Source organism: Psychrobacter urativorans (assembly GCF_904846675.1).
Classification (GTDB): domain Bacteria; phylum Pseudomonadota; class Gammaproteobacteria; order Pseudomonadales; family Moraxellaceae; genus Psychrobacter; species Psychrobacter urativorans_B.
The window spans coordinates 1-50,412 of record NZ_CAJHBT010000020.1; the positions used below are offsets into that span (position 1 = coordinate 1).

The 50,412-nt window shown below is 43.6% G+C and carries 40 protein-coding genes and 1 pseudogene; 15 read left to right on the plus strand and 26 right to left on the minus strand.

All coding sequences use genetic code 11. From position 1 onward, the window contains the following. Positions 1-240: 240 nt before the first annotated feature. Both JMY06_RS09360 and JMY06_RS09365 read right to left on the minus strand, forming a co-directional pair. Positions 241-1,539 (minus strand): NRAMP family divalent metal transporter, encoded by a 1,299-nt coding sequence (locus JMY06_RS09360; RefSeq protein WP_201618033.1) that lies wholly within the window; start codon positions 1,537-1,539, stop codon positions 241-243. A gap of 198 nt (positions 1,540-1,737) precedes the next feature. Continuing rightward, positions 1,738-2,721: a LysR family transcriptional regulator gene (locus JMY06_RS09365; protein ID WP_201618034.1), complete on the minus strand. Its 984-nt coding sequence runs from the start codon at positions 2,719-2,721 to the stop codon at positions 1,738-1,740. Between the two features lie 202 nt (positions 2,722-2,923). Here JMY06_RS09365 and JMY06_RS09370 point away from each other — a divergent pair, with 202 nt between their 5' ends. Further along, entirely contained in the window at positions 2,924-3,556 is a 633-nt protein-coding gene (locus JMY06_RS09370; protein ID WP_201618035.1) for a hypothetical protein, read from the plus strand. 289 nt (positions 3,557-3,845) lie between these two features. Continuing rightward, complete coding sequence (locus JMY06_RS09375) at positions 3,846-4,520, plus strand: hypothetical protein (RefSeq protein ID WP_201618036.1); 675 nt, start codon at positions 3,846-3,848, stop codon at positions 4,518-4,520. Between the two features lie 157 nt (positions 4,521-4,677). Here the strand turns inward: JMY06_RS09375 and JMY06_RS09380 are convergent, their stop codons facing one another. The 11 genes from JMY06_RS09380 to JMY06_RS09430 form a co-directional block, all read right to left on the minus strand. Continuing rightward, positions 4,678-5,433, minus strand: coding sequence for a zinc-dependent peptidase (locus JMY06_RS09380; RefSeq protein WP_201618037.1), 756 nt, complete (start codon positions 5,431-5,433; stop codon positions 4,678-4,680). A gap of 140 nt (positions 5,434-5,573) precedes the next feature. Continuing rightward, the gene (locus JMY06_RS09385; protein WP_201618038.1) at positions 5,574-6,392 is read right to left on the minus strand and encodes a type ISP restriction/modification enzyme; all 819 of its coding nucleotides are present in this window, start codon (positions 6,390-6,392) and stop codon (positions 5,574-5,576) included. Positions 6,393-6,595: 203 nt separating this feature from the next. After that, positions 6,596-7,333 (minus strand): hypothetical protein, encoded by a 738-nt coding sequence (locus tag JMY06_RS09390; protein ID WP_201618039.1) that lies wholly within the window; start codon positions 7,331-7,333, stop codon positions 6,596-6,598. Between the two features lie 15 nt (positions 7,334-7,348). Continuing rightward, positions 7,349-7,588 (minus strand): hypothetical protein, encoded by a 240-nt coding sequence (locus JMY06_RS09395; protein WP_201618040.1) that lies wholly within the window; start codon positions 7,586-7,588, stop codon positions 7,349-7,351. A gap of 130 nt (positions 7,589-7,718) precedes the next feature. Further along, the gene (locus JMY06_RS09400; protein ID WP_201618041.1) at positions 7,719-8,021 is read right to left on the minus strand and encodes a hypothetical protein; all 303 of its coding nucleotides are present in this window, start codon (positions 8,019-8,021) and stop codon (positions 7,719-7,721) included. An 89-nt stretch (positions 8,022-8,110) separates the two neighbouring features. Further along, positions 8,111-9,355: a DUF819 domain-containing protein gene (locus JMY06_RS09405; protein WP_201618042.1), complete on the minus strand. Its 1,245-nt coding sequence runs from the start codon at positions 9,353-9,355 to the stop codon at positions 8,111-8,113. Positions 9,356-9,588: 233 nt separating this feature from the next. Beyond that, positions 9,589-11,238, minus strand: a complete 1,650-nt coding sequence (locus JMY06_RS09410; protein WP_201618043.1) for a DEAD/DEAH box helicase — start codon at positions 11,236-11,238, stop codon at positions 9,589-9,591. A gap of 483 nt (positions 11,239-11,721) precedes the next feature. Beyond that, positions 11,722-12,741: a DUF1176 domain-containing protein gene (locus JMY06_RS09415; RefSeq protein ID WP_227672272.1), complete on the minus strand. Its 1,020-nt coding sequence runs from the start codon at positions 12,739-12,741 to the stop codon at positions 11,722-11,724. 393 nt (positions 12,742-13,134) lie between these two features. Next, positions 13,135-14,025 (minus strand): glutathione-dependent disulfide-bond oxidoreductase, encoded by an 891-nt coding sequence (yghU, locus tag JMY06_RS09420; RefSeq protein ID WP_201618045.1) that lies wholly within the window; start codon positions 14,023-14,025, stop codon positions 13,135-13,137. A gap of 262 nt (positions 14,026-14,287) precedes the next feature. After that, the gene (locus tag JMY06_RS09425) at positions 14,288-14,836 is read right to left on the minus strand and encodes an HPP family protein (protein ID WP_201618046.1); all 549 of its coding nucleotides are present in this window, start codon (positions 14,834-14,836) and stop codon (positions 14,288-14,290) included. Further along, positions 14,836-16,596, minus strand: coding sequence for a molybdopterin-dependent oxidoreductase (locus JMY06_RS09430; RefSeq protein ID WP_201618047.1), 1,761 nt, complete (start codon positions 16,594-16,596; stop codon positions 14,836-14,838). The genes JMY06_RS09425 and JMY06_RS09430 overlap by 1 nt, the downstream gene beginning before the upstream one ends. A gap of 246 nt (positions 16,597-16,842) precedes the next feature. On the opposite strand from JMY06_RS09430, the gene JMY06_RS09435 reads away from it, so the two are divergent. Then, on the plus strand, positions 16,843-18,219 hold the full coding sequence (locus JMY06_RS09435) for a DHA2 family efflux MFS transporter permease subunit (RefSeq protein WP_201527168.1): 1,377 nt from the start codon (positions 16,843-16,845) through the stop codon (positions 18,217-18,219). A gap of 114 nt (positions 18,220-18,333) precedes the next feature. Here JMY06_RS09435 and bfr (JMY06_RS09440) read toward each other — a convergent pair whose 3' ends face one another. From bfr (JMY06_RS09440) to JMY06_RS09450, 3 genes are all read right to left on the minus strand, one after another. Then, on the minus strand, positions 18,334-18,816 hold the full coding sequence (gene bfr, locus JMY06_RS09440; RefSeq protein ID WP_201618048.1) for a bacterioferritin: 483 nt from the start codon (positions 18,814-18,816) through the stop codon (positions 18,334-18,336). Between the two features lie 79 nt (positions 18,817-18,895). Then, positions 18,896-19,405: a bacterioferritin gene (gene bfr, locus JMY06_RS09445; RefSeq protein ID WP_201618049.1), complete on the minus strand. Its 510-nt coding sequence runs from the start codon at positions 19,403-19,405 to the stop codon at positions 18,896-18,898. Between the two features lie 450 nt (positions 19,406-19,855). Further along, on the minus strand, positions 19,856-20,047 hold the full coding sequence (locus tag JMY06_RS09450) for a bacterioferritin-associated ferredoxin (protein ID WP_201527193.1): 192 nt from the start codon (positions 20,045-20,047) through the stop codon (positions 19,856-19,858). Positions 20,048-20,476: 429 nt separating this feature from the next. Here JMY06_RS09450 and JMY06_RS09455 point away from each other — a divergent pair, with 429 nt between their 5' ends. Beyond that, on the plus strand, positions 20,477-20,803 hold the full coding sequence (locus JMY06_RS09455) for an ArsR/SmtB family transcription factor (protein ID WP_201618050.1): 327 nt from the start codon (positions 20,477-20,479) through the stop codon (positions 20,801-20,803). 147 nt (positions 20,804-20,950) lie between these two features. Here JMY06_RS09455 and JMY06_RS09460 read toward each other — a convergent pair whose 3' ends face one another. The 6 genes from JMY06_RS09460 to sat form a co-directional block, all read right to left on the minus strand. Next, on the minus strand, positions 20,951-21,673 hold the full coding sequence (locus JMY06_RS09460; RefSeq protein WP_201618051.1) for a sulfate/molybdate ABC transporter ATP-binding protein: 723 nt from the start codon (positions 21,671-21,673) through the stop codon (positions 20,951-20,953). A gap of 66 nt (positions 21,674-21,739) precedes the next feature. Beyond that, positions 21,740-22,687, minus strand: a complete 948-nt coding sequence (gene cysW / locus JMY06_RS09465; protein WP_201527197.1) for a sulfate ABC transporter permease subunit CysW — start codon at positions 22,685-22,687, stop codon at positions 21,740-21,742. 1 nt (position 22,688) lies between these two features. Next, a complete protein-coding gene (gene cysT / locus JMY06_RS09470; protein ID WP_201527199.1) occupies positions 22,689-23,570 on the minus strand; it encodes a sulfate ABC transporter permease subunit CysT in 882 nt (293 codons plus the stop codon). 213 nt (positions 23,571-23,783) lie between these two features. After that, positions 23,784-24,818: a sulfate ABC transporter substrate-binding protein gene (locus JMY06_RS09475; RefSeq protein WP_413786912.1), complete on the minus strand. Its 1,035-nt coding sequence runs from the start codon at positions 24,816-24,818 to the stop codon at positions 23,784-23,786. A 220-nt stretch (positions 24,819-25,038) separates the two neighbouring features. Further along, the gene (locus JMY06_RS09480) at positions 25,039-25,308 is read right to left on the minus strand and encodes a hypothetical protein (protein WP_320157857.1); all 270 of its coding nucleotides are present in this window, start codon (positions 25,306-25,308) and stop codon (positions 25,039-25,041) included. Positions 25,309-25,446: 138 nt separating this feature from the next. Then, positions 25,447-26,718, minus strand: a complete 1,272-nt coding sequence (gene sat, locus JMY06_RS09485; protein ID WP_201618053.1) for a sulfate adenylyltransferase — start codon at positions 26,716-26,718, stop codon at positions 25,447-25,449. A gap of 430 nt (positions 26,719-27,148) precedes the next feature. Between sat and JMY06_RS09490 the strand changes: the two genes are divergently transcribed. From JMY06_RS09490 to JMY06_RS09520, 7 genes are all read left to right on the plus strand, one after another. Then, complete coding sequence (locus JMY06_RS09490) at positions 27,149-28,834, plus strand: nitrite/sulfite reductase (protein WP_201618054.1); 1,686 nt, start codon at positions 27,149-27,151, stop codon at positions 28,832-28,834. Then, entirely contained in the window at positions 28,827-29,417 is a 591-nt protein-coding gene (locus JMY06_RS09495; RefSeq protein WP_201618055.1) for a DUF934 domain-containing protein, read from the plus strand. Before JMY06_RS09490 ends, JMY06_RS09495 begins: the two co-directional genes overlap by 8 nt. A 74-nt stretch (positions 29,418-29,491) precedes the next feature. Further along, positions 29,492-30,130 carry a phosphoadenosine phosphosulfate reductase family protein gene (locus JMY06_RS09500; protein ID WP_201618056.1) on the plus strand — a complete coding sequence of 213 codons (639 nt, stop codon included), beginning with the start codon at positions 29,492-29,494 and terminating at the stop codon, positions 30,128-30,130. 228 nt (positions 30,131-30,358) lie between these two features. Further along, positions 30,359-32,074 carry a uroporphyrinogen-III C-methyltransferase gene (gene cobA, locus JMY06_RS09505; RefSeq protein ID WP_201618057.1) on the plus strand — a complete coding sequence of 572 codons (1,716 nt, stop codon included), beginning with the start codon at positions 30,359-30,361 and terminating at the stop codon, positions 32,072-32,074. 207 nt (positions 32,075-32,281) lie between these two features. Continuing rightward, a complete protein-coding gene (locus JMY06_RS09510; protein WP_201618058.1) occupies positions 32,282-33,823 on the plus strand; it encodes an exonuclease SbcCD subunit D C-terminal domain-containing protein in 1,542 nt (513 codons plus the stop codon). A gap of 86 nt (positions 33,824-33,909) precedes the next feature. Continuing rightward, positions 33,910-37,845 (plus strand): AAA family ATPase, encoded by a 3,936-nt coding sequence (locus tag JMY06_RS09515; protein ID WP_201618059.1) that lies wholly within the window; start codon positions 33,910-33,912, stop codon positions 37,843-37,845. A 27-nt stretch (positions 37,846-37,872) separates the two neighbouring features. Next, positions 37,873-39,159, plus strand: coding sequence for a WG repeat-containing protein (locus tag JMY06_RS09520; RefSeq protein ID WP_201618060.1), 1,287 nt, complete (start codon positions 37,873-37,875; stop codon positions 39,157-39,159). A gap of 169 nt (positions 39,160-39,328) precedes the next feature. Here the strand turns inward: JMY06_RS09520 and JMY06_RS09525 are convergent, their stop codons facing one another. Beyond that, on the minus strand, positions 39,329-42,700 hold the full coding sequence (locus tag JMY06_RS09525; RefSeq protein WP_227672273.1) for an NAD-glutamate dehydrogenase: 3,372 nt from the start codon (positions 42,698-42,700) through the stop codon (positions 39,329-39,331). 392 nt (positions 42,701-43,092) lie between these two features. Here JMY06_RS09525 and purD point away from each other — a divergent pair, with 392 nt between their 5' ends. Both purD and JMY06_RS09535 read left to right on the plus strand, forming a co-directional pair. After that, the gene (gene purD, locus JMY06_RS09530) at positions 43,093-44,460 is read left to right on the plus strand and encodes a phosphoribosylamine--glycine ligase (protein ID WP_201527259.1); all 1,368 of its coding nucleotides are present in this window, start codon (positions 43,093-43,095) and stop codon (positions 44,458-44,460) included. 226 nt (positions 44,461-44,686) lie between these two features. Beyond that, positions 44,687-46,093: an ABC1 kinase family protein gene (locus JMY06_RS09535; protein ID WP_201618061.1), complete on the plus strand. Its 1,407-nt coding sequence runs from the start codon at positions 44,687-44,689 to the stop codon at positions 46,091-46,093. 110 nt (positions 46,094-46,203) lie between these two features. On the opposite strand, the gene JMY06_RS09540 is transcribed toward JMY06_RS09535, so the two are convergent. Beyond that, positions 46,204-46,851, minus strand: a complete 648-nt coding sequence (locus tag JMY06_RS09540; RefSeq protein WP_201618062.1) for a DUF938 domain-containing protein — start codon at positions 46,849-46,851, stop codon at positions 46,204-46,206. 245 nt (positions 46,852-47,096) lie between these two features. Here JMY06_RS09540 and JMY06_RS09545 point away from each other — a divergent pair, with 245 nt between their 5' ends. Beyond that, entirely contained in the window at positions 47,097-47,291 is a 195-nt protein-coding gene (locus JMY06_RS09545) for a DNA gyrase inhibitor YacG (protein WP_201527236.1), read from the plus strand. A gap of 118 nt (positions 47,292-47,409) precedes the next feature. After that, positions 47,410-48,591 carry an aspartate aminotransferase family protein gene (locus JMY06_RS09550; RefSeq protein ID WP_201618063.1) on the plus strand — a complete coding sequence of 394 codons (1,182 nt, stop codon included), beginning with the start codon at positions 47,410-47,412 and terminating at the stop codon, positions 48,589-48,591. A gap of 129 nt (positions 48,592-48,720) precedes the next feature. Here the strand turns inward: JMY06_RS09550 and JMY06_RS09555 are convergent, their stop codons facing one another. Beyond that, complete coding sequence (locus JMY06_RS09555) at positions 48,721-49,620, minus strand: LysR family transcriptional regulator (RefSeq protein WP_201618064.1); 900 nt, start codon at positions 49,618-49,620, stop codon at positions 48,721-48,723. Between the two features lie 223 nt (positions 49,621-49,843). Beyond that, a pseudogene (locus JMY06_RS09560) lies at positions 49,844-50,412 on the minus strand (DNA polymerase III subunit gamma/tau); the annotation flags it as partial.

Below are 50,412 nucleotides of genomic sequence, written 5' to 3' on the forward strand. Positions count from 1 at the left end.
ATAATATATTATAATTAATGAATCAATTCAAATTACGAATAGCATTATCCATAATACGCAGTTTTATTCTATTTATTATTCATATTGATAAAACCAAACAGTATTAAGGCGGTTTATTAAACATCTTTAGTTACAATTAAGCATATATGTAAGTATGCCTAATAAAAAACCTCCAATAGCTAAGCTGAAGGAGGTTTATGACTATATCTAACTTTGAAAGCTTTAGTTTTAATTGAATATTTAGCCAATTAACCCTGCAAGGTTGGCTAAGAATAATAGTGCAAAGCCGCCTAGGAATAGTAGGCCTGCAATTGATAACGCATTCATACCTGCCGAGAGCTTTTGATGGTTTTTAACCAAGGTGTAGTTTAGCCAACCAAAGATGGGCGCAGACACAAACGCTGATATCATAGCGAACTTCAGCATAGCACCTAACTGCCCGGTAAAGAACGTAATAATCACCAGCCCGCCGCCAATCGCGTAAGTCGTCCAAAAGGCGATTTGCTTTTTATTAATCTCGCTTTGACCTTTAAGCAAACGCCAGCACTCTGCATTGGCACGACCATAACCGTCAGCACAAGTGATGGTGGTACCAAACATACACATAAAGGCGACGAAGGCGACCAGCAATCTTGACCACTCACCAATAGTGTTGGTATACATGTTGATCAATTGATTGATATAAGCGCCGCCGACCAGCTCAATCTCTTGTCCTGATCCATACTGGACGAATACCCCTAATGCCAAAAAGAATAGCGCTAAAATAGCAGATATTGAATAGCCGACATTAAAATCTAGCAAGCCTTCACGATGAGTGGTGTGATCCGCCTTAATTTTCGCTGAGGTCCACATAGAGTTAATCGCAGCAAACTCAAGCGGGGCTGGCATCCAGCCCATAAGTGCCACAATAAAACCTAAAGTAGCCAAATTCCAAGGGGATGCAGCAACAAAATCTACGGTCATGACCGTTGGCTTACCTGCGGCAATGATTACCGCAGCAACGGTCGCCGTAGTGAGCGCAATCATAATCCACTTAGTCACCCCGTCGAGCAGCTTATAGTGTCCTGCAATCAAGAATACCCATGACACAGCGGTGACAATGAGAGCTAGCGTAATAGTTGATAGCCCAACAGAGGCAGGCAGCATAAAGCCTAATATCACAGCAGCAATCAAGGACACCGCGCCAGTACTAATCACCGCTGATAAGATAGATAGGATGAAATACACCCAAAGATACGCTTTAGAGCGCTTGGCGTAGCCTGCAATCAGACTCTCACCAGTATCATAGACGTAGTCGGTACCGAAACGAAAGAAGGGATATTTAAAGATGTTGGCTAAGATAATCATGATAGCCAATTGCCAGCCGTACAGCGCACCAGCTTGCGTGGATGAAATGAGATGTGAGCCACCAATAGCAGCAGTTGCCATTAAGATACCAGGGCCGAAGATGCGCCAGCTGAAGCCTTGTTGCGCTGCGCCAGTGCTATCGTCAACATTATTATCAGGGCTATCAGGGTTGTTAAATCGTTGGGCGGTCATGAATACCTCAAAATAGTTAAAGCGGCATTGTGATGCGCTTGCCAGCTATCAGCACAAAAAAATTTATAAAATAATTGATTGTGGACTGACTTTAGCACACTGATTCAATTCGGGATAATGATTATTATTATTTATTTTGATAGCTGTGCTGCTGTGCTTTAGACGATGTGACGACTTAATAGCTAACCTTTATAAGGGTTAAACAAACTGTTGCTTCCGATAAGTAATGCCACGTTGCTCATATACTTGATAAATGGCATTGAGCAAATCAGGGATTTTTGGATGGATAAAATCTTTAAGGGTATGCAGATAAATAGGGGAGGTCACGTTTTCATGAACCAGTCGCTGGTAGCTTATCTGCTCGGTACGTACCGTTTGTAGGCTGGCAGGCACTAATGTAATACCTTCACCCGCGGCTACCAAGCCCAGTGCCACTTGTAAATCACTTACTTTAGTAGTCATTAGTGGGGTGATATTATGTTGCGCAAATAAGTGCAATAAAGGCTCTGTTACCGGCTCCTGCTTACTATCTAGATGATCATTCCCTGTAGCTTTCGTATGAGAAGTAGAAACAGGCAGATGTGTTTGATGATATAAAATTAAGCGATTATTTGCCAAATCAATTAAGTGCTGTTCACTAACATCAGCAAGAGGATGCAATTTTGGCAATGCAACCACGTAACGCTCGTGACGCAGTAATATTTGCTGTATCCATGCGTCTTGATGCGCAAAACGACCAAAACCAACATCGATCTCGCCTGTTTTTAGCGCCTCAATCTGCTGATAAGAGCTAATATCTTTAAGATTGACCTCAATATCAGGGCTATGATTAGAATTATTGCGCTTTAAAGTGGCAATAACTTCAGGTAGCAAGCCATAGAGTACGGACGGCACAAAGCCGATATTGAGTGTGGCGCTTGGCGCCGATAACCGCTGGGTCATGCTAGTAATAGTATTAAGCTCCATTAGCACCGTACTGACTTTGTCATAAAAAAACTGTCCGGCTTCCGTCAGCTGTAGCGGACGGTGATACCTATCAACCAATATTACACCCATCTCTGTCTCCAGCTGCTTAAGCTGCCGGCTTAGACTAGGCTGTGATAATCCTGTTGTTTTGGCCGCTGCGCTAAAGCTTTGCAAATCTGCAATCGCAATAAAGGCATTAAGCTGCTTTAGTTCCATTTTTTGATACCTACTTTAATACCCGCTTGGCATTGTTTTTTAACCAATTTATGTGCAAAATGTCGCTGTCGATACAAATTGTGCTTGAAGGTAATTGTCTAGACAATTATATTGTCGTCTATTAGTGTTACATTTTAGCAAAGCTACCTAACTTGAAGTTACCAATCCCTTAATATTAATGGCAAAATTGGCTTGATATTCCATGAATAAAACATCTTCATACGAGCCACTAAGTGAGGAAGAGCTACGTCCTTTTTCTGACGTTAAACAGAATCATGAAAATAGGGATTATGATAGCAGTCACGATCAACCCTTAACAACAGTTGAATCGGAATATGAAGATGCTAATACTAATAACACCCTTAATATAGATACCACTGATGATAATGAGGCTAACAGTAATCTCTCAAAAGATAAAAAGACAGGGGCGGTACGAGGTAGACAAGTTAGTAGTGTTAAGTTATTCATTATCGGTGTAGTCTGCGGTTTATTGTTAAGCAGTGCTATTGTCGCCGTACTTAGTAATATTGGCGTCTTGTCTGTTTTGTCGGATAATGTGGCGGCTGACGACTATGAAACGATAACACCAAGCGCGCCGGCTGCACCCGTATCACAACCATCTACAGAGGAAACAGTAAACCAAGAAGCCGTTGCAGCTACATTTTCAGATAAAGCAGCCATTAGTAATAAAAATACAGAGACGGCTGAGCAAGTAGCGCCTACAATAGCAGAGCCAAAAAAGATAAATAGTAATACTACAAACGATTCAGCTATCAGTATTGAGGATTTTAGGGAGGAGGCTCAGAACACCTTATATCGTGAGACTAAAGATTAGTGCGAGTCGGTATAAGAATTCAGATAAATTATGGCACTTAAGAGCTTGCTATATAGTATCAAAACATTCTATTTAACATAATATACATTATGCGAAAACAAACTAACGGTTTTTGTGATTGGTATCACTCATTACATCAATCTGCTGCATAATCGTATCGGTCAGGTTTAGCGACTAAAAACAACATATTACACAGCACTATCATAGATTTTACTAACTTAGTATTATTACACTATTTAATATAATTAACTAATATTTACTCCGCTATTGAGGTGGTAAGGATATTCTTATGACAACGCTATCTCACTATAAATTAGTCACTGGTAGCTGTTTTGCGTTTCTGATTATGGCAACTGGCTGTCAGTCTCTAGCCGCAACGACTCCTGTCACTCCTAATACTCAAAGCAGTAATAAAAATAATAACCAAAACAACAACTCATCAACGCCAGCAAAACCTCAAACTCCTCAGCAACCACTCACCCAGCAAGCGTTACATATTCAGCACGCACTAGCCAATAAAAACTATGCCAGCATTATTGATGATATTCATCCAACCCGTGGCGTGCGCTTTTCGATGTATGCTTATGTGCGTCCAGAGTCCGATAAAACCTTCAGCCGTGTCCAATTCGCGCAATATCTGCAAGAGTCAAAAATGCGCTTTACTTGGGGTAAGCTTGATGGCATTGGCGACTTACTAATTATTCCCTTACCAAAATATTTGGACACTTGGGTCGCCGGTAATAAGTTTAATGATGCTCGCATCAGCATCAATGAATTTAAGTCTACTGGCAATATGATTAATAACATCGAAGATATCTATCAAAAATCGGATGTCGTTAATTTTTATCATAAAGGCAGCGATGAGTACGCTGGTATGGACTGGCGTATGCTGCGCTTAGTGTTTGATGAGTATCAAGGTAAGCGTTATTTGGTTGCGATTATTAACGACCAATGGACGATATAAGGTTTTTATTTCCTAATAAAACATTAAAAAAAGGGCAATGCGTTATTCAAGTAATGCACTGCCCTTTTGCTTGCTGCTATTACTATATATTCAATTTTTAATATATATATTTGACATAGGCTGCTCTAATACATCTTATGAAGCCTAGACCATAAGCTTACGATTTCGGTCCCAGCGGTGTCTGACAAAAAAACTTGACCATAATTTCGTAAATATCAGGATAAGCATCCATCAGCTTCTGAGGTGTCTCAAAAAACACTTCGCTGAGAACGGCAAAAAACTCAGCCGGATTGGTAGCGCCATAACGATCCAGCCCAGCCTTGCGGTGCTTCTGAAAATCAGCAAATCCGCGTTCCATAGTCTCAGTCCACCTCGTAGGATCCATGTCAGGTTGCATCGGTGGAAAGCCATTGGCTCGACCATTGAGCATGTCGAGTTTGTGTACGAATTCGTGAATGACGACATTATGACCATCGCGCTCCCCTGAATGTTTGGCATCCTTCCATGAAAGAATGATGGGACCTCGAAGCCACGCTTCACCGCTACGATGTTGGTGACCCTCATGGACGATACCGAACTCGTCTACGGTGGTGCTTTCGCTGGTGTATGAACCAGGATATATGATGATTGATGACCAGCCAGCGTACCATTCAAGGCTTAGATTCAGTATGGGCAGACAAGCTTGCAAGGCAATGGACCGCCTGACAGCATCTGTAATCTCAAAGCCTTGGGCACCAGTGATCGACTTGTCGTGCAAGAACAACGTGGCAAGCTCAAACAGGCGGGTCATCTCGTCCTCATCCAGCCTATCAAGTATCACAATGCGCTCGGCAGCTTGCATCCAGTCAGCATGGGTAAATTCGCTGTTGTCCAATACACGCTGCTCGCGCCAGTCTTTTAATATACTAAACATGCACTGTTTTCCTCTACTGTTGACATTCAGACCGCATTTTCTACTATCGCGACGTTAACTTAGCACACAAACCTCAGTATTGATGACAACCCAACAATTATATATATAATTAATTATCAATTGCTATTTAAATCAAATACTTAAATAACCTCTATCTCATCAATCTGCTGCATAATTGTATCCGTTAAACTTAGTGCAGCGATGATATTCATATAATGCTTAATATCATTATGATCTAGAGTACGCTCGCGGCGATCTTTGAGCCATTTTTGCGCAGGCTGGTAGCCACCAATAAAGAAATCCCACGCGATCAGCGGTACATTATCAAAATACTGATCATCATTTATCCAAACCTTGCCGATACTTTTCTCAGTGCCGTCAATCTGTGCGGCTAATTTTGGCGATTCTAACAGGTGAATTTGGCGTAATTCACCACCTAGCGTGACCAATTGCCAAAAAGTCTCAGCACCACTTGGATACGGCACACGCGGAAAGTCAATTTTTAAGAATTCTTTATAGGTTTCGCGATATGTTGGGCTGTGTAATACAGCATAAATATAATCAAGAATGTCTATCGGTGCAAGCGTGCCAGCACTATCCGACTTTTCATTGGTAAAGATTAGCTCAATCGCTTTGGCAATGTCCGCGACGATTTCAGGGTCAAGGTTTGGCGTTCGCGCTGGCGTGTTGGTTTTATTGTCTAATTCTAATAATTCGGATTGTCTGTCCGCATCTTTAGGGTCTATGTATAGGTAAAGTGGGAAAATATATCCAGTTTCCTTTGTCTGGAGCGAAACAGTACATCTTTCGATAATAGCTTTAGATAAAAATATGTGTTGAAAATCGAACGTGCTTTGCTGGCGGCAGGTGATAAGTGAAAGATTATCTTTATTTAAATGTTTAATAGTATTCCAGCTTGGTCTTCTCTGTAGCGAAGTATCATAATACGTCGCCCTCATATCAAAAGGTCGTTACAGAATGCTCTTAAAATACTTTTCCGAAAATTGACTTGCTAACAAATTATCTAGTAGTTTTTATCTTGAGTTTATTCAAAACACTAGAGTCATATTTATTATCAAAGATTCCTTTTATTTTCTCTCCTAACTCCTTATTATTCCAGTCTATAAACAGAGCATCTCTACCAGTTTCTATACCAGTATTACTAGCCTGAAAAATACTTATCATATTTTTTCTTATTACTGTAGTCAATTTCAATAAACTCAAGATTTGGCAAGCTTGGCCTTATTTCATTCCAAGACATTTGGCTTAAATCGTGTTTATTTAGAAATCTGTACTTAAGTTTTCTTGTACCAAATAGGTCACGCACAAAGACCTTTCCTAATTCACTTTCTTTCTTTTTGTTAGTCTTTATAAAAATATTAATTGAAATCCCAGCCATAATATTAAAAACGTTTTCATCTTTGCCGCCGTCGGGTGCAGTTTCTTGCTTACGAGCATTGCCATGTAAATCGAGAATATAAATCTTATCAAAGGTCTCTAGTAGACTTTTACGCATTTGCCTATGAATAATGCCATCAACAAAGCTATTATTGGTAATAAACACTAAAACTCCTTCCCCATTCTTTTCAATATAATACTGACCATAAAGCCATAAAGCCATAAAGCCATAAAGCCGTGGTAATAAATCTTGCTCGATATAACTGCTCCACGCTCCGCCCTTATTGGCAAACTGACTGTGAAAGATATGCTGAATAATGGCGGCGAGGAACGTGCCGGTCGCTGGGTCGAGGATTTGTACTTTATGGACAGATTTGGTTTCAGTCTTGAAGCCGGACTTGGTACGACTATCGCGGGTCTGCGTTGCTGATTCAATCTCAATCTTGCTGATATCCGCGATACCCTCAGGCAAGTCAAATTCGGACTTTAGGACATCATCCACCGCCCTTACGATGAACTAAACCACTAGCTCTGGCGTATACCAAACGCCGCGCTGTTTGCGCAGCTTGGGATTGTACTTAGCGAGGAAGGTCTCATAAAAATGGATGATAGGGTCTTGAGTTTGGATAGTCTTGCCAAAGTCTTTGAGCATAGCAGCGACGTCAGTGGCGCGGAACACGTCCGCTAAGTTATCTACGGTAAGCTTGATACGATCATCGATATTCACGCCAGCCACATAGTCGAACAGCCTGCGCAAAAATGGATTGGTCTTAGGGATGCGGCGGCCTCTTAGCGGCTAAACGTCTCTAAAGTGTCATCATGCAGGCGCGCGGCGAACATACCGTAGGCTAACGTCTGCGCGTAGATATCAGCAAAGTCGGTTGACGTTAGGTCATGGATGAGCACGGTCTTACTTGATACAAGGTATTCTCTAAAAGCCGCGCCTTGCCCGCCATTAAGATAGCCAGACGCTGGGCGGACTTGATGGTCTGACCGACATACTCGCAAAAGTCGCGAAGTAACTCAGCTAATCGTTCAAACTCACTGTCATGCGCTTTGATGACACCATTGTCTAACTCACCGACACACACCTCATGGATGCGTTCACCATTGACATAAAATTCAAAGTGCAGATAGTCGGTGATAATTAGATTGTCTAGCGCCGCCTTATATGGGTCTAAGCGTAGCATAGCGGCATGTCAATATACTACGCCTTAGCCTACTGAACACATCGTTTCTGTTATTGAAATTCTGCTACTAAGCTTTTTTTAAATAATGCTTATGTCACTACCAAACGCATCAGCTGGGTACTGATATAACCGCCTACCGTCCCCATCGCGTAACCAAGAATGCCTAAAAACACTCCGACTGGCGCGAGTGATGGATGAAAAGCCGTCGCGACAATCGGGGCCGACGATGCACCGCCAGTATTGGCGTTAGAGCCGACAGCTAAGAAGAAAAATGGCGCACGAATGATTCTAGCGACAATAAAAATAATCACCACGTGAATAGTCATCCATAATAAACCAATTAGTAATAATCGCCACTGTGAGACGATACCTGCCAAATTAATCTGCATGCCGATAGCCGCAATCAATACAAAGATAAATACCGTGCCGATTTTAGACGCGCCAACATGATCCAGCCGACGAATTTTGGTGAAAGAAAAACCCACCCCAAGTAGGGTAATAATCACCACCATCCAAAAGAAGGAGCTGGCGAAGCTATATTGTACCGCCCAGCTATAGGGCGCGAAAAATGTTGCAATCTGCCCTCCTGCAAAGTGCGCTAGCCCTACCATGGCAAAACATAGCCCAAACATCACCATCAAATCAGTTAAGGTGGCCGGGCGTGCATGGTCGCGCTCATAGCTCTCAACGGCGGCGATTACTTTATCAATACTGCTGGTATCTGCCTTTAAGAATCGGTCAATCTTATCGCTGTGCTTCGCCATGACTAATATTATTAATAACCACAATGAGGCGTTAGTGGTATCTACCAAAATCATCATACCGAATAAGTCATCACTGACCCCAAACAGCTCCTTCATTGCCGCTTGGTTTGCCGCCCCGCCAATCCAGCTGCCAGCCACTGCTGAGAATCCACGCCATAGCGTGTCATCAGTAAACATCTCCGGAGATACCCATTTAGCCACACCCAAACTAATCGGCCCGCTAATGATAATCGCCACACTAGCCGCCACAAACATGGCAATCGCCTTCCAGCCTAGTCCTAAAATTTTAGGGACATCCATCGATAAGGTCATGAGCAGTAAACTTGCCGGTAACAAATAAGTGGCGGTAAAGCCATATATCTGCGAGCCGACACCATCAGCAAAAACCCCAAGACTGTTTAAGGTTGCTGGAATAAAGCAGCACAGCACTATACCTGGCAAGACTGCATAAAAACGTCGCCAAAACTTACCCGGCAGACCTTGAGTATAGAAAACCAAACCAATAACGGCCATGATAATACCAAACGCTACCGGTAAACTATCAATGGCTAAATGAGAAATGGCGAGCATCGTATGGCTCCAAATCGTAACGTAATAGAAAAATAGGCCAGTATAGACAAGGCTAAAACTACGCGCAAGTAAGTATTAAAGCCAGCCTATAACTCAGTTAATATTGAGTTTTATCATAAAGATAAAAACTCAGACACAAAAAAGCCAGATAACAAGTATCTGGCTTTTTTACTTCAAACTCATTGTTAGCGATTAGACTGGCTAGGAGCTCCTAGCTGCTAAATCTTAGCTTATTATGAGTTTTTGTTGCGATTACCGCCAGTTGGACGGCCGCCTTGGCTATTACCTGAACCTGAACGGCCAGTAGGACGACCTTGACCACGACCAGTTGCAGCGCGATCACCACGTGGGGCGCTTGCGCCATCACCACGGCTAGGAGCACGTTTGCCTTGATAAGGCTTGCCACCTGAGCGCTCATTTGGCTTACCAGATGAATCACGTGGCTTACCCTGATAACCGCTGTCATTGCTCGCGCGTTGACCAGTACCAGTGCTGCTATCACCTGATGGACGACCACGACCTTGGCCACTAGGTTTGCCCTGATGACCGCCGGCTGAACGACCACGGCCTTGACCGTTACCGCCGCCACCTGAGCGTCCACGACCACGGCCGCGACCATTGCCTTTATTGTCGCTTGGAACGTAAGTCTTTTTAGGCTCCATGCCTTCAATGACACACACTTCCATTTTGCGATCTAAATAACGGTTAATCGCATTTAGTTGTGGACGGTCATCCATGCTACATAAGCTGATTGCCACACCAGTACGACCGGCACGACCACAACGACCGATACGATGCACGTAATCTTCAGTTTGGCGTGGTAGATCGTAGTTAATTACATGCGATAGCGCTGGCACGTCAAGACCACGAGCGGCCACGTCAGTTGCGACTAAGATTTTGCATTTACCATTACGGAGGTCTTGGACGATACGATTACGCTTGCTTTGTGGCAAATCACCATGTAGGAAGCTGGCTTTATGGCCGTCTTCTTGTAGCGATTTTGCTAATTTTTCAGTGCTACGCTTGGTTGCCGCAAAAATGATCACTTGTTCCATATCTTTTTGGCAAACGATTTCATTAAGCAATCTGTTTTTATGATCGAAGTCATCACAGTAGTACACTTTTTCTTCGATATGTGCTGATTCAACTTTGATCGCAACGCGCTCAGGATTCTTAGTGAAGCTAGCAGCGATTTTGCCAACAGGGCCATCCCAAGTAGCAGAACACATGATGGTTTGACGATCAGTAGGTGCCGCTCGTAAGATGTCACTGATATCATCAGCAAAACCCATGTCTAGCATACGGTCCGCTTCATCAAGTACCAATACTTCTAGCTGTGATAAGTCAACACGGCCGGCATTGATATGATCAAGTAGACGACCAGGGGTTGCGACAATGACTTGTACGCCTTTTTTCAAAGCAGTAATCTGACCATTGTAGGGCGCGCCGCCAACTAATGGCACGCAGAACAAACCACGCATATCTTTAGAATACGTACGAACACTGTCATGTACTTGCTGAGCAAGCTCGCGCGTTGGCGTTAAGATAAGGGCTTTGGTGTTTTTATCGAAGCTAGTAGCACGGCTTAAACGATCTAGCAGTGGAACAACAAAGGCAGCTGTTTTACCACTACCTGTTTGCGCTGATAACAGAAGATCGCGACCAGCTAGAGCAAAAGGAATAGCTTGTGCTTGAATAGGGGTTGGGTTGGTATAGCCACTGCGTTCAAGCGCGGTAAGAATTGGCTTGGCAATGTTAAGATCAGCAAAGGTCATTTCTTCTGATTCAGATTTTTCTTCAGAAGTGTTAGCGTTAGTGGTAGGCGCTTGAGTGTTGGTATTAGTATTTTCGCCGTCTAGCATTGCAGATAAGATGTCAGTCATGAGTATCCTTGGTAGTATAAGCTGCTGTATATTCAGAAGCTTGATGCATACCACTGATAACCGTTCACCACGCGACCATTTTATTAACAAGCTATCAAGAATGTTGATAACTAGAAGCTTAGCTATTTAAAGCGTATCACTTCTATAAAAGGTGTTGCGTGCTGTCTGACGTATTTTGGTGGTAGTGCCGAGTGTCTTACCCTTGTCTGCTATAGGCAATTTACCTTTGCTTAAATCCAAAGCTGATAAATGCGAACAACAACCAATCTAGCCATGATGTTGGGCTAGTAGATAAGATATGAGTCAAAAATAATAGGATTATTTAAGTACACAAAATCATCGGCAACAATTACTTTCAGTCATCCTAGACCCAAAATCGCAGGCGATGTTATCAATCTCATAATTCACGTTAGTCGAAGCTAACGTGGCGACGCAGTATAGCATAGTAATTAGAATAATATCAGTATTTATTTTTAACAGGCCTTAACGTAGCGTATTTACATTAGTCACATAGGTTGGCAGTTGCCATGCGCCGCCCGCCTCTACCATGCGGCACAGTCCGGTCGTACTTTCATGACTTTTGGCAAAGATCTTTCCTGTCCACATCCAATAAGTCTTATTTAGGCAGTCGCCAATACCGCGACCTTTTTGTACCGAACTAATTTTACCGTTGTCATAATCGGTCGCACTGGTAGTGATTAGGGTTGGTTTATAAGGCTTGCTATCATTCATTACCCATACACCGGAACCAGTGTTATAAGCGCCCGTCCAACAATGATGCTGTGCCAGTAGCTGGGTGCTATTGAGACGGCTGACACGCCACGGTGATTTGTCGACTAAATTTGGACAGTCAGTACTCGCCTCTTTCATCGTGTTTTGCATCAAGGCCGATAGCTGTGAGGACTTCATACTGAACTTTCTATTGCTGTTGGAGTTGGCCTTGGCATTAGGTCTTACCACTTGCAGTTGTGGCGCTGTCTTAGGCGGTAATACCGTGCGATTAGATTTATTAACGCCATCAGAGCTAACAAAGGCACTTGGCGTTCCTACTCGCCCTTGAGCCTCATCAGCTTTTAGCATCACTGCGATTGCCCCTTTATCAGATAACTGCCAGCGCGAGTTACGCAGTACCAGCTCAATCTTACTGGTCTTGGTTAGCGCATCAAGCAGTGCTGTGACTTGACTTGACTTGAGGTCTGAATCACCAGCTGCTGTTGAGAAGGGTTCGATCTCGCCTAGATCTTTATCATTAATGAATAACGACATACGGTGACGGTTGCCCAATTGCATCAATGCTTTCGTAGAGCTTTCTTTAGCGGTCCCAAGCTTAACCTTGCCCACTACGCCTGCATCAGCGCCTGCTCGACGGATCAATAATACAGATACCGGAAAGTCGCTATTGTTCTCAGCTTGATAACCTGCCAGCCTACAGGTCCGCGTATTATCACAGACGACTTGCCAGTCTTGATGAACAAGCTCAACTGGCGCGGCAGCCGTACTCATAGAACTGAATAGAGCCGTACTAACTGCGGCTAATATGGGTAATAAGACTTTGTTCTTTAGCATTAATGTTTTTATCTTAATTATATTATAAGGTGTCGTTATAACGTTATTATTGCTGGACAGCAAATGCGCTTGTGTTAACTGATTTCGGGTATCCTTCATAATTATTACTCATCAATAGAGAAGATATAAAAACGGTATCCTTACCACAGCAGCAAGCTGTCATTTTAACGCAGCTAAGTTTCTATCTGTTGTACTAACGTATCATTATGTAAAAATACTAGCAAGGCTCATTTATTATAAAAATAAAAAATTCGTGGCTGATAACTATAAAAGCTATCAGCCATGGTTACTATCTATTCTATTGCTGTTTGTTATGTCAAGTGAACCCAATTAAGCAATTGGCTGTAATGATAACTCTACGCCACGTTTCACCGCCGGACGGTCGGCTACTTCTTGTGCCCAGCGTTGTACATGCGGATAGCTGTCTACTTGTAGGAACTCGCCTGCATCGTAGAGTCTGCCAAGTACTAATTGACCATACCATGCCCAAATAATAATGTCAGCGATATTGTAATCCGACTCATTATTACCACACATATACTCACTATTTTTTAGATGAATATCAAGCACGTCAAGTTGACGTTTGGCCTCCATAGTATAGCGATTAATCGGATATTCCATCGGTTCGGGCGCATAAGCATAAAAATGCCCAAAGCCGCCACCTAAGAACGGTGCACTACCCACCTGCCACATGAGCCAAGATAAACACTCAGCGCGTGCTTCTCCTTGCGCCATCGGTATAAACTTACCGAACTTTTCTGCTAAGTACAATAAAATAGCACCGGACTCAAAAATCTCGATGGGCTCGCCAGCCTGTTTATTAGAATCATTTCTAGCAGCCGTTACAGCAGAATAATCAACCAGCGCCGGAATCTTAGAGTTGGGATTGATCGCCACGAAGTCTGAGCCAAACTGATCGCCTTCAGAGATGTCGATTTCATAGGCATCGTATTCAGCACCCTTCACCCTAAGCTCAGCCAGCTCCTCTAATAGGATGTTGACCTTAACACCGTTTGGGGTGTTCAATGAGTACAGCTGTAGCGGCGCATCTCCTACCGGTAGCGTTTGCTCATGGCGCGCACCTGCCGTTGGACGATTGATACTAGAGAATTTGCCGCCATTGTCCTTGTCGTGTTTCCAAACTTTAGGCGGCGTATAGCTTGAACTGTCGGTATCTTGAGAATTAGGATTTTCTTTAGTATTGTGTTTAGCGTTACTCATGGAATGTCCTTTATCTTGGATGTTATTTTTATATTAAATATAGCATGGTCTTACTATAACGAGGACCTACCTACTTAATACAGACCTCTCATGTAATTAATGTAGCTGTTTTTAAACCATTACCTTCTAAATACTCCAATAAAACGGTTAGCAGACAGTATCACTACCTTGCTTATCTTTCATTACGCCAAAGTCATTCTTATATTAGAGCCTATTAATAAAGACATAACTTCTTAACAGACATCAATTGAAGATCGAACTCTTAAGATCTATTTCGTAACCATCCAAATTGCCAACTGGTTAAGCGCCGCCCCCAGTCGCACAGTACCGTTGATAGACCAATCCCAATAACCAGCACGCCGACAGTCGCAAAATCGGCAGGAAGTCCTCCTAGGGTGATTAGAAGAGTCGTTGCCATGGCAGGCGCATGCATGGCACGTGCTGGAATCTGCAAACCGATTGTCAACGCGACAGCGAGTGCACTAGCCATAATACGCGGCGCCGTTACCTGACCGGCGGTCATCGCCGATGGCGCATCGAGCGCACCGAACAGCGTGAGCGCTGCAAAAGCCATCGCTGCGCCAATTCCATGACCGACAAAGGTGTTCCAAGGCCGTGCGGAATCGTGCGTCGGAGTGACAGTATGAATGAAAATAGTTGGGCCGATACTGGGGAATAGCCAAGGTTGCTGAAAAGTATAACCTAGCCCTCCGACTATTCCTGTAATGACGAGCGCGACCCAACCGGCATAAAGGGCCTTGCCAAACTTCGTTCCTGGGCTGTTGTCTGTCTGATCAGACAAGTCTGTCATCAGATAGGCATCCTATAGCCATAGAATTCATGGTCCTCATTATATCCACCATAACCTGAGCCAAGATCGGCGAAATCGTGGACGAATTCAATTGCAGTAATCCACTTGACCATCTTGAAACCAAGCTCGTTTTCGCAGCGCAGTCGCAGCGGCGCGCCATGTAGAACGCTGAGCGGATCGTCATTCATATCTAGGGCTAGGATGGTCAGCTCATGCTGCATATTCTCCATTTTGTGGCAATCGTAGTATACGCCGCCATGAGCACCCTCCGCTAGAGAGTAGAAGACGGCGTAGCGCGCCTCCGGCGTTGGGCGAACCAAATCAAGGATATGACGCGTCGGCACGCCAGCCCACTTAGCGACACCGCTCCAACCTTGAATGCAGAAATGGGTTGTAATCTGCTCCTGCTGTGGCATCGCCCGTAACTCAGCCAGAGAGTATTCACCCGGTCGTTCGACCAACCCATCTATGCGCAGCCGATATTCAGCGAAATCATTTACCACAAGATCTTCAAATTCTTTTGAATCGGGCATCGTACCGTTAGGCCACAAGAAGGGTGAGATATCTTTCTCGGTCAGCTCACTTTTGGGATCGAACCACTCGGCCCAGCCTTTGATCGGGCCGACTATGAAGGCGCCGATCCTCTGTACCAATCGGGCATGACGAATGGTGAAGGGCGATGCCATTGCCCATAACACGCCGATTAGGATGATGAGCGGGACGAACACCATAAAGCCGCTCCACGAATCATCATTTACGCCCGCCCACATCATATTCAGATTAACCCGCGCCCCAGTGATGAACACCAGTGTCACGTGCGCCAGAATGAAAAACAGAAACCACCAGAGCGCTAGAAAGTGGATAGAGCGCGCCCTCTGCCGGTTAAAGACCCGTCCGAACCAGCCAAGATGGTTCGACAATGCCGGGCTCTGCATGAACCCAGTGAAGACTGATGTGGGGGCAACAACGAAAACCGTGATGAAGTAGGTAAGCTGTTGCAGGCTGTTATACTTGGTCCAGCTCTCATCCGACGGAAAGTCTAGCGACAAATACTGCAGCGCGATCGATACGGCGTTTGGAAAGACTTCCCACGTTGTTGGGACAATCCTCAGCCACTGATCGGTTGAGAACAGCAAGATATAGATGATGATACCGTTGAGTAGCCAGAGCGAATTGACTGAAAAGTGCCACCAGCGCGCCAGTCCAATCGAATGGCGGACACCAGGGATACCAAGCCAACCTGGGATTGTCACTGAGTCATCTTTGGCCGTCCAGACACGTCCCTTCGGCACCGGTTTTTGGAAGCGGAACCATTCGGTGCCGGGAGTACTGTCGCGGTGCCAGTAGAGCCTCGGGTGATCGGCCAGAATCTGCACGCCGGACCGCATAATGAACACCATGAAGAGCAGGTTTAGGAAATGGGATACCCGCAGCCAGAGCGGAAACCCTGTCTCCACGACCGCAGCAGAGGCAGGTGCGCCTGGATAATTTTCGATAAACATCTGAGCGCTTGGCAGCTCACGTAGCCCCTGAGCGATTGCCACTGCGGCAACCAATAGCACGAATATAATCGGTAGCGCCCAAAGGATACTGTACCAGCGCTCTCTAAAACGGATCAGCGGTATAATCCCATTTTGCGGCGGTGTCCAATCGCTTAGGGGCAGCTGTTTGGTGCCGGGGGTAATTTTTGCTTCAAGGGGATCTCGGGGCACGTCCTGCACATTGGAAGTAGCATTCGTATTTTGATTAGCCTTACTCATGGGATATCCTTTTTTATTAACTAAGAGTGCACTTCATGCGTTCGTTAATCAAGTTATTAATAATCCTCTCGTACTTTTATTCTCTAATCAAGCGTATGAAAATCGCTGTCGTTACTTTGCTTATCTTTAACTACGCCAAGCTTATTCTTATAATACTGGCATGGTACCGTTGCTAAAAACAGCTGGTTTAAGCAACGTATCTTTTTATGACTTTTTTATAAATACATGAGCTATGGTGATGTCTGTATGGTAACTCTCACAAAAACCCAAGATAAATATCTACCCTATGTGCTGGCAGTGGCACTGTTTATGCAGATTCTGGATGCCACCATCTTAAATACCTCGCTGCCACAAATGGCACAAGCGCTTGGTGAATCGCCCTTGAAGATGCAGTGGGCAGTGATTAGTTATGCCTTAACCTTGGCTATCTTTATTCCAATTAGTGGCTTTTTAGCGGATAAATACGGCACACGCCGGGTATTTTTGACCGCGATTATCATCTTTTGTATTGGTTCCCTGCTCTGCGCGGCCTCACCTACTCTCAACCTATTAATTGGCTCGCGTATTGTCCAAGGTATTGGTGGCGCCATGATGACCCCTGTTGCGCGCTTGATTTTAGTCAAATCCTATCCGCGTAATAAGCTACTAACGGTAATGAATTTTGCGGTGATACCCGCGCTGATTGCGCCTTTGGTAGGCCCGTTACTGGGCGGCTATATCGTGCAGTACACCAGCTGGCACTGGATATTTTTGATTAATATCCCGATGGGTCTGTTTGGGTTCATCATGGGTAAAAAGCTAGTCCCCGCTTTATTTGAAGATACCCAGCGCCTTGACTGGTCAGGCTTTCTATTATTTGCGGCGGCGGCTTGTGGACTGACCTTAGCGGTTGAATTTGGCTCACAAACGGGACGTGGTCTATATGGATTAATACTCGCTTTGATAGGGGCAGTATTGGTGGGTGCCTATATTTGGCATGCCAAACGTCGGCCAGCACCCTTATTTCCGCTCAGCTTATTTGACATCCGTACCTTTCGAATTGGTATTGCCGGTAACTTATTTACTCGTCTCGGTATCAGTGCCGTGCCGTTTTTATTGCCCCTCCTACTACAAGTAGTATTTGAGTACTCGCCCTCACAGGCAGGTTGGTTGCTCGCTCCTATTGCAGTAGGCGCGATGGGCATTAAGCCATTCGTCAGTAAAATAATTCAGCGCTTTAGCTACCGTAAGGTTCTAGTCTCTAACACTTTTTTGCTAGGCGTATTGATTATTGTGTTGGCACAATTCAATGACCCTTCATACTGGCCGTGGTTTATACCTATTCTAGTAATAATGGGTTCCTGCAACTCGCTACAGTTTAGCGCGATGAATACCATTACTATCGGTGATTTAGAAGGTCAACAGATCAGTAGCGGCAATAGCTTAATGGCCGTCAATCAACAGCTAGCGCTCAGCTTTGGTATTGCTTTTGGTGCCGCCGTGCTTAACTTATTACGCGAGCGCCTACAGATGGATACTATGGCCGCCTTCCATACCACTTACTTGATATTGGGCATTATTACTATACTCTCAGGACTGTACTTCTTGCGCTTAAAGCCAGAAGACGGTCGCGGTCTGTATTAAGAATAGCTTTTAAATAAGCCAGACACAAAAAAGCCAGCACATTTGTATACCTTATAAAGTATAGAAATATGCTGGCAGATGTGCCTGAGTTATACTACTCTAATACTATTAGTATTAAGGCGCTTTATCGTCATCCATCTGAGATTGAATATAATTCTGCACCCCAATCTCTTTAATGAGATCTTCTTGAGTCTCAATCCAATCTTTATATTCTTCATTACCATCTTTTAGCTTCACCAATAGCTTACGCGATACATAGTCTTTATGCGCCTCACACAGGGTAATAGCCTCGGTAATAATACCGTACTTTTGCTTTTCTAAACGCAAGTTACAGTCAATCATCTCTGGTACATCTTCGCCGACAAGGACTTTACCTAAGTCCTGCAAGTTTGGTAACCCTTCCAACAATAAAATACGTTCAATCAGATCATCCGACCATTTCATCTCTTGGATGGACTGATGATAAAGCGAATCATTTAATGACTCAAGCCCCCAATGCCTTGCGATACGCGCGTGCAAGAAGTACTGATTAATAGCAATTAATGATTGTCCCAGCACTTTATTTAATACTCTAATAACCTCTTTGTCACCTTTCATAATATTCTCCCTCTTTATTAACCTACAAGTCACTGCCTTATAAGCCTAATACTTTAAGTTTAGCAAGACGCTTCAATTATCAATAATTTGGCGTATTAGACTCGTTAAGGTTAGGCGAAACTTCTGCCATTTGACTTTGTAGGTAATTAGGCAGACCGATCATATCGATAAGGCGCAGCTGCTGTTCAAGCCAATGGGCATGGTCTTCTTCAGTATCTTTCAGCTGTTCAACCAACATCTCACGGGTAACATAGTCGTGCTCTTCTTCACATATCGCAATACCGTCTTTAAGATGCTGTCGTACCTCATACTCAAGATCAAGATCCAGTTGCAACATCTCAGGAACTGTGCTGCCGATATGAATGTCGTTGACAGTCATTTTCGGCTTACCGCTCAGCATTAAAATACGGCGGATAATTTCTTGCGCATGCATGGTTTCGTCCGTCATTTCATGGCTAATACGGTCATACAGCTTGCCATAATACCATTCAGCATACATCTCGGAATGGATGAAATATTGGTCACGAGCGGCCAGTTCACCGCCTAGTAAGAAGTTTAAATAATCAATAACTTTTTGGCTGCCTATCATAACGTGTACTCCCCTTTTTTTCAGTTTACGCTTTTCTTCTTATGCTTAACTTAATAACAGCACAGCCGGTAAACTGATTAGTAAAAATCAATGAGTGAAAATCAGAAACGACAATACGTCTTATATTGTTAGACAAATAGAGTAACACATAGGAGGGTATGGCTTGTAACGTTATGAACTAAGAATAAGATACCAGTTGAGAATAGTAATTAGATAGAATTACCAATAGCAGCTCAATGTATAGTTATGGTGTGATTTTCGATAGAAGGTTTAATAAAAATCAAGATAAAAAGGGCTAACAATAATACATATACGAGGGTAATAGTTATAGTGGACGCCCTACTTGATATTGCTTTCTTCATATAAGAAAGTAGGGCCAGTCCGATAGGTCTGACTAGTCATTCATATACATGAAGTTATTTCAAACAAGCGAGCTTCAGGGTGCACTCTTTAAATTGCGTAAGCCAGTACATCAAGCTTAGCGTGATGCTCATCTAGGTAATCATTAACCATCGGTTCGCAGCAGCCGCAACAAGTCGCCACATCAAGCGTATCTTTTAGACCATCGAGCGTATCGATACCGGAGGCAATAGCTGCCTGAATTTGCTTGTCTTTCACGTCATTACAGATACATACGTACATGGGCGTACTCCTACCTATTGGCTACTTATCGCTAGTTTTACTGCTGATGTAATCTTAGCTTGGTTGTTAATCAGTTCATTGGTTATTTAGCTGGAGATAAGATTGGTTATGGGGCTGTTGATGAGACTAGGTTAAATGATGCTTAAAAGTAATCATGATCCTAACAAACTCTCTGAATAAACAGTCTTAACAATCAATATCTTACAACGTTTGGCTTAGTGCTTATTATAATAACGATAATTATTACCATTTACAATAACTTTTATAAAAAATATTATCTGTCACCGTTATATTGGTACATTTTCTATTAGCCATAATGATAAAAGGTGGTAAAATATCGATAAACGGCAAGCTATACCTTTTTTTAATTAAGTGGCTTTAATACTCGAGCCGCATCAGCAGTCGTTATGAATATTTTGGAAATTTTCTATGCCTAATAATTGTGCCATGCAGCCCCTTGAGTTATTCAAAGTCCTGTCTGACCCCACCCGCCTTAAACTGTTCCAAATTTTATTTCAACAAAATCCACGCTGTGTGTGCGAACTGGTAGAAATACTTGATCAGCCACAGCCGACGGTGTCGAGACACTTAAACCACCTAAAAAAACTAGGTATTTTGAGCTGTGTTCGTGATGGTACTTGGATGTGGTACGAAGTAGCGGACGACCTGCCAACCTGGTGTCAGGACATTTTAGACACTACCTATCAGACGCTAGTTGAGCTGCCGCTACTCGAACAAACAACAAACGATGGCTAATTAGCATAGCGTGTGCTGTCACATTGTTACTAACTACTTTTTTTCTGCTTATTACACCCATAAAAAAGACCTAATTAACATTAGGTCTTTTTTGCGTTATGAGCGCACAGTTTACGTGATCTAACCGTTGTCACATCCATACCAAATCTACACTAGATCCAAAAAGTCACTGACAAAGGCGTTAGCTGGTCGGTTAATCAGCTCCTCAGAGGTACCTACCTGCTCAACAATGCCATGGTTCATCACCACAATCTCATCGGATATGGCACGCGCTTCTTCTTGATCATGGGTGACCATAATGCTAGTAATACCCAGCTCATGGTGAATATTTTTGAGCCAAGTACGCAGCTCTTTTCGGACTTTGGCATCAAGCGCCCCAAAAGGTTCATCGAGTAATAATAGCTTGGGCTTGACTGCTAAGGCACGTGCCAGCGCAATCCGCTGGCGCTGACCACCAGATAGCTGATGCGGATAAGCATTGGCCACTTGCGGCAATTGTACTAAGTCTAATAGTTCTGCCACGCGATTATTAATATCAGCTTTGTTTGGGCGCTCATTTTTTGGTAATAAAGTCAGACCAAATGCGATGTTATCGGCGATGTTTTTATGACGGAATAAAGCATAGTGCTGAAACATAAAGCCGATATGACGTTTTTGCACCGGCGTATTGGTCACATCTAGCTCATCAAACAATATTTGCCCTGAGTCTACATATTCAAGACCGGCAATAATACGCAGCAAGGTTGTCTTGCCACAGCCTGATGGCCCAAGTAACGTGGTTAGCTTACCCGTAGGTACGGTGATATTGATGTCATTTAGGGCGGTGAAGTCACCAAATGTCTTATTAACGTTCCTAATCTCGATGCTCATAGCGGTATCTCGTATTATGTCTTTATCTTATTGTGGCCGATTGTCTTTAACAGCCTCTTTAATCACTTAATTAATAGCGTCTGTATCGTTATCAGTATGTTTTGCAACAGTCGCATTGGCGCTAACCGGTAGCTCTGGCGCACTAACTAAGCGCTCAGATTTGGCAAATTTGCGCTCTTGTAGCTTGGTCATCACCTGTTGAACCAGTAACGTGACCAGTGCTAACGCCGCAAGTAAGCTCGATAGAGCAAAAGCGGCGGTAAAATTGTAATCATTATAAGCAATCTCAACCAATAGCGGCATAGTGTTGGTCTCGCCGCGAATGTGACCGGATACCACACTAACTGCCCCAAACTCACCCATCGCTCGCGCATTGGTCAAAATTAGACCATAAAGCAGCGCCCATTTAATATTAGGCAAAGTAATATGCCAAAATGTCTGCCAACCGGTGGCACCAAGCGTCAATGCCGCTTGTTCTTCACTATCACCTTGGGTCTGCATTAAGGGTATCAACTCACGCGCAACAAAGGGAAAAGTTACAAATAGCGTGGCTAAAACGATACCTGGAACGGCATAGATAACTTGAAAACCAATGCTTTCAAGCCAGCCTCCCATAGTAGAGTTGAGACCGAATAATAAGATAAACATTAAGCCGGCGACGACTGGCGATACCGAAAAGGGTAAATCAAGCAAAGTGGTAACCAGCTGCTTACCTTTAAATTGATAGCGAGTCACCAGCCATGCAATCGCTACCCCCATCACCATATTAATAGGCAACACTATGCCGGCAGTAATTAAGGTGAGCTTAATCGCTTGTACCGCTTCAGGATCGACCAACGAGGCTAAATAAAGCTGCCAACCATTTTTAAAGGCCTCATAAAACACCGCTAGCAGTGGAACCACTAACATGATAATCATAAATAACACGGCAATGGTAATAAATGTGCGCCTTATCCAAGGCGTGTCTTTGGTCGCCGGGTTGCTTTGGTAGTCGTAGCTATTGGCTATTTGCATCTTAGCGGGCTCCTACGCGGCGAGACAGCTTCCACTGCACGATGTTAATGGTCAATAAGATCACAAATGAGATCAATAGCATGAATAACGCTACTGCGGAAGCACCTTGAATATCAAATTGTTCCAGCTTACCGATAATAATCAGCGGTAAAATCTCAGACTGCATCGGAATATTACCCGCAATAAAGATCACCGAACCATACTCGCCAGTGGCACGCGCAAACATCATACCTGCACCCATAAGTAGTGCCGGTAATAGTTCTGGTAAAATTACCTTATTAAAGGTGGTTAAGCGATTGGCACCCAATACCGCCGCGGCCTCTTCAAACTCAACCGATAACTCTGCTAATACTGGCTGCACCGCACGCACAATAAAGGGAAAGCTTACTACGACTAATGCCAACCAAATCCCTATCGGGGTAAAAGCCACTTGAATATCGAACTTTTCAAACCATCGACCAATCAAACCATTCGGCGCATATAAGGTGGCAAGGGAAATACCAGTAACCGCGGTCGGTAGTGCAAATGGCAAATCAACCAACGCATTAATCAGTGATTTACCCGAAAACTCATAACGCACCAATACCCACGCCACCAACGTACCAAATACCATATTGGTCAACATCGCTAAAAACGACATCCATAAGCTCAGTTTAATAGCCGCCATTACTTGCGGCTGACTGATGGTCTCCCAAAACCCCGTCCAGCCCATTTGGCTGGTGGTATAGGCCATCATAGCAAACGGTAATACTACTAATAGCGACAAGCTAAAGACCGTGATACCCATGCTCAGACCAAAGCCTGGTAGCACGTTGCGTTGACGCATGCGGGTCAGCCAGCCTTTTTTATTAGGTTTGCTGGCAGGAGAAGATGTTGCACTCATAATGATGTCCTATTGCTATTGCCTAGCTAATAATACTTATCGTTGTGACCATGCTGTCGTATGATGTTATCTATGCGTCGATAACCTGAATAAGCTCGTAGCTTAAAGGTATAAAGGACATAGCGCGGTTGGCCATGTCCTTAGTAACGCGTTGCTTAGTCTGAAAAGCGGTCTAAAATCTTGATTATTTCGCTATGAAATCTAATGCAAGACTTACTGCGGAGCATTAGTAGCTAACTGATCGAATACGCCGCCATCGCTGAAGAAAGTACCCATAATGTCATCCCATGAACCAAAGGCATCGTTCGGGCGGAAAGTTTCAATCGGTGGTAATTTATCACCGTTTTTATCAAGAACACTTTTTACACTAGGACGTAAATATAGGTCAGCAGCCAATTGCTGGGCAGGCTCACTCCATAAGTAATCAAGATAGGCTTTTGCCGCAGCAGTGGTACCTTTTTTATCGGTAACCGCTTTTACAATGGCAACAGGGCTTTCAGACTTGATAGAATACTTAGGATAGATGATATCTACTTGACCTTTACCAAAATCGGTAGCGGCAAGATTGGCTTCATTTTCAAAAGTGACGAGTACATCACCGATACCGCGTTGAACAAAGGTAGTGGTTGCCGCCCGTCCGCCATTTTCATAGACTTTAACGTTTTTTAGCACGTCTTTGACGTAGTTTTTGGCAGGCGCTTCCTCATTATTAAAAGCATGGAGGCCATAACCATAAGCGCCTAAGAAGGCATAGCGACCATTACCGGTCACTTTTGGATTGGCCATTACAATTTCAAGACCGGGCTGGGTTAAATCTTCCCAGTCCTTGATATTCTTTGGATTGTCTTTACGCACTAAGAAGACGATAGTACTAGTAAATGGCACGGCATTGTCAGGGAACTGCTCTTCCCAATCTGCCTCAACCAAGCTTTTTTTCTCAAGTAGCTCAATATCTGATCCTTGATTCATGGTTGCCACATCCGCTTGTAAACCGTTAGCGACTGACAATGCTTGTTTGCTGGAACCGCCATGAGACTGATTGACAGTCACATTACTGTCTGGGTTCTCAGCTTTATAATGCTCAATAAATAGTGGGTTATAGTCTTTATAAAAGTCGCGCGCCACATCATAAGAGACGTTCAACAGCTCAATGTTTTGACCTACAGCTGGCGTACCGTCAGCATTGGTATTCGCCTGCTCACTGTTACTACAGCCTGCTAGACCCAAAGTCATCGCAACGCCTGCCATACTTAATACGCTAAGCGCTTTATTTTTATAGGGGCTGGCTTTTTTGTTAAGCTGATTGCTTGCTGCGTAAGTTGTCATAAATACCTCAAAGTGTTATATGATTTAATGCAGTTATGCTAACAGCGCTAGCTTATTATGTTTAATGACGAATATGCGTATGTTTGTGCCAAAATGGAATATAGGACTAATTAGCCTGTTAAAGCTAATTAGCGCTTCTTGATCATTGCTTCGGCGGACGTGCCAGCGTATCGAATACCCCGCCATCAACAAAAAAGGTCGACATAATATTATTCCAAGACCCAAATACATCTACCGGCTCAAAGGTATTTATATTAGGCAAGGTATCTTGATTTGCCGCTAGTACCGTCTTATCACTAGGGCGTAGATACATCTTCGCCATCAACTCTTGCGCCGGTTTGTCCCATAGGCCTTTTAGATAAGCGTTTGCCGCCTCCGTACTACCATTTTTATCAGTGACGGCTTGGACCACCGCGACTGGATTATTAATACCGACAGAATAGCTGGGATAAACAATCTCAACCTTTTTATAAGCATAAAAAAGGTGCCGAATTAATCAGGCACCTTTTTTTTATTAAACTAACAGAAATATCGAATCTTTACTAAGTAATTATACCGCAGACGCACCTTCTAACTTCACTTCTGCGCGTTCTTCACGGGCGATATTAGCATAGTAGCTGCGCAAAATATCCAATACTTCCGGACGGCTAAAGTTGTCTGGCACTTCTTCATCTTCTGACAGTGCTTTACGCAATTTAGTACCCGATACTTTTACATGCTGGCTGGCATCATGCGGGCAGGTTTTGCTCGAGGCCATTGCACTACAGGCATTACACCAAAACGTCCAATCTATCTTTAACGGCTGAGTAATCAAGTCATCTTTGTCTAACTTCTCAAAGATAGTTTGGGCATCAAATGCGCCGTAATAATCACCAACGCCCGCATGATCACGGCCGACAATTAGATGGCTACAGCCGTAGTTTTGACGGAATAGCGCATGTAACAACGCTTCACGTGGACCGGCATAACGCATGTCTAATGGATAACCAGCTTGAATTACGGTGTCTGCTTTAAAGTAATTATCAATCAACGTTTTGATAGCTTCTTGACGGACTTCGGCGGGGATATCACCTGGTTTAAGCGCACCTAACAATGAATGCACCAATACCCCATCACAAATCTCAATAGCAATTTTGGCTAAGTATTCATGCGAGCGGTGCATGGGATTACGGGTTTGGAAAGCGGCAACTGTTTTCCAGCCTTTATCAGCGAGTATTTGGCGCGTTTCGGCAGGCGTCTTATATATCTCCGGATATAACATTGGGAACTCGCCTTCGCTTAATACCTCAACACTACCGGCAATATTAACCTCATCTTGGCTCTGCACTTGCTGAACACCTGGGTGCTCGGGATCAGTCGTGGTAAAGACTTGTTGGCATTCATGTTCTTTATCGATGGTATAAGTTTCCTCCACCGTCAATACGCCCATAATCTCGCCGTTTTCGGCAACCAACGCTACTTTGTCGCCTTTGTTTAAGGTATCAGCCGTTACTTTCGGTGCGGATAAAGTAATCGGAATTGGCCAAAACAAGCCAGCATTAGCGCCAGTTTGCAGGCGCATGTCATCAACCACGCCTTGCCAATCGGCTTTATTCATAAAACCATCAAGCGGTGTAAAGCCACCAATACCCAGCATAATCAAATCGCCACGCTCACGTGAGCTCAAGAGAATTTGTGGCAAAGTGCTGGCAAGTTTAAGCGACTGCTTATGCGCATCGCCGGTTAACAATAATGGCTTAAGCTCAGCACTACCGTGTGGCGGTACTAGTGTTGATATGGGTTTTGACTCGGATTTTGCGGTGGCTGCTATAGATTGTGTCATATTGATATCAGAGACCTCGAATAAATGGTGAAATAACAAAGGGTAAAAGTAATCACTAATGAATACGGATAAGAGTGAGTGCTGATAAAGAGGTGTTCATTAAAGGAATACTAATTAAAATGATACGAATAAAACAAATAATGATGTGACATATTAGATGAGCATAGGCTACCTAATTTTCGTTATGAAAATTTATGCAGTGTTTTACTATGGATATGACTTAAAGGAATTTATATTTCCAACCCCAACCTTATATCATGTGACTCTATATTGCCTTGAACCAGTTTTTTTACGAAAACACTAACCATTTTTTTGATGCTACTACCTAGCAAATCATTTTTGCCGCTGCTCTTTGCCTTGTTTTATCGCACCGACTTAGCGCACTTTTTGACATCACCTTTAATTTTAAAAACAAAATTGAGATTACGTCATGTATCAATATAACTATGCTGACCAAACGTTGGTTGAGGAACGGGTTGCTCAGTTTCGCGACCAGACTCAGCGCTTTTTAGCCGGCGAGCTGCCAGAAGAGCAGTTTTTACCACTGCGCCTGCAAAACGGACTTTATATTCAGCGTTATGCGCCTATGCTGCGTATCGCGATTCCTTACGGGCTGCTTGCCAGCTATCAATTGCGCAAACTGGCTGAAATTACCCGTCTGTATGATAAAGGCTACGGTCACTTCACGACTCGTACCAATATGCAGCTGAACTGGCCAAAACTAGAAGAGGTGCCAGATATCTTAGCGCATCTGGCCTCAGTGCAAATGCACGCCATTCAAACCTCGGGTAACTGTATTCGCAACACCACCACCGACCCTTATGCCGGTATTCATCAAGAAGAGATTGCGGATCCGCGCCCCTATTGCGAAATTATTCGTCAGTGGTCGACTTTTCATCCTGAATTTGCATTTTTACCGCGTAAATTCAAAATCGCAGTTATCGGTACTAAGAATGACCGAGCCGCTACCCAAGTTCATGATATTGGTCTGCATGTAAAAACCAATGACGATGGCGAGACTGGTTTTGAGGTGATAGTCGGTGGTGGTTTGGGTCGTACCCCAGTCATTGGTAAAGTCATCAATGAGTTTTTACCACGTAAACATTTACTCAGCTATTTAGATGCCATTTTGCGGGTTTATAATCTGCATGGTCGCCGTGATAACAAGTTCAAAGCGCGTATCAAGATATTGGTTGAAAGTATGGGTGGACGCGCATTTGCCAAATTGGTCGATGCCGAATGGGAAGCGCATACTAAAGATGGCGCATTGACGCTAACGGATGACAACTTTACCACTGCCAGCAGCTACTTTACTGCGCCTGACTATGTAGCAGTTGATGCCCTACAGGTTCAATCTGAGCTACAAAATCAATTAACGGCTAATAAAGACTTTGCCAATTGGTATAACCAAAATACTGTTGCCCATAAAGTGGCTGGCTACCGTGCGGTCGTTATTTCTCTAAAAGCAGGCTTGGTCGATGGCAGTTATGTGCCCTCAGGCGATCTGAACGAAGCGCAAATGGATGCGCTTGCTGACTTATCCGACCGTTATAGCTTTGGCGAGCTGCGCGGCACCTATCAGCAAAATTTAGTGTTTGCCGATGTAGAAATTAACCATTTATATGAGCTATGGCAGCAATTGGCTGAGTTGAATTTAGCCCGTGCCAATATCAATACCTTAACGGACATGATTGTCTGCCCCGGCTGGGATTTTTGTTCGCTTGCCAATGCCACCACCCACAATATCGCCGAACAAATCGAAAAGCAGTTTGATGACCTCGATTATCTCTACGACTTAGGTGATATTCGCCTGAATATGTCCGGTTGCATGAACGCTTGCGCCCATCATCACGTTGGCGATATCGGTATCTTAGGCGTCGATAAAAAAGGCGAACACTGGTATCAGATTAGCCTTGGCGGTAACTCTAGCGATGACGCCAAGATTGGTAAAATACTAGGTAGAGCCGTCCCTGCAACTGACGTTGCCATTACCCTACAAATCATCTTAGACACCTATCTTGAACTGCGCGCGAACAGTGAAAACGATATTGAACGTTTTGGTGATGTGATCGATCGCGTTGGCATTGCGCCCTTTAAGGAGAAGGTCTATGGGTAATCACCATATCTTAAACAGCCAGGGCCTTGATATTAGTAGCGATGATACTTGGTATGCCCTGACCACCGCAGAATTACCAGACGGTATTGCATTAACTGATATCTCATTGCTAGAGCTGCTGCACAAGCAAGACAAGCCGGATGTCATCGTTCCCCTTACCGATTTACTCAGCGCCACCGGCACCCTTGCTGGCGGATTATTACAGCAATTATTTGCGCTATTGACTGAGCATACCAGCTGCCTTGGGGTTTGGGTTACCGCAGATACCGATAGCGATGCGCTGGCGGGTCTGAGCGAGTTTTTATTAGCGCAGGCCTTGATTGTCATCCATGTGCCGACCTTTGTTGATGGTCGCAGTTTTAGCTTTGTACAAACGCTACGTCAACTGGGCTATAGCGGAGAAATCCGCATGGCAGGCGCGTTTGGACGTGACCAAATCGCTTACTTGTTACGCGTTGGTGTCGACAGCTTTATATTGAATGAGCATGACAACAAGCCAGATATCACTCAAGCGTTTACGGCGCTTGCCAGTGCTCATGCCGGACGCAGTGCCGCCAGTTTGCCGATGTTTACTGGTGCTTGATTTCTAAAATTAATAATTATTTAAATTTTCACATTTATCACCTCTTTCAGTTAATCTCAATTAAGGACATCATAATGAGCCAATTGCATCCTAACTTAGACATCGACCAAGCCAATAAAGACCTACAAGGTAAGTCGCCAGAAGAAATCGTCGCATGGGCACTGACCCAAGCCAAAAACCCAATCATTACCACCAATTTCCGTCCTTATGAGTCGGCTATCTTGCATTTAGTCGCATCGCTTCGCCATGATATCACCGTATTGTGGGTTGATTCAGGCTATAACACGGACACTACCTATCAGTTTGCAAACAAGCTCATCCGTGATTTGAACCTAAACGTCATCACTTATATCCCCAAACAAACCAGCGCCTATCGTGACGCGACCATGAATGGTATCCCTGGCATTGATAATCCACAACATGACGAATTTACCGAGCAAGTCAAACTTGAGCCGTTCCGCCGTGCTTTAAATGAGCTAAATCCTGACGTCTGGTTCAATGCCATTCGTAAAGACCAAACTGAATTCCGTCAAGGTCTTGATGTGCTGAGTCTATCTAAAGATGGCGTGTTAAAAGTCGCGCCGTTGTTTGAAAAAACCGACGGTGATTTGGATGGCTATCTGGCCGAACATAACCTACCGAACGAGCTTGATTACTTTGATCCGACTAAGGTAGAAGAAAGTCGCGAATGTGGATTGCATACGCAGCTATAGTTGAATACGCCAAAAATTCATAATGTAAAAACCTCTCTTGGTAAATTAAGAGGGGTTTTTTTAGATTCGCAATATTCATTTCACTATTTCTTTTTTAAAAAAACTACGGATTTTATTAAAATTAAGAATATGTTAATGCCAATACGCTACGTGAGCAGAACCAAGCAATGCCCCATAATGGTTTCATAAATTACCTTTAATTGACTGCAACTAACTGATGGTGACGATATGAACACCTTTCCGCTATTTTTTAAATTAGAAGGCCGCAAAGTGCTTATCGTGGGCGGCGGCGATGTGGCACTACGTAAAGCAGATTTACTCAGTCGGGCTGGCGCGTGTATCACTATTCTTGCACCTAGTATCTGTGCTGAGCTACAAGCGCTGCTTAACCATACTAAAAACGCTGCAACAGACAGCAAACATCACTTAATCTACGAAAATTATAATCAGACCTATATGACTGGTGCGCGAGTTATTATTGCCGCGACAGATGACGAAGTGCTTAATCATCAGATTCATGCGGATGCCAGTCAACTTAATATTCCCGTAAACGTGGTCGATACCCCGCACTTATGCGATTTTATTTTCCCCGCCATTGTCGATCGTAATCCGATTGTGATTGGTATTTCCTCAAATGGTAAAGCCCCAGTGCTAGCACGTCTATTACGCGCCCGTCTTGAGACCTTAATCCCGCAAGGCTACGGTAAGCTGGCCAAGCTGGCCGGTGACTTCCGTGCGGAGGTTAAAACCAAAATACCGACATTAACCGGACGTCGGCAGTTTTGGGAGCGGGCGTTTGAAGGTCAAGTCAGTGAGCTGATGTTTGCCGGAAATGAAACCCAAGCGGCTGCTCAATTACAAGCCGATTTAGATAGCACAGCGGCACAAATTATCAAAAACAACACTGCTACTTGCCAGCTAACTAATGAACAGGATACACAAACGGCATCAACTACCGCAACTACCGCAACTACCGCAACTAATGATAATACAGAAAGCAAACCTATACAGCCCGTCGGTGAAGTCTATATAGTGGGTGCTGGACCTGGCGACCCAGAGCTATTAACGTTTAAAGCACTGAGACTTATGCAGCAAGCAGACATTGTGTTTTATGATGCGCTGGTGTCACCGCAAGTGCTGGATTTGTGTCGACGTGATGCGGACAAAGTTTTTGTGGGTAAAAAACGCAGCAACCATGCCGTGGCGCAGCTGGGTATCAATGAGTTGTTGGTTAATGAAGCCAAGAAAGGTCGGCGTGTGGTTCGGTTAAAAGGTGGCGACCCGTTCATCTTTGGGCGCGGCGGTGAAGAGATTGAGAGCTTACGTGCCCATGGTATCCCCTACCAAGTCGTTCCGGGAATTACTGCCGCCAATGCCGCTGCTAGCTATGCTGGCATTCCACTGACGCATCGTGATCATTCACAGTCAGTACGTTTTGTCACGGGGTTCTTAAAGGCTGGCGCCCCAAACGATAACTTTAAGAATCTACTTGATACCGATGAAACCGTCGTGTTCTATATGGGCTTGCATTCGCTGGCACGCTTGACTGAAGGCCTGATTGAAGCAGGGCGCAGTGGTGACACTCCTATCGCTATCGTCTCAAATGCCAGCATGCCTAATCAACAAGTGTTAACTGGCACCTTAGCAAGCATCGTTGAATTGCAAGAACAAAACCAGCTGCCCACGCCAGCCCTACTGATTATGGGTGATGTGGTCGCGCTACATCATGATTTGGCTTGGTATAATCAGCATAATCAAAACGTTAGCAACAATACTAATGCTAGCACCACTGATAACTGGTTACGTGAAGGCACAACTGCAACGCCTAAAGATGATTTAAAATATAACCAGCCTACTCGCCAGCAAGCGCATGCCTTATCAATGGTAGCTAATCTTGCTGAGCAGAAAGAGGATGATAGTTTGGAGCAGTTGGTGATTGGTTAGAACATGATAAGAACCGCAATAAAAACCACACCTATAAAATTATCAGTGTGGTTTTTATTTGTGTGAAATAAATCTTCAAATATATCGGCTGGGTCTTCAGAGAGTTTGTCAGCTGTCATCAATAGCGCTAATAGCGCTTAATCCAGCAAACCTCGCTAATTCTTGCTAGAATAAAAGCTTTCTATTGACTCTAATAATAGCCCGCTTATGTCCGTATCTGTCACTGCCACACCTTTATTTTCCACTACTCATATCAGACCTTTGAATATCCTGCACACCTCCGACTGGCATTTGGGGCGTAGGCTCTATGGGCGCATGCGTTACGATGAGTTCGTAGCATTTTTGAACTGGCTTTCTGACATCATTACCACCCAGCAGGTGGACGTGCTCATTGTCGCAGGCGACATTTTTGATACCATGACGCCAAGTAATAAAGCCCAAGCACTGTATTATGAGTTCTTAGGTAAAGTCTCAAAATCATGTTGCCAACATATCGTCATCGTCGCGGGCAACCATGACTCCCCGACTTTCTTGGACGCGCCCAGCCAAGTATTAAAGTTTTTAAACGTCCATGTCATCGGCACAGCCTGTGAATACTTGAACGACGAAGTACTCATCTTAAATGATGCAGATGGCATAGCGCATTGTATTATTGCCGCTGTGCCTTATCTTCGCGACCGTGATGTGCGTAGCAGCGGCGCTGGCGAGTCGATGGACAGTAAAGATGCAAGCGTCATTAGCGGTATCTGTGCGCACTATGACGCGGTCGCTACCATTGCTAAAGCCCATCAACAAGCGCTTGCCGCTACACACGCGCACTATATTCCTATTATTGCTACAGGCCATCTGTTCGCTGCTGGCGGTAGCACCACTACGGATGATGGCGTACGTGACTTGTATGTGGGCAACTTAGGTAAAATCTCAGCCGAGATGTTCGATGCGAGCTTTGATTATGTGGCGCTTGGGCATCTACATGTGCCGCAGCGTGTTGGTGGTCGCGAGCATATTCGCTATTCAGGATCGCCCATTGCCATGGGTTTTGGCGAAGCACGCCAGCAAAAGCAGGTATTATTGGTACAATTTGGAGCTATAACAGAAAATATTGCCCCAGTATCAACACCCTCACCATCCATACAACTTACCAGTGAAACCATACCGACTCAAAAATTGGCCAATAACCGAGCGTCCAACAATGACTTTATAGACGATTTATTTGGCTTCGATGTGTTAGATGATACGCATAACCACGATAATAAAGAGACTGCTCAAGCGTCTATAGCTATAACTGACAAACCTGAATCAAAACTACTGCATCGTGACGAATCTCGTCATATGCAAGTGACCTCCCTTAGCATCCCTTGTTTTCAACGATTGGCGCAAGTCTCAGGTGACTTAGAAACCATCAAGGCCACCATTCAAGCGCTCACACAATCACGTTCCTCGTCAGAATCCGTTTGGCTTGAGGTCATTTATACTGGCGATAATATTGTCAGTGATTTACGTGAACAGGTTGCTGCTATGGTAGAAGGATTACCTTGTGAGATATTAAAAATTAAAAATCCTCGCACCTATAATAAAGTGCTCAATCAAGAAGCGTCTTCTGAGACCTTACAAGATTTAAATGAGATGGAAGTCTTTGAACGTTGTTTGAGCGTTAATGACGTCACAGACGAGCAAAAGCTTACTTTGCGTGCCGCTTATGGACAAATACTTCATGCTATTCGTGATAAAGACAGTCGGGCGGAATAAGACAGAAATCGAGAATTAAACTATCTTTCTATATAAGTATTCTATACGTCAGTATTTAGCGTTAACCTAACTAATAAGACCTGCCCATGCGACTGATTGAACTGCGACTAAAAAATCTGAATTCACTGAAAGGCGAATGGCATATTGATTTTACTAATCCCGCCTTTGTCAACGAAGGCATCTTTGCCATTACCGGACAGACCGGCGCGGGCAAGACCACCATTTTGGATGCAATTTGCTTGGCGCTATATAGTCGCACCCCTAGATTAGGTGACATTACCGGGTCAACCAATGAGATGATGACCCAAGGCACAGGCGAGTGCTCAGCGGAAGTGGTGATAGAGATTGGTGATAAACACTATCGCTGCTCATGGTATCAACATCGGGCGCACAAAAAACCCAAAGGCAACTTATTACCTATTAAACACGAAATCAGTGTCGTTGAAACCAAAAAAATATTGGAGGAAAAAAAATCCAAGACAATGGCTTATATCCAAGACCTAATCGGTATGGACTTCAACCAGTTCACCCGTTCAATCATGTTGGCACAAGGCAGTTTTGCCGCATTTTTGAAGTCCGATGTTGCAGATAGAGCCGCCATCCTCGAAAAAATTACCGGTACGGCAATCTACGCTGATATATCTAAAAACGTTTTTGAAAAAAAACGTGAAGAAGAAAGCGAGCTTACCAAACTACAAGCCGGTATTGACAACCTGCCCTTGTTAAGTATTGAGGATGAGGCGCAGCTGATAGCAGGTTTAAAAGCGCATGAGAGCGCCCAAAACACACAACGACAAGCGTTTAAAACCGTCAACGAGCACATTCAATGGTTGGATAAAGTCGCGGATTTAAAACAAAACTTATCCCATTATCAAACGGTAATGACGACCGCGCTGCAAGATGAGAAAGGCTTTACTCCAGATGCAGCGCGTTTAGATGCCGCAAACAAAGCGTTGGAGATTGACAGTCCCTTTCGAGAATTGATCTATAGTCGCGACATGGCAAAACGTCTGAATAATGAACAGCAAGACTTACTAGGGAAAATTCCCGCTCAAAAAGAATTGCTTGATAATACCACTACAGATTTGAATATTGCTACTAGGCTTGAAGAACAAGTAACAAAAGAGCTGCACGATACATTGCCTATCATAGCGAAAGTGCGTGAACTTGATGCCGAGATAAAGCAGCAATTATGGTTGCTAAGCGATGATAACCAGCGCAGAAATTCGCTATTAACGAATACCCAGCAATTAAATCAAGAAATAAACGTCCATAAAAATACAGAACAAGATACCAACAATAAGCTTGCGTCTGTCAGGCAATACCTAATTAATCATCACGAACTTAATGATCTTGATACTGATATTGCCCTATTTAATAGTAACGGCAGTCGGTTAAAAGTACTATTGCAAGACAACGCGACTCTAATCACTAACAGGCAAACATATCAAGACCAAGCTACCCATCTACAAAAAAATATTAATGAGCTAAACCGTCAGCAAGCAGTGGATAAGTTACTGATTACTAATAAGCGTGACCAACTTAAAGGCTTGCACCAACAGCAGACAAACTTACTACAAGATAGCTCGTTACATAATATGCGCAGCCAACAAGAGCATATCGATCACATCAACAGCCAAATTGAGCGCGTCAGCTTTAAATTGCAACAATTAGCTGTCATCTCAACCCAGATTGAAACGATCAATATAACACAACCCAATGTCAAGCAAGAACTGAACTCGCTTGAGGGCTTAGTAAGTGATAATGAAGCAAAAATTACAGACGCTAAGGGTAAGCGTAGAGAAAAACAAGAACATCTTAACTTACTACAAAAAGTCGCTAAGCTTGAGGATTATATTTCAGAATTAGAGAGTAGTAAACCTTGTCCATTATGCGGCTCCGTAGAACATCCTTATAGTGACAGTATTCACAAGCACCCATTGCTCGCTAATGGCACTCAAGGTGAGAATTCCCCAATCAGTCAGGCTGAGCAACAGAGTGTTGCGCTAGATAAGCTTATCGATGAGTTGGAGAAGATTTTATCTGAAGCTAATATTGACTATGCAACCAAGAAAAATAACCTTATAAACAACCAAAAGCAATTAACAGTTCTACACCATCAAGTTAAGACCTTATATAGCGACATTCAGGGTGATATTACCTCACTGCTCGGTACGGATGTAGATTTTTCAGGCTCAGTAAAGGCGATTATTAATTCGTTTAATCAAATTAACAATGATATCAATACGCTTAATCAGCAGCTAGAGTCAGGCACAGCGGATATTGAGCCAATTGAGCATTTACTATTATTGGTGAGCAGTGCCAAACAAAGTCTTACTCAAGAAAAAGACCTTATCAAAACCACGCTTGCTCAATATGATAATTTTACTCAAACTATTTCGAATGTGAGCACAGCTATCGACACTGAAGAACGGCAGCAACAGACGCTCTCTAATGAAGTAAGCAACTTTGCGACTGAGATTAAGCTTAATTCCCAAAGAACAGCAGGGTTAGATAATACCGTAGCGGCCAACTTCTCTGAGCTAACAGAAATAACGGGCACTGTGTTAGCGGTGATTGATAAGTATTCTGCTAGCAACGATGACCTAAGTGCTGAGACACCGGACAACTCACTCAAGCCATCATACTCACTTAAGCCACTGACAGATAGTATTCATAATAAAATAGTATTGAATATAGTAGTGTATAACGAGCTTCTAGATAGTCTACGCCAGCAGCGCAGCGCCTTAATGCAGCTAAAAGAGTATTTTAATACGCAAAAAGTTACTCAGCAGAATCTGTTAACCACACTCAGTGGTCTAAGCACTCAAATTGATGCCAAACAAACACAACTAGACAGCTTAGAGAGCGAGCTTAAAAATATCGTCACGCTAATTGCAGACAAAACGACATCGCTCAATCAGTTACAGAAAAGCAGAAAAGAGCAATTTAATAATAAGGACACGGAAGGTGAAGAAAATCTTCTGCGTACCTCAGTTGATGATGCTAAGTCAAAAAGAGCTATGGCTCAAAGACATCAAGACAGTGCTAAGCAAGCGCTTAAGCAATTACAAGACCGTGCGCAGCAGCTATCAGCTGAGCTTGATACGGCTACCCACACGCTTACCGCACAGGAAAATAACTTTGCCACTTTATTAGTACAGTCGCAGTTCGCTAATGAAGCCAATTTTGGTAATGCGCGCTTGCCAAAAAAGGAGCGTGATATGTTAAAACAGCGGCAGTCCAGCATTGAACAGGCGCTCAATCATGCCAAGATGCAGCTAAATAATACCCAGAACTCCTTAAATGAACAGCTTAGCAATCCATTAACCAGCGAGAATCTAGACACACTTGCCGGCAGATATCTGCAATTACAGGCAGATATAGAGAGGCGCTTCGGAGAGATTGGTGCCATTGAACAACAGCTAAAAGCCAATGATGAACAAAAAGGCGCACAGACAGCGCAGAATGTCGCTATCGATGCTCAAAAAGAGAAAATGCAGGTCTGGCAACAGTTGTATGACTTGATTGGCTCAGCCGACGGTAAAAAATATCGCACTTTTGCACAAGGCTTAACCTTTCAGGTGATGATTAATCACGCCAATGCTCAATTACAAAAAATGAGCGACCGTTACTTGCTGATTCATGATAATAATAATGCGCTGGAGCTTAATGTCATTGACAACTATCAAGGCGGTGACATTCGCAGCACCAAAAACTTATCGGGCGGTGAAGGCTTTATTATTAGCCTTGCCTTGGCACTCGGGCTATCACAAATGGCAAGCCAAAATATTCGTGTCGATTCATTATTTTTAGATGAAGGCTTTGGTACTCTTGATGAAGAGTCACTCGATATCGCCCTTGATACGCTCACTAGCCTGCAACAAGAAGGTAAACTTATCGGAATTATCTCGCACGTTCAGGCGTTAAAAGAGCGCATTATGACCCAAATTCAGGTCAAAAAAATCTCTGGGGGCTTTAGTGAAATTAGCGGTCAAGGCTGTCATAAGATTGCAAGTTAAATTAATTATTTCTCAAGGTGTTTTAAAATGGTTATGATTGTTAGAAAACTCATCCAGAGTGCTGGCGTGATCAGCACCTCTGCCATCACCCTATCTATCAGCTTATTCGCGGTATTTGTGGCAATAACGCCGGCCCAAGCGACGATCAGCTGTGCGGGTTATCTGCCCAATAGCTACTTTGAGCGTATCGACGATAATAAAGAATTTGCTGGCAAGCTAATCGAACTAGCAGATGGCACGCAACAGCTAGAAGATTTAAATGGCAAAGTGCTCCTAGATGGATTGACTGACGGCTATATCCTAATGAATAAGTATCTATGGGCGCAGCAAGATGGCAAATACGGTATTGTCACGGCAAGTGGCGAGATAGTTGTGCCGTTCGCTTATGATAACATTGCGACTGAGCTTGATATTGGCACCAGCTTTATCGTCAGTATTAATAATGATACTAACCTATCAAACGGTTTGGCCAAACAAGGTATTATTGATCGTAACGGTTATTGGGTTTATCCTCTTCAATCTCAAAATAATAATCAACAGCAAAAAAAACGTAGAATCGATAATGGCTATGGTAACTACAGCCAAGCTCAGGAAAGTTTTAAGCCTACGAAAGCAGTTGACGCGCCACTTAACCTTGTATCAGCTTCTATTAGTCACGCCCATTATGATAGCGATACAGACCGCGACTATTTTTTGATTAAGTCTTTGTCTAGTGATAATGGCAATACGAATAAAGCTGATGACGCTGGCGAGTCAGTAACTCAATCAGTATTAAATAGGATGGGCTTACTTGATGATCAAGGCCACTGGATGATTCCGCAGCAGTATGACGCGCTCTATCCGTTAAACCCTTGTACCGGTCAGCCGTTATATTTACAGGCAGTCCTTACAACAGCAAAACAACAGCAAACCGCCCTACTTGACCAACACGCTAATATCATTATCCCCTTTGCCACTAATCAGAATATTGAGCTCTTCACTAATAGTGACAAGTCGCCGCTATTTTTGCGTAGCACTTTGATTAAAGGTAGTTCCGCGACTGGCATGACTGAGGACATCAAAGACGATGTCGTTAGCGCGCAAATTATCGATGCTACTGGTAAATTACTCCTGTCATCAGATGCGCCTATTGTGAAGCTATTATACCATCAGCTTTATGCTTATCAGCAGGCTGGCAAATTTGGCTTTATTAATAATCGAGGTAAAACTATCTTAGAGCCACAGTTTGATAGTTATCGTGATGACGCCGATAAAGTATGGGTAGAAAAGAATGGGGAAATGGTGCGTTTAGAGACATTGATTAACTTAGGTTAGGCATTTTACGATCATTTTTTTGTATTTACCTGATTATTTCTCTTTCTAATTTTCTTTCCACGATTAATTGTTAGCCATTAAAAAAACCACCGTTAATTAATAACGGTGGTTTTCGTCTTATTCAGGATAAGTAACTATTTATTCAGTTACTTGTTTTATTTATTTTTAGCTACTTAGTCACTAAACCACTCAACTCACTCATCAGTACTGATAATGTTGATAGACTGATTTTACTGTCTTCATTGCCATCTAGCTTTTGCATCTCTACCGTTGTTGATTCAAGCTGATCTTCATGACGTAACTTCCAGTCACTAAACGCTTGCCCGGCATTAGGCTGTGATAATAGGGCATCCATCAGTAAGCGCAGACTGCGTGTGACCTCATTAGCCAGTGCGTGTTTCGCGCGGCGATCCCAATGATCCTGCTGCGGTAAGGTAGCAATATTATCCATCATCCAATCTAACTGTAAGACTTTATAGACTTCAAAGTATAAGGTTGCAATCTCGTCAACAGGACGTTCGTATTCCTCAGAAAGCAGTGCCGTATCGAGGGCGTCGACATGATAAGGCAGCATAGCGAATAGTGTCGCATCACTATCCGTCAGACCATCCTTGCTTAAACGGACCTTATCATCTTGTAAGTAACCTGCGAACTGCTGTTCAATAAATCCACCCGACTTGGTCAATTGCTCGACACTATCGCTAAAGCGGCTAATCATATCAGCGACTTGCAAGTCTTGCCCAAAGGCGTTGATAAACCAAACGACACCGTGCTCAAGTGCATCACGCAGACGCAGCTCAAGATTGAGTAACAGCTTCGCATTGACCTTGTTGTCGAGTGATTCAAGCAGTTCCCATGCTATTGAGACATTAAAGACATCACGTGCAATAGCATAGGCACGGATAATAGTGGCTAGCGATTGCCCCGTTTCCTCAGTTAGACGGAACAATGCTTCTATACCTAAACGGTTGACCACATTATTGGTCAGATAAGTGCTAATGATTTCACGGTGCAAACGGTGCTCTGTCATCTCATCAAAGAAGCGGGAGGCCAGCTCCTCTGGGAAGTATTGACGCAGCTCATCAATAAAGTACGGCGCATCCGGCAAGTCAGACAATAATAAGTTATCATAAACCCACATTTTACCATAAGCCATAACGACCGCTAGCTCAGGATTGGTTAAACCAGTACCTGCTTTTTGGCGTCTGGCAATTTCCTCGTCTGATGGCAGATATTCAATAGCACGATCAAGACGATGCTCGCTCTCTGACAGCTGAATAAAGCGTTGATGGTCACTTAAATTGGCCACTGCGCGAACATGACTCAACTCAATCGCTTGCGGTTGTAGATAGTTTTGGCGCAATACAAGCTCAGCAACACTATCGGTCATACTTTCTAATAGATCATTGCGCTGCTCTAACGTCATATCATCTTGCTCGACCACTTCTCCGAGTAAGATTTTGATATTGACCTCATGGTCTGAGCAGTTCACGCCGCCTGAGTTATCAATAGCATCGGTATAGATACGTCCGCCAGTTTGCGCGTATTCAATACGACCTTGCTGCGTGAAGCCTAAGTTACCACCTTCACCAACCACTGCGGTGCGCAACTCACCACCATTAACCCGTACCGCATCGTTGGCACGGTCACCGACATCTGCATGGCTTTCATTAGCGCTTTTCACATAAGTACCGATACCGCCATTCCAAATCAAATCAACTGGTGATCGCATTAAGGCGCTGATAAGATCGGTGGGTGCAAGGCTGTCTGCTTTAATATCAAAAAGTGTTTTCATCTCAGGGCTGATAGCGATGGTTTTGTCAGTCCGCGCAAACACCCCGCCACCTTGGCCAATCAGCGACCTCTCATAATCATCCCACGTTGAGCGCGGTAAGTTAAATAAGCGCTCGCGTTCTGCATAAGAATCCGCTGTATCAGGATTAGGGTCGATAAAGATATGTAAATGGTTAAAGGCAGCGACCAGCTTAGTATGCCTTGAGCGCAGCATACCGTTACCGAAAACGTCACCACTCATATCACCGATACCAACGACCGTAAAGTCATCACGCTCCTGAATATCCATGTCACGCATACGGAAGTGGCGTTTGACCGATTCCCAGCCGCCGCGAGCCGTAATGCCCATCGCTTTATGGTCATAACCGACCGAGCCGCCAGAGGCAAAGGCATCATCCAGCCAAAAGTTATATTCAGCAGATAAGGCGTTAGCGATATCAGAGAAGCTTGCGGTACCTTTATCGGCAGCGACCACTAAGTACGGGTCATCATCATCATGACGTACGGTATTGGCTGGCGGGACAATTTTGCCATCGACGATATTATCAGTGACATCAAGCATGCCGCGTAGGAATGCTTGATAGCAGGCAATACCTTCTGCTTGAAAGGCTTCGCGGCCGTCAGCCATAGTTTTCGTTTTGACGATAAAGCCGCCTTTTGAGCCAACAGGGACAATCACCGCATTTTTCACCATTTGCGCTTTGACCAATCCCAATACTTCCGTACGGAAATCTTCAATCCGATCTGACCAACGCAGACCCCCACGGGCGACCTTACCACCACGCATATGCACCGCTTCAACGCGGGGTGAATAGACAAAGATTTCAAACATTAGCTTAGGTTTTGGCAAATTGGGAATATCTGCCGCTAAGAACTTAAATGACAGTCTGTCTTTACGTTGACCATCGTCATCTATTTGATAAAAGTTCGTCCGTACCATGGCATTGATTAGATCTGAATACCAACGCAGAATGCGATCTTCATCTAAACTATCAATACCTGACAATGCAATGGTGATTTGTTCTTGAATCTGTGTTATTTTTTTAGTGCGCTCATCGTTGGTTTTTTCATTACTGTATTTAGGATTCATTCGTGTGTCGAATAATTCAGCCAATAGCACACTGATGGTGCTATTTTTAATCATCGTTTGTTTAATATAACGTATGGAAAATCCTGCCCGCGCTTGGTGCATATAACATGATAGGGCACGTAGCACCACCACCTCATAAGTATCAAGCTTAGCCGTCAGTACCAATTCATTAAAACTGTCACTCTCAACACGCCCAGCCCAAATTTCCTGCAAGCTGTCCTCAAACTGACTGTGTACCACCTGCATATCAACGGCATCTACATGCGCCAAGGTCAGTTCGTACTCTTGCATCCAGATTGGCTGCTCTGCTAAGTCAAATGTATAGGTTTGCGAGGTGATGACTGACACCCCAAAGTTTTCAAGGACTGGCAACACATCAGACAAAGTAGCTGGTACTTGATTCCCGTATAACTTCAGATGCATCTGATTCTTAGCGTCTGCTGTCGATTGATACAAATGCCAAATCATGGGTTTTGTGTCAGTTAAGCTGGCCAGTCTCTGAATGTCTTTATTCAGCGTTTTATCATCAAAACGTGCTTGATGCGCAGCTGGAATATAGTCTAAAAACCGTTCGAGCAGCAATGACTCAGTTTGCGTATCATTTTTCAGGTTGTTTTTATCAGCACCTGTTTGGGCCGTATGCGAAGAGTTTGGCATAACACCGATCCTTTTTATTATGAAGAGTAATGGTTATTCTTGTACCTAGAATTATAGTACTGAGCATTAACACTGACACTATTCTTTTATTTTACTCATACTTTATTTCCTATTAGAGTGTAACGCACCTGCTGGCATAGCTAAAGCTTACAACATCATTTCATGAATCAGTTTACAGTCGATAACCTTTTAACCTTTATTGATGAAAATACTATAATAAGCAGTTTACGTCATCGCTCAATGATTTAAATAATACTATGGTAGTCTTTTGAGTGCTGGCATGTTGATACTCATGGTAATCGATGCAACTTTTTTGTTAGAATACGGCATGATGTTTAACAGTAATTTACTGACTGGCTACTAATAATTAATACTAAGGGCAAGGATGTATGATGAATATTTTGGTGATTGGCTCAGGTGGTCGCGAACACGCATTGGCGTGGCAATGTGCTAAAGATGATAACGTACAACAAGTTTATGTCGCCCCCGGCAATGCTGGCACGGCTCTTGAGCAGAAATGCCAAAACGTTATTTTAGATGCTGCCACGAGCGCCTCTGACCACAGTCCGGTTGTCACATTTTGTCAAAACAATGCTATAGATATGGTTATCGTCGGTCCCGAAGCTCCACTGGTCACCGGTATTGTTGATGCCTGCCGTGACGCTGGCATTCAAGCTTGGGGGCCCACGGCTTATTGTGCGCAGTTAGAAGGCTCTAAAACCTTTGCCAAAGAGTTTATGGCACAAAACCATATCCCAACGGCGGCCTATCAAGGCTTTACCGATGCAGAAAGCGCCAAAGCCTACGTTAGCGACCAAGGCGCACCAATTGTTATCAAAGCTGATGGACTGGCCGCTGGCAAAGGCGTTATTGTTGCCGAAACCGTTGAACAAGCGCATAACGCTATTGATGATATGCTCGCTGATAATAAATTTGGTGATGCCGGTAGTCGGGTGGTCATTGAGCAATTTTTGCGCGGTGAAGAAGCCAGCTTTATTTGTATGGTTGATGGCGATAATATTTTACCGATGGCAACTAGCCAAGATCATAAACGTGCTTATGAGGGCGATACCGGCCCAAATACGGGTGGCATGGGTGCGTACTCTCCTGCCCCAGTGGTCACCGCAGATATTCATGATAAAGTGATGGCACAAGTGATTCAGCCAGTCGTCGATGCTATGAAAGCTGCTAGTCATCCTTATACTGGATTTTTATATGCCGGTCTAATGATTAATGAGTCAGGTAACCCGTTTGTTATTGAATTTAATTGCCGCCTTGGTGATCCAGAAACGCAACCTATTTTAATGCGTCTGCAGTCTTCAATGGCTGACTTAGTTACTCAAGGGCTAGCTGGAAAGTTACCTAAGCAAGCTAAATGGGATGCGCGTCCTGCACTGGGCATTGTCATTGCTTCAAAAGGCTATCCAGAAACCTCTTCTAAAGGTGATATCATTACTGGGTTGCCAGAGCTCGATGAGCAAGACAGCAATGTTGCTCATGATAATAATGCTACAGTGGTCAAAGTCTTTCATGCTGGTACTGTCTTTACTTATGGCAAGCAGTCAGACAACCTTGACGCCGATGCAGCCACTGATAATGACAAGGAAATTATCACTAATGGCGGGCGTGTACTATGTGTCACTGCTATGGCGGATAGTGTTTTGGATGCTCAGCAAGCAGCATTATCAGTAACGGGGGCAATTAGTTTTGAGGGTGCACAGTATCGTCGTGATATTGGTCATCATGCAATTACACGCTAAATAAAGCGTTTAATTTAGATTGACATTTATAGTAACAATTAATTACTTTCTAGTCGTTAATAACTTAAATAACTTACTAGCATCTCATGATTTACAAACAAGACCGTGTTGACCCAGGAATAGGTACTATTGAGCCGACACTATTTTTTATGTTAACGCCATAACCCCCTTGTATTGTTGCCCTTAAACCCGCAAATCAGAACCAACCTGATGAATGATGATATTTATGGCAAATGAACCGTCTAAACCGTCTAATAATAAACAGTCCATTGATAACCTGAAAACATCAGGCTTTGAGCGCCGCTTATCGATTGCTAAAACTTCTTTAAATATTGGTCGACGTTGGGCGGGCAATAGTGTCTCTGGCATGTTCTTAGATAAAAAAGCACGTTCAGCACGTAATCAGGTATTTATGGAAGAGCAGGCAAATTATTTGGCAGAAGAGCTGGGTAAGTTAAAAGGCTCTGTGGTTAAGATTGGCCAAATGCTTGCGATGTACGGTGAGCATGTTTTGCCGCCTGAAATTACTCGGGCGCTGCAAACGCTTAATGACGACACGGCGACGCTAGCATGGCCAAAGATAGAACAGACGCTACAACGTATACTAGGCGATAAGCTGAATGAGCTCGAAGTGGATCCAATACCTATTGGTACCGCCTCACTTGCCCAAGTTCACCGTGCAACAGTGCTCTCAACTGGTGAACAAGTCGTCTTAAAGGTTCAATATCCAGGGGTGGCAGATGCTATCGACTCTGATTTGGCGTTGTTTAAGCGCTTATTAAAAGTCAGTAATGCTGTGCCGCAAACACGCTCGCTCGATGCGTGGTTTGAAGAAATACGCGATCTATTGCGTAATGAAGTGGATTATGAAGTTGAAGCGGCAACGACTGAACGTTTTTATGAGCGTCTGCTTACTGACCCACGTTACGTTGTACCCAAAATCAATCGGACTTACTCAAGCAAGCGTTTGTTGTGTATGACTTATGAGCCTGGTGTTACGGTGACATCAGAGGCGCTACAAGAGTTGTCTTCTGAGCGCCTTAATGCAATTGGTCAAGCGGCAATTGAAATCATGATGCAAGAGATTTTCGTTTGGGGTGAGATGCAAACGGACCCCAATTTCGGGAATTATCTTGTACATATCAGCGATAATGACGCTCATGATAATGGTGAAATCGATAAGCTAATATTGTTAGATTTTGGTGCTATTCGTCAGTTTGATAACACCTTACTGACGATTGCGCATGGATTATTGCGTGCAGGCTATTATCATAATCATACAGCGATGATGGCAGCGATGACTGGTTATGAGTTCTTTGACAGTATGAGTGACGAGGTTCGAGTGAATGTAGCTTCCTTATTTTTGTTGGCCACTGAGCCTTTCAGTCATCCTGCGACCAATCCTGATATTCCTGAGAGCTGTTTAGATGCACAGCAGCGTTATGTCTGGGCAAATAGTAAACTGCATTCAAGACTTTCAACATCTGCTACACAAGCAATGCAGTCGTTTGAATTTAATTTGCCGCCTAAAGAATTTATGTTTATTAGCCGTAAATTTATTGGTGCTTATACTTTCTTGACAGTTATTGATGTTCATACTAATTCTGACAGGTTGGTAAAGCCTTATTTATAGATAGTGAGTATATTAAATACTCTAATTTTTGAAACTGTCTTTTGTTAGTGGCGTGTTTTGTGTTTTTAATTACTTAGGCTATTTTTTATAGCTTTTAAAAGAGCCATAGCCTATCCGTCAAATCTGGTTTGATAACCCACCGGTTTGCGCATGTTCAACTGCCAACAGGTCTCCCGACGCGCTACGTATTTAACCTCAAAGTGTGTACGCTGGCTATTGGCTGGCACTTCATGACGAACTGTCGGTAATTGCCAAACGCCGATGGACTGCTGCTCAGCATTATCCATATAACTTTTAATGTTAGTCGCTAAAATAACTTCCCCGCCCTCTTGTAACCGTGATAATAAAAATTCAAAAAATGGCATGTTTAACCATTGCTGGTTAGGGTTGTGCTGTTCAGGATTGGGATATAAGATAAAAATGCGTGCAATACTATTGGGTACAATGGCATGAACAATCCACGCTATTGCATCCGCATGAATGGGTGTTAAGTTACTGAGCGCCTGCTGGGTAGCTTGTTTAGCAAAAGCCTCAAACTTATTACGGGTACGTTCAATGGCTATCAGCTGCTGGTCAGAATGAGCTGCAGCGAAACTTAACGCATGCTTACCCTTCCCTGCGCCGATTTCTAATACCAAAGTCGCTGTCTTATCATTCCCTTTCGCAACTTCAGGAATGACAAAATCACGCGGAGCAGATAGTTTTTGGGGTTGAAAGGCGCGCTGCTGCTGATGTGAAAGTATGAACTCTTGTGCCATTGGTTCTCCCCTATTGGTTTTAATGAAAAGCCAGTTTAAACATCAAATCGATGACAACAAAGTCTAGTTATTATAGATGCTACTTATAAAAATTAAGCAGTCCTCCCATTTACCTTGTTCTAAATTATTCTTGTACCACTCTTTGATTTTATCACTGTTTGTCTTTTAATATCTGCGTGCTATTATAATGATTGTTATTTAATGATAATACTTTTTCTATCAACTATGAGGATATCCTCACTTTTATGACCACACCATTGAACACCAATACCCTACCCAAAACTTATCCCTGTCCGAACTGTGGTACTAAAACAGCCTGGCAAGATAACAAATCGAAGCCTTTTTGTAGTGAGCGCTGTAAGCTTATTGATTTAGGCGCTTGGGCAAGCGAAGAGTATAGTTTACCCGCTGAGATTTCACCATTTTCTGATGAGCTATAACTCATACTATAAGTGGCACGATTAATCATAGCAGAACTCATAGAGTTGGTTATTCTATCATTCAAAATCACAATAACCACGGTCTAACTTAACACTTTACCATTCTAAGGATATCCGTATGTCAGCTACTTATTTGATGCCCACTTATAATCGTCAGCCGATTAGTTTTACCCGTGGTTCCGGTAGCTGGCTCTATACCCAAGACGATACAGCGTATTTAGATGCGCTCACTGGCATCGCGGTATGCGGTCTCGGTCATTGCCATCCCAAAGTAACTGAAGCTATACAACAACAAGCGGCAACGTTGGTTCATACCAGTAATTTATTCGGTATTGATTGGCAAGAGCGTGCAGGTGAAGCGCTGTGTACTGCGGCACAAATGGACAGCGTATTCTTTGCCAATAGCGGTGCTGAAGCGAATGAAGCAGCACTAAAAATGGCGCGGCTATATGCCTATAACCAAGGCTTTAAGCGTCCAAAAGTGATTGTAATGGAACAGTCCTTTCACGGTCGTACCTTGCTATCGTTATCAGCAACAGCCAATCCGAAAGCGCGTGAAGGCTTTTTTACTTTAGATGATGATTTTATTCGTGTACCTTTTGGTAGCATCGAAGCGATTGAACAAGCTGCTAAAGACTTTGATGACATCTGCGCAATATTTGTAGAGCCTATTCAAGGTGAAGGCGGTCTAAATACTGCTGAGAATGGTTTCGTCTATCTAGAACAACTGCAAGCTGAATGTGATGCCCATAATTGGTTATTTATGATCGATGAAGTACAGACGGGTAATGGTCGTACGGGTAAATATTTTGCTTATCAGCATAGCAATGCGCACCCTGATGTACTGACCACCGCCAAAGGGCTTGGTAACGGTTTCCCAGTCGGTGCCTGTATGGTTAGTGGCCGTGCAAAAAATCTATTTGGTGCCGGCAGTCATGGCTCTACTTATGGTGGTACGCCACTTGCAAGCCGCGTGGTGCATAGCGTCTATGAGGTGTTAACCAATAGCGACATCATGGAGAATTCGGTACGTGAAGGAGAATTTATCCGTGAGACTATGACTGACGAGCTTCAGCAATATGGCGTTAGTAGTCGCGGCGCTGGAACAATGATTGGTATTGTATTGCCAGAAACTATGGACTGTAGTCAACTGGTTGATCTTGCTCGTGATGAGCAGAAGCTGATTATTAATGTAACCGGTGGCCATGTCATTCGTCTGTTACCTCCCCTTAATATAAGCCGCAACGAGAGCGAACAAGTGGTTGAACGTCTGCTTAATCTATTAAAACCATTACTTTAAATAGCCCTTTTCGATGCATCTATTAAAGTACTGTTTACTCATATGTTGGCAAATTTAATTAAAAAATCCCTTTAGATTATTCCTAATCTAAAGGGATTTTTTAATTAAGGCTACGCTTTAGCTAGATTGTTAACTCGCGTGAAAATATTTTTTCAATACTTCTAAGCAGCGCGTAATCTTTGCCGGTTGCTGTTCACGGTTTAGAGTGACGGCATAAAGTACAAAGCTTGGTAACTGATAACCGGTCAACACTTCAACCAACTCGCCACTTTCAAGCTCTTTTTTGACATCCATCTCCATCATTCTGACCAGACCGTGACCTTCTTTGGCCAAAGTAGTTGCTATAAAGACATTATTGGTATGAATACGTGAAGTCATTTTGATTCGGGTTTTTTTACCGGTTTCAGTTTGTGCCAGGTCAACCTGATGACTATCTTTCATAAGGTCAATACAAATTAGCTGATGATTGGTCAAATCTTTAGGGCTTACGATTTTTTCATGTTGTCTTAAATACTGTGGTGAGGCCACCAATACTTGGCGCACATCAGTGAGCGGATGACTACTTAAAGTGGAGTCATTAATAGTAGGACTCATGCGAATCGCAATATCAATACGCTCATCAATCATGTCGATATAATGATTGTCTGCAAAATAAGTAATGCTTAAATCATCATGCGCCGCCATCCACGTGGATAAAGCGGGCAAAATATGATTGACCCCAAGCTCAGGAGTAGTAGCAATGCGTAGACTGCCGGCAAGCTCGTCACGAAGCTGGTTAACCTTGATTCTACCTTGCTCAGCAGCGCTAACCACATCTTTTGCCGCGCCATAAAAACTTTCGCCTGCCTCGGTTAAGCTCAGCTTGCGGGTTGAGCGATGCAATAGCACCACGCCTAATTCATTCTCTAATGACCGGATTTGTTGGCTGACCGCACTGGTTGTGATACCAAGCTCACGAGCTGAACCACTAAAAGAGCCGTGTCCGACCACACTGGCGAACACGGCCATACCGCGTAAATTATCTAACATATTCTCACCTAAGCTATTTTTCGGTTTTTAATATAACTTAACCATTATAGCTTATAATCATTTTTTTTACATTGTTTCCTACATTCATTTAGTAGGGTATATTTCTAATAAATTCATAAATATCAACGCTTTAGCGTTTATTGGTAGTATTTTCAGCATTAGACGCTAGCGTTCAATTTATTTTTAATTTGAAAAGTATTTATTTGGAAGTATTGTTGATTGTTTAATTTATCTTAACCTTACCCATTTTACCTTCACCGCGTCCTGACAGATATTGCATAACTGGTGATTTAAGTAGCCGTGTCTGTGCAACAGCGGTCGCCTGCTCTAAGCGCTGGCTTTGACGACACTCAGGCGTTTTATTATCCGCTTGCATAACACTACCATCGATTTGCAGGCTAATATTAGCCTGAGAAAACTGCTGTTGCACCTTTACTGCTAATGCTTGAAAGGTAGCTTGCAGATGCTTACTATCCACCCCAGTAATAAATATCGCCTTACCATTACAGGCGCCGGTCATCATACCTTGACGGGCAAGTGCCAATTCATCCGAGGCCAAACTGTTATCCTCACGAGCCGTTTGTAGCCAATAATCCCACTTTTCTGGTGACCATTCGCCTATTAACTCTTGCGGCTCACAGCGTAGCAAGATTCGTGGGTCGTCAGATTGTACTATTAACTGAGAATCATTTCGGGCTGGTTCTGCAATTGGTTCTGCAATTGGTTCTGCAATTGGTTCTGCAATTGGTTCTGCAATTGGTTCTGCAATTGGTTCTGCAATTGGTTCTGCAA

Bases quoted from the DNA above. Each gene is read 5' to 3' on its own strand.
- JMY06_RS09410 (WP_201618043.1), bottom strand. From the start codon at position 11,238: ATGACTGACATCTTATCTGCAATGCTAGACGGCGAAAATACTAATACC.
- JMY06_RS09435 (WP_201527168.1), top strand. From the start codon at position 16,843: ATGGTAACTCTCACAAAAACCCAAGATAAATATCTACCCTATGTGCTG.
- purD (WP_201527259.1), top strand. From the start codon at position 43,093: ATGAATATTTTGGTGATTGGCTCAGGTGGTCGCGAACACGCATTGGCG.
- JMY06_RS09430 (WP_201618047.1), bottom strand. From the start codon at position 16,596: ATGAGTAAGGCTAATCAAAATACGAATGCTACTTCCAATGTGCAGGAC.
- JMY06_RS09385 (WP_201618038.1), bottom strand. From the start codon at position 6,392: ATGAGGGCGACGTATTATGATACTTCGCTACAGAGAAGACCAAGCTGG.
- JMY06_RS09520 (WP_201618060.1), top strand. From the start codon at position 37,873: ATGGTTATGATTGTTAGAAAACTCATCCAGAGTGCTGGCGTGATCAGC.
- JMY06_RS09375 (WP_201618036.1), top strand. From the start codon at position 3,846: ATGACAACGCTATCTCACTATAAATTAGTCACTGGTAGCTGTTTTGCG.
- JMY06_RS09405 (WP_201618042.1), bottom strand. From the start codon at position 9,355: ATGCTCGCCATTTCTCATTTAGCCATTGATAGTTTACCGGTAGCGTTT.
- JMY06_RS09490 (WP_201618054.1), top strand. From the start codon at position 27,149: ATGTATCAATATAACTATGCTGACCAAACGTTGGTTGAGGAACGGGTT.
- cysW (WP_201527197.1), bottom strand. From the start codon at position 22,687: ATGCAAATAGCCAATAGCTACGACTACCAAAGCAACCCGGCGACCAAA.
- JMY06_RS09540 (WP_201618062.1), bottom strand. From the start codon at position 46,851: ATGGCACAAGAGTTCATACTTTCACATCAGCAGCAGCGCGCCTTTCAA.
- JMY06_RS09510 (WP_201618058.1), top strand. From the start codon at position 32,282: ATGTCCGTATCTGTCACTGCCACACCTTTATTTTCCACTACTCATATC.
- JMY06_RS09555 (WP_201618064.1), bottom strand. From the start codon at position 49,620: ATGTTAGATAATTTACGCGGTATGGCCGTGTTCGCCAGTGTGGTCGGA.
- JMY06_RS09535 (WP_201618061.1), top strand. From the start codon at position 44,687: ATGGCAAATGAACCGTCTAAACCGTCTAATAATAAACAGTCCATTGAT.
- JMY06_RS09425 (WP_201618046.1), bottom strand. From the start codon at position 14,836: ATGACAGACTTGTCTGATCAGACAGACAACAGCCCAGGAACGAAGTTT.
- JMY06_RS09380 (WP_201618037.1), bottom strand. From the start codon at position 5,433: ATGTTTAGTATATTAAAAGACTGGCGCGAGCAGCGTGTATTGGACAAC.
- cysT (WP_201527199.1), bottom strand. From the start codon at position 23,570: ATGAGTGCAACATCTTCTCCTGCCAGCAAACCTAATAAAAAAGGCTGG.
- cobA (WP_201618057.1), top strand. From the start codon at position 30,359: ATGAACACCTTTCCGCTATTTTTTAAATTAGAAGGCCGCAAAGTGCTT.
- JMY06_RS09495 (WP_201618055.1), top strand. From the start codon at position 28,827: ATGGGTAATCACCATATCTTAAACAGCCAGGGCCTTGATATTAGTAGC.
- bfr (WP_201618048.1), bottom strand. From the start codon at position 18,816: ATGAAAGGTGACAAAGAGGTTATTAGAGTATTAAATAAAGTGCTGGGA.
- JMY06_RS09450 (WP_201527193.1), bottom strand. From the start codon at position 20,047: ATGTACGTATGTATCTGTAATGACGTGAAAGACAAGCAAATTCAGGCA.
- bfr (WP_201618049.1), bottom strand. From the start codon at position 19,405: ATGATAGGCAGCCAAAAAGTTATTGATTATTTAAACTTCTTACTAGGC.
- JMY06_RS09370 (WP_201618035.1), top strand. From the start codon at position 2,924: ATGAATAAAACATCTTCATACGAGCCACTAAGTGAGGAAGAGCTACGT.
- JMY06_RS09360 (WP_201618033.1), bottom strand. From the start codon at position 1,539: ATGACCGCCCAACGATTTAACAACCCTGATAGCCCTGATAATAATGTT.
- JMY06_RS09525 (WP_227672273.1), bottom strand. From the start codon at position 42,700: ATGCCAAACTCTTCGCATACGGCCCAAACAGGTGCTGATAAAAACAAC.
- JMY06_RS09515 (WP_201618059.1), top strand. From the start codon at position 33,910: ATGCGACTGATTGAACTGCGACTAAAAAATCTGAATTCACTGAAAGGC.
- JMY06_RS09455 (WP_201618050.1), top strand. From the start codon at position 20,477: ATGCCTAATAATTGTGCCATGCAGCCCCTTGAGTTATTCAAAGTCCTG.
- JMY06_RS09365 (WP_201618034.1), bottom strand. From the start codon at position 2,721: ATGGAACTAAAGCAGCTTAATGCCTTTATTGCGATTGCAGATTTGCAA.
- JMY06_RS09545 (WP_201527236.1), top strand. From the start codon at position 47,097: ATGACCACACCATTGAACACCAATACCCTACCCAAAACTTATCCCTGT.
- JMY06_RS09400 (WP_201618041.1), bottom strand. From the start codon at position 8,021: ATGCTACGCTTAGACCCATATAAGGCGGCGCTAGACAATCTAATTATC.
- yghU (WP_201618045.1), bottom strand. From the start codon at position 14,025: ATGAGTAACGCTAAACACAATACTAAAGAAAATCCTAATTCTCAAGAT.
- JMY06_RS09475 (WP_413786912.1), bottom strand. From the start codon at position 24,818: ATGGCAGGCGTTGCGATGACTTTGGGTCTAGCAGGCTGTAGTAACAGT.
- JMY06_RS09415 (WP_227672272.1), bottom strand. From the start codon at position 12,741: ATGAGTACGGCTGCCGCGCCAGTTGAGCTTGTTCATCAAGACTGGCAA.
- sat (WP_201618053.1), bottom strand. From the start codon at position 26,718: ATGACACAATCTATAGCAGCCACCGCAAAATCCGAGTCAAAACCCATA.
- JMY06_RS09550 (WP_201618063.1), top strand. From the start codon at position 47,410: ATGTCAGCTACTTATTTGATGCCCACTTATAATCGTCAGCCGATTAGT.
- JMY06_RS09500 (WP_201618056.1), top strand. From the start codon at position 29,492: ATGAGCCAATTGCATCCTAACTTAGACATCGACCAAGCCAATAAAGAC.
- JMY06_RS09460 (WP_201618051.1), bottom strand. From the start codon at position 21,673: ATGAGCATCGAGATTAGGAACGTTAATAAGACATTTGGTGACTTCACC.